Annotated in this window: 42 protein-coding genes (1 of these 42 only partly in view); 13 read left to right on the top strand and 29 right to left on the bottom strand. The window is 66.4% G+C overall.

Annotation, left to right across the window (positions count from 1 at the left end; genetic code table 11):
* Positions 1-12 precede the first annotated feature (12 nt).
* Positions 13-753: an ESX secretion-associated protein EspG gene (locus FEK34_RS11545; RefSeq protein WP_171048147.1), complete on the bottom strand. Its 741-nt coding sequence runs from the start codon at positions 751-753 to the stop codon at positions 13-15.
* Positions 754-767: 14 nt separating this feature from the next.
* A complete protein-coding gene (locus tag FEK34_RS31130; RefSeq protein WP_138447836.1) occupies positions 768-2,711 on the bottom strand; it encodes a hypothetical protein in 1,944 nt (647 codons plus the stop codon).
* 197 nt (positions 2,712-2,908) lie between these two features.
* Here FEK34_RS31130 and FEK34_RS11555 point away from each other — a divergent pair, with 197 nt between their 5' ends.
* Both FEK34_RS11555 and FEK34_RS11560 read left to right on the top strand, forming a co-directional pair.
* The gene (locus FEK34_RS11555; protein ID WP_138447837.1) at positions 2,909-3,211 is read left to right on the top strand and encodes a hypothetical protein; all 303 of its coding nucleotides are present in this window, start codon (positions 2,909-2,911) and stop codon (positions 3,209-3,211) included.
* Positions 3,212-3,217: 6 nt separating this feature from the next.
* On the top strand, positions 3,218-5,743 hold the full coding sequence (locus FEK34_RS11560; protein WP_138447838.1) for a hypothetical protein: 2,526 nt from the start codon (positions 3,218-3,220) through the stop codon (positions 5,741-5,743).
* Between the two features lie 431 nt (positions 5,744-6,174).
* Here the strand turns inward: FEK34_RS11560 and FEK34_RS11565 are convergent, their stop codons facing one another.
* The 4 genes from FEK34_RS11565 to FEK34_RS11580 form a co-directional block, all read right to left on the bottom strand.
* Entirely contained in the window at positions 6,175-6,861 is a 687-nt protein-coding gene (locus FEK34_RS11565; RefSeq protein ID WP_171048148.1) for a DUF3558 family protein, read from the bottom strand.
* On the bottom strand, positions 6,858-7,463 hold the full coding sequence (locus tag FEK34_RS11570) for a DUF3558 domain-containing protein (protein WP_249359082.1): 606 nt from the start codon (positions 7,461-7,463) through the stop codon (positions 6,858-6,860). The genes FEK34_RS11565 and FEK34_RS11570 overlap by 4 nt, the downstream gene beginning before the upstream one ends.
* Before the next feature lie 8 nt (positions 7,464-7,471).
* Entirely contained in the window at positions 7,472-7,870 is a 399-nt protein-coding gene (locus tag FEK34_RS11575) for a hypothetical protein (protein ID WP_138447841.1), read from the bottom strand.
* A 121-nt stretch (positions 7,871-7,991) separates the two neighbouring features.
* Positions 7,992-8,621 (bottom strand): DUF3558 family protein, encoded by a 630-nt coding sequence (locus tag FEK34_RS11580; protein WP_171048151.1) that lies wholly within the window; start codon positions 8,619-8,621, stop codon positions 7,992-7,994.
* 257 nt (positions 8,622-8,878) lie between these two features.
* On the opposite strand from FEK34_RS11580, the gene FEK34_RS11585 reads away from it, so the two are divergent.
* Positions 8,879-9,583, top strand: a complete 705-nt coding sequence (locus tag FEK34_RS11585) for a 2'-5' RNA ligase family protein (protein WP_171048153.1) — start codon at positions 8,879-8,881, stop codon at positions 9,581-9,583.
* Here the strand turns inward: FEK34_RS11585 and FEK34_RS11590 are convergent.
* On the bottom strand, positions 9,567-10,847 hold the full coding sequence (locus FEK34_RS11590; RefSeq protein WP_138447844.1) for a helix-turn-helix domain-containing protein: 1,281 nt from the start codon (positions 10,845-10,847) through the stop codon (positions 9,567-9,569). The genes FEK34_RS11585 and FEK34_RS11590 overlap by 17 nt on opposite strands.
* A gap of 357 nt (positions 10,848-11,204) precedes the next feature.
* Here FEK34_RS11590 and FEK34_RS11595 point away from each other — a divergent pair, with 357 nt between their 5' ends.
* Positions 11,205-11,642 carry a DUF4254 domain-containing protein gene (locus FEK34_RS11595; protein ID WP_138447845.1) on the top strand — a complete coding sequence of 146 codons (438 nt, stop codon included), beginning with the start codon at positions 11,205-11,207 and terminating at the stop codon, positions 11,640-11,642.
* Between the two features lie 204 nt (positions 11,643-11,846).
* Positions 11,847-12,008: a hypothetical protein gene (locus FEK34_RS29950; protein ID WP_014348450.1), complete on the top strand. Its 162-nt coding sequence runs from the start codon at positions 11,847-11,849 to the stop codon at positions 12,006-12,008.
* A 102-nt stretch (positions 12,009-12,110) separates the two neighbouring features.
* Here FEK34_RS29950 and FEK34_RS11600 read toward each other — a convergent pair whose 3' ends face one another.
* Both FEK34_RS11600 and FEK34_RS11605 read right to left on the bottom strand, forming a co-directional pair.
* A complete protein-coding gene (locus tag FEK34_RS11600; RefSeq protein ID WP_138447846.1) occupies positions 12,111-12,671 on the bottom strand; it encodes a Uma2 family endonuclease in 561 nt (186 codons plus the stop codon).
* Positions 12,672-12,775: 104 nt separating this feature from the next.
* Complete coding sequence (locus tag FEK34_RS11605; protein WP_432760944.1) at positions 12,776-16,063, bottom strand: arabinosyltransferase domain-containing protein; 3,288 nt, start codon at positions 16,061-16,063, stop codon at positions 12,776-12,778.
* 147 nt (positions 16,064-16,210) lie between these two features.
* On the opposite strand from FEK34_RS11605, the gene FEK34_RS11610 reads away from it, so the two are divergent.
* Positions 16,211-16,708 carry a peptidylprolyl isomerase gene (locus tag FEK34_RS11610; protein ID WP_138447847.1) on the top strand — a complete coding sequence of 166 codons (498 nt, stop codon included), beginning with the start codon at positions 16,211-16,213 and terminating at the stop codon, positions 16,706-16,708.
* A 77-nt stretch (positions 16,709-16,785) separates the two neighbouring features.
* Here FEK34_RS11610 and FEK34_RS11615 read toward each other — a convergent pair whose 3' ends face one another.
* The 19 genes from FEK34_RS11615 to FEK34_RS11705 form a co-directional block, all read right to left on the bottom strand.
* Positions 16,786-18,330: an acyl-CoA carboxylase subunit beta gene (locus FEK34_RS11615; RefSeq protein WP_138447848.1), complete on the bottom strand. Its 1,545-nt coding sequence runs from the start codon at positions 18,328-18,330 to the stop codon at positions 16,786-16,788.
* Positions 18,327-23,576 (bottom strand): polyketide synthase Pks13, encoded by a 5,250-nt coding sequence (gene pks13 / locus FEK34_RS11620; protein WP_171048154.1) that lies wholly within the window; start codon positions 23,574-23,576, stop codon positions 18,327-18,329. The genes FEK34_RS11615 and pks13 overlap by 4 nt, the downstream gene beginning before the upstream one ends.
* 220 nt (positions 23,577-23,796) lie before the next feature.
* Complete coding sequence (fadD32, locus tag FEK34_RS11625; RefSeq protein ID WP_138447849.1) at positions 23,797-25,713, bottom strand: long-chain-fatty-acid--AMP ligase FadD32; 1,917 nt, start codon at positions 25,711-25,713, stop codon at positions 23,797-23,799.
* Positions 25,714-25,907: 194 nt separating this feature from the next.
* Positions 25,908-26,927 carry an LLM class F420-dependent oxidoreductase gene (locus FEK34_RS11630; RefSeq protein ID WP_014348444.1) on the bottom strand — a complete coding sequence of 340 codons (1,020 nt, stop codon included), beginning with the start codon at positions 26,925-26,927 and terminating at the stop codon, positions 25,908-25,910.
* Positions 26,928-27,059: 132 nt separating this feature from the next.
* Complete coding sequence (locus FEK34_RS11635; protein ID WP_432760945.1) at positions 27,060-28,049, bottom strand: cutinase family protein; 990 nt, start codon at positions 28,047-28,049, stop codon at positions 27,060-27,062.
* A complete protein-coding gene (locus tag FEK34_RS11640) occupies positions 28,046-28,585 on the bottom strand; it encodes a DUF732 domain-containing protein (protein WP_138447851.1) in 540 nt (179 codons plus the stop codon). The genes FEK34_RS11635 and FEK34_RS11640 overlap by 4 nt, the downstream gene beginning before the upstream one ends.
* Before the next feature lie 266 nt (positions 28,586-28,851).
* Positions 28,852-30,720: an alpha/beta hydrolase-fold protein gene (locus FEK34_RS11645; protein WP_249359005.1), complete on the bottom strand. Its 1,869-nt coding sequence runs from the start codon at positions 30,718-30,720 to the stop codon at positions 28,852-28,854.
* Between the two features lie 228 nt (positions 30,721-30,948).
* Positions 30,949-31,983 (bottom strand): alpha/beta hydrolase, encoded by a 1,035-nt coding sequence (locus tag FEK34_RS11650; protein WP_249359007.1) that lies wholly within the window; start codon positions 31,981-31,983, stop codon positions 30,949-30,951.
* Between the two features lie 560 nt (positions 31,984-32,543).
* Positions 32,544-33,596 (bottom strand): alpha/beta hydrolase, encoded by a 1,053-nt coding sequence (locus tag FEK34_RS11655; protein ID WP_138447853.1) that lies wholly within the window; start codon positions 33,594-33,596, stop codon positions 32,544-32,546.
* Positions 33,597-33,895: 299 nt separating this feature from the next.
* Entirely contained in the window at positions 33,896-34,987 is a 1,092-nt protein-coding gene (locus FEK34_RS11660; RefSeq protein ID WP_432760946.1) for an alpha/beta hydrolase, read from the bottom strand.
* 183 nt (positions 34,988-35,170) lie between these two features.
* Positions 35,171-37,114, bottom strand: a complete 1,944-nt coding sequence (gene zomB / locus FEK34_RS11665) for a flagellar motor control protein ZomB (protein WP_138448128.1) — start codon at positions 37,112-37,114, stop codon at positions 35,171-35,173.
* Between the two features lie 4 nt (positions 37,115-37,118).
* Positions 37,119-38,051, bottom strand: a complete 933-nt coding sequence (locus tag FEK34_RS11670; RefSeq protein ID WP_138448127.1) for a decaprenyl-phosphate phosphoribosyltransferase — start codon at positions 38,049-38,051, stop codon at positions 37,119-37,121.
* A gap of 19 nt (positions 38,052-38,070) precedes the next feature.
* Entirely contained in the window at positions 38,071-38,682 is a 612-nt protein-coding gene (locus FEK34_RS11675) for a phosphatase PAP2 family protein (RefSeq protein WP_249357818.1), read from the bottom strand.
* A 5-nt stretch (positions 38,683-38,687) separates the two neighbouring features.
* Positions 38,688-40,622 carry a glycosyltransferase gene (locus FEK34_RS11680; RefSeq protein WP_138447855.1) on the bottom strand — a complete coding sequence of 645 codons (1,935 nt, stop codon included), beginning with the start codon at positions 40,620-40,622 and terminating at the stop codon, positions 38,688-38,690.
* 41 nt (positions 40,623-40,663) lie between these two features.
* Positions 40,664-41,893 (bottom strand): UDP-galactopyranose mutase, encoded by a 1,230-nt coding sequence (gene glf, locus FEK34_RS11685; protein ID WP_138447856.1) that lies wholly within the window; start codon positions 41,891-41,893, stop codon positions 40,664-40,666.
* 93 nt (positions 41,894-41,986) lie between these two features.
* Positions 41,987-42,565 carry a hypothetical protein gene (locus FEK34_RS11690; RefSeq protein ID WP_138447857.1) on the bottom strand — a complete coding sequence of 193 codons (579 nt, stop codon included), beginning with the start codon at positions 42,563-42,565 and terminating at the stop codon, positions 41,987-41,989.
* Between the two features lie 335 nt (positions 42,566-42,900).
* Positions 42,901-43,554 carry a hypothetical protein gene (locus FEK34_RS11695; RefSeq protein WP_138447858.1) on the bottom strand — a complete coding sequence of 218 codons (654 nt, stop codon included), beginning with the start codon at positions 43,552-43,554 and terminating at the stop codon, positions 42,901-42,903.
* 143 nt (positions 43,555-43,697) lie between these two features.
* A complete protein-coding gene (locus tag FEK34_RS11700) occupies positions 43,698-44,471 on the bottom strand; it encodes a MerR family transcriptional regulator (protein WP_138447859.1) in 774 nt (257 codons plus the stop codon).
* A 277-nt stretch (positions 44,472-44,748) separates the two neighbouring features.
* The gene (locus FEK34_RS11705) at positions 44,749-46,434 is read right to left on the bottom strand and encodes a SpoIID/LytB domain-containing protein (protein ID WP_249359009.1); all 1,686 of its coding nucleotides are present in this window, start codon (positions 46,432-46,434) and stop codon (positions 44,749-44,751) included.
* A 217-nt stretch (positions 46,435-46,651) separates the two neighbouring features.
* Between FEK34_RS11705 and FEK34_RS11710 the strand changes: the two genes are divergently transcribed.
* Positions 46,652-48,904: an N-acetylmuramoyl-L-alanine amidase gene (locus tag FEK34_RS11710; RefSeq protein WP_138447860.1), complete on the top strand. Its 2,253-nt coding sequence runs from the start codon at positions 46,652-46,654 to the stop codon at positions 48,902-48,904.
* Between the two features lie 448 nt (positions 48,905-49,352).
* Here FEK34_RS11710 and FEK34_RS11715 read toward each other — a convergent pair whose 3' ends face one another.
* Positions 49,353-50,192, bottom strand: coding sequence for an HAD family hydrolase (locus FEK34_RS11715; protein WP_138447861.1), 840 nt, complete (start codon positions 50,190-50,192; stop codon positions 49,353-49,355).
* A gap of 172 nt (positions 50,193-50,364) precedes the next feature.
* On the opposite strand from FEK34_RS11715, the gene FEK34_RS11720 reads away from it, so the two are divergent.
* The 6 genes from FEK34_RS11720 to FEK34_RS11745 form a co-directional block, all read left to right on the top strand.
* On the top strand, positions 50,365-51,342 hold the full coding sequence (locus FEK34_RS11720; protein WP_138447862.1) for an ABC transporter permease: 978 nt from the start codon (positions 50,365-50,367) through the stop codon (positions 51,340-51,342).
* Positions 51,339-52,262, top strand: a complete 924-nt coding sequence (locus tag FEK34_RS11725) for an ABC transporter permease (protein WP_138447863.1) — start codon at positions 51,339-51,341, stop codon at positions 52,260-52,262. Before FEK34_RS11720 ends, FEK34_RS11725 begins: the two co-directional genes overlap by 4 nt.
* A gap of 73 nt (positions 52,263-52,335) precedes the next feature.
* Complete coding sequence (locus FEK34_RS11730) at positions 52,336-54,219, top strand: ABC transporter ATP-binding protein (protein ID WP_138447864.1); 1,884 nt, start codon at positions 52,336-52,338, stop codon at positions 54,217-54,219.
* Positions 54,220-54,229: 10 nt separating this feature from the next.
* Positions 54,230-55,906 carry an ABC transporter family substrate-binding protein gene (locus tag FEK34_RS11735; RefSeq protein ID WP_138447865.1) on the top strand — a complete coding sequence of 559 codons (1,677 nt, stop codon included), beginning with the start codon at positions 54,230-54,232 and terminating at the stop codon, positions 55,904-55,906.
* Between the two features lie 47 nt (positions 55,907-55,953).
* Entirely contained in the window at positions 55,954-57,633 is a 1,680-nt protein-coding gene (locus FEK34_RS11740) for an ABC transporter family substrate-binding protein (RefSeq protein ID WP_138447866.1), read from the top strand.
* Positions 57,630-57,671: the 5' portion of a hypothetical protein gene (locus FEK34_RS11745; protein WP_249359012.1), read on the top strand. It continues 627 nt past the right edge of the window; the window shows 42 of its 669 coding nt (coding positions 1-42); the start codon lies at positions 57,630-57,632; the stop codon falls past the right edge of the window. The genes FEK34_RS11740 and FEK34_RS11745 overlap by 4 nt, the downstream gene beginning before the upstream one ends.

Below are 57,671 nucleotides of genomic sequence, written 5' to 3' on the forward strand. Positions count from 1 at the left end.
GGTGTACCCGCCTCAGCGCTGCCCGAGCCCCGCCCTCCGAGCCAGTGCGCCAGCTGTCGCATCCACGGTCGCGGCTTTGAGCTTGGTGTCGTGATGATTGATATCGATCAAGTACCGACCAGCTGCCGGATGATCGTCGCGGACATCGATCCAGCTCAGGTAGATCGGTGGCTGTGGTCGGTTTGCTTGCAGGTGAGTCATTACCTTGAGGTAGCCTTCGGCGCTACGTGGCGCCCGGAGCAGAGCACGTATGCGCTCCTCGACGGGCAGCTCGTCATTGCGGGATCGCCCCCAGGAGCTCGGCGGCTCCTCACCACGGACGCGCGGCGTGTAGCCGACCATGTCGCCTGCCGCACCGGGCTGTGCCGGTGGCAGTGTCGCGGCGAACTGCTTCGGTAGGCTCTCGCGGCTGGTAACGACGAGCTGGATGTCACCACCGAACTCTGGTGACGCGCCCGACTTCTGGAAAAGGATGACACCGAGCTCGCCGGATAGCGCACCGACTGAACGCGCACGCTTGTTCGAACGGTGCGAATGGCCCGCACAGATGATCCGGAGCTCGGGATCCGCCAGGACGCGCAAGGGTCCTGTGAGGTCCGGGTCGCCAAACCGTGGGTAGCGGGCTTTGATCGGCTCGACGATCCGGGCGTATTCGTCCTCGGTCGTGGCGGATTCGATGATGCTGATCGGGTCCGGGTACTGGTCGAGCCCGGTTTCACCCCATACCCAGGCGAATTCATCGGGGGTGAACACCCACTTCGTTCTGGTCACGGCCGGCGGGCGCCCTCGGTTGGTTCGTCCATCATCGGACCCACGCCCGACACGGTGAAGATCTCAGGCTCAGCGGCCGCTTCCCCGCGAGCAGAATCGGAGTCATCCTTCATCGGGCCGACACCGGATACTGTGAATGGCGCGTCCGCGGCCGTATTCGACGCCGACGGAGGGTCATCCATCATCGGTCCAGTACCAGAGACGGTGAATATCTCCGGCACTACGGAAGGCGGCGTGGCGGTTGGCTCGTCCATCATCGGCCCGGCACCTGAGACCGTGAACACCTCAGGAGGTTCTGATGCGCTCGACGGCGCTGTACTCGCAACGTTCGACGCAGCGGCTTGACCGGAGGTATCGCTAAGCACGGGAGCACTACTGCCGGTGGGGTCGTCGGAGCCAAAATCGAGATCCCAATCAGCCTCTGGGGCAGTAGTTCCCGATCCAGGCGCGACTCCCGTCTGCGAAACGGGCGTGTTCGTATCAGGCGCCTGCCATGACGCGGCCTGGGTGGACGGTACTTCCTGCGGGCGGTAGTCGGCTGCAACGTAGGTAGACGAGTCGAACTCCGGCTCGAGACCTTCGCCGATGACACCTACCGGACTACCGAGTCCTTCTGTCCACTCGTCGGATACTCCGCGCAGATAGTCCGGGGCGGAGTGCTCGGACTCGTTCTCGCTGTTGCTGTCGCGGCGCCCGCCCGGCGCCATCGGGGCCATCGGCATTCCCCGGCCTCCGGCACCCGGCCGCGATCCCGCACCCGCTGCTCCCGGTGCGAGGCCGGTGCCCGCGCCCGGCGCGCCTGGTCGTGACGAGCCAGGGCCGCCACCGTCCGCAAGTGAGCGACCTGCTCGATCCGAACCATCCAGACCCGGGCCCGATCCGCCCGGTCCCGAGCTGCCCAAACCGGCCGAATTGGGTGACGACGTCGCGTTTGGGCCGACGCCCGCGGCAGTGGTCGACGCAGGTGTCGTACCGTCGGCGCCGGGCAGCAACCCCTCCGGCAGGCCCAAACCCTCTGGTAGCCCCAAGCCCTCCAACCCGGTCTTCGGCAGTCCCTGAACAGGTTCCGGAGTTGATTGCGCAGGTGGAACACCGGCGCCAGGTTGCCCCGTGTCACCGCCCGGCGGCGCACCACCCGGACCACCGGGGCCGTTCGGCCAGCCGCTGTTCGGGTTCCCGCTGGACGAGCCGTCCCCGCCACCGATCTGGGGAACCTCGATGTAGGTGGGCACGCCGGACCCTGCGGGCGGAAAGTTCGGTTTGTACAGGGTGTTCATCACCCGAACGGCCTCTTGACGCGCGAGTTCCCTTGCCGCGCGGTCGCTATCGGCGTACTCGGGACTGATCAATCCAGGCGCTGCGGATTCATCTCGGTTGTCAGGATCAGGCAGCGGATTGGTGGATGCCGGCGGTGGCTGGATCGCGGTCCGCACCGCCTCGGCCGCCCATGCCAACGCATCGAGCCGTGAGTTCACGGAGCTGAACACTTGACCGATCTGATTCACGCCGTTCGCGAACAGTGTTGATGCAGTCTCGGCGGCGTCGGCGCTGGCCCCTTGCCATTCGCCAGAACCAAAGATCCGATTCATGGCCATCTTGTTGAACATCGCGAGGTTCAGCAGGTCGGCAGAGCATTCGTTCCACACCCGCTGAAGAGTCCGCATGCCAGCCGCATCGATACCACCGGGTCCGTGCACGGCCTGGTACATCGCCGCATGAGTCATGCCCTCGAAGTGCTCGATTGTGCTCACGTAGTCCGGGTCGTTGCCTGCACCCAAATCAGCAAGATTCGCGTCATAGGACGCCGCCCGCCCCAGTGAGGCGGCAGCGCGACCGGCAGCGTCCTGGGACTCTTTCGAGACGATCAGTTCCTGGAACCCCGGAATCGGGATCGAACTCGCTGGTGGTAGCTGCGGCCCCGCGCCATCCTGCCCGCCCATCGCGGCCCCCTTCGCATCCCCTTCACACACTGCCGGACAACTGCGCTCCGACTCGGCACATTAACACGCGGTGGCGGGTGGCCGCCGCGCGTCGGCGCCGTCTGGCACCCGTGGGCCAGCCTCCGATATTGTTCCAGCGCAGCTGAACATTCACGGCACGCCGGTCCACCGGCTCGAGCCGAGGAGGGGGACGTCAGATGATCCAGGCCGATATCGACCAGCTCAAGAAGCTGGCTACGACGCTGGACACCGTAGGCCAGGAGATCGACAAGATCGACGTACGCACCGCGGGCGACCAGATCGGCGCCGCCCTGCCCGGCTGCTCACTCGGCCAGATCTGCGCGCAGACCGGCGAGTTCACCGAAGGCGCCTGGCTCCGCGTCGCCCAGCGCATCCAGGCACTGTCGACAATCGTCAAAGAGTGCGCGGACAACATGCAGATGACCGACGAAGACTTCAAGAAGAAGCTCGACACCATGGACTTCAAGGGCCGGGGGTAGCCAGCGATGCCGACTCGCAACGACATCAACAACTGGAAGCCCGAGAAGCTCTCCGAGTGGGCGACCGAACTCGAGGCCGACACCCAGTTCTACGAGACCCAGCTCGGCCAGATCCTCACCCACTTCACGGGGACCTCGTGGTCGGGCAAGGCGCACGACGCGGCTGCGGACCGCTTCACCGAGGAACACGACCAGGGACGCAAGCTGTCCCAGGAGATCCGCGACGTCGCTGCGGCGCTCCGAGCTGCGGATCAGCGGCTGGCCAACGAGAAGCGGTTGCTGCTCGGGAAGGTGAGTGATGCGGAGAATGACCTGGAGTCGCCGATCCCACTGACCGTGAGCGACAAGTGGGTGGTGTCCTGCACAGGGATCGGCGCCCATCTTTCCGCAGACGACCGCAAGAAGGCCAGCGATAAAGTCCACGCTCACCAAGCGCTCATCAACACGGCGTACCACAGCTTGGTCGGTGCAGTAAGCGAGGTCGGCGCGGCCATCACTACCGCGACCCAGGAAATTCGAGTCCGGGGCGATCAACTGGGTGACGGCATCGACGCACCGACTGCCGCACCGGCAGACTCGGGGGTGCTCGGCAAGGAAGACGGCCAAGCAGTAGCGGCTGCGATCCGTCCCGATGGAACAGTCGACCCGGCTGTTCTCGATCAGATCGCTAGCAGACTCCCTCAGGGCATTCTCACCGAGAATGACATGCAGATCCTGGCGAACGGGGGCGAACTGTCCACCGTGCCCGCGTCTACCCAGCAGTACTACCGGGAGTTCTTCCAAGGCGCCGGCAAAGACGGTGTGCTGGCACTAAGTGAGCACCTGAAGACGCAAGAGGCCGCTGGCAACCCCGTCGCGGCAGCCCGCAGGGACGCGCTGGCCAATGGCCTCCTGGTCGTCTCGAACGAGAAGATCGGCACTGGACGAGATTCCAACGGCAAACTCCAGTCGCCGGGTGGATATGAGGCACTCCCGCAGGATATGCGCGACCTGGTGTCCGGCCGCTGGAACGAATATGCCGATCTTTCAACGACAGGTGATCAGCCAAAGAAGTTCGCTGAGCTGACCCAGCTCGGAGATCTCGTCGCTCAGGCCGACCCGGATATCCCGCCAGGCAAGACAATGGGTGTTGAGATGTCCCGTCAGGCCGCCAGCATGGTCGGCTACTTCGACAGTTTCGGCGATCGTTGGCCTCCCGGCTGCACCGAAGACGACGAGATGGCCATCGAAAACGGCGCCAGCAACCTGTTGTCTGTCGGAGCGCGTAACTTTGAGGCCAACGCCGCGCTGCTCAGCGGCGAAGGGTTGCCGGAGGTCGCCGGTCCCTCTCCGGCAGCCGGCGAATACAAGCCGCAACCTTTCAACCGCGATGAATTCGCGGCGACGGTATTCGGCCGCGAGTGGTCTGACGACGGCAAGGCCGCAGCGCAGCTGTTCGACTGGACCGCGACCGAGAGTCATGAAACCGGGCCTGACGGAAAGCTCACCGAGCAAGCAATCCTGGCGAGGCGGACGATCGCAGAGCTGCCCGAAGTCTTTACCCCCATGCACGATCCGGATTCGCCTGATGGCGCCCCGAGCGTCCACCGAGGCGGTCTCCAGATCGATGCGGACGCATTCGAGAACAACGCCAAGATGTTCGCGGCTAATCCCGAGATGTCCAATGCGCTCGCCCAGGTGATGGGCTCGAACATTGATACATACTCCAGAGGTTTCGGAAATACGGCCTTCCTCGAAGGCTCCAACGAAACCCAACTAGAAACAACCGAAGCGAACCGCCTTCTATTTCTGGCCAGCCAATCCGACCAGGGGCGGATGACCCTCGAGGTCTCACGTCAGCTGTATGAGAGCAATCTATTGACAGAGGCCCTACGAACTGACGATGGAAAAGTTCCATCAGACTTTACTCAGCGGTTCAACGCGGTCGCCCACCTCGACGGGCGTATAACAAATGCGGCAGAGAACGCAATGACGTTCCAGGACCAAAATTCAATCAAAACTTACAACGACCATCAGGTGAGCATCTACGAAACCAGGAAGGCGGCTGCCCAGTTCGTAGCCGACTCGACCATCGGTCTAATCGAGGTGCCCGCGACCGCGCCCGGCGGACCGATAGCAGGCCAGGTTGCCGACGTACTGAAGGACAAGGCAACCGAAGCTGCAATAGACAGCTTTGTCCCCAAACCCGAGCTGATGGAAGTCCAATACCCGAACATCACCGAGATAAATGCACAGGCAGCACGCGACTTCAAGCAAGAAATCCTGAATTCAGCATTCAATGCCGGCCACCCGATTCCGCCTGAGCTTATGAACCCTTACACCGGAAAGCCAATCAACGTCACCGAGGAGGGAATAGATTCCTCCCTTCCCACCGCCACACACGATGCTCTTGACGATTTCATCAGCAATGTTGGCTTGGGGCAGGTAACGACAGATTATGACCAGACCCACGGTATCGAAGTTCTACAAGGCGCCGGTAAAGATCGTACAAGCCTCGACATAATCCTAACCGGGCGGAAGACCAAAGAATGAGCGGAAGTCGTAAAAAATTCCACGATCGGCCGCATCGCATCCGCCGACGCCGTCGCAGTGGGCTCAATTCCAGTGGCATCGTGTGGAATCTTCAACGAAGAAACGGTGACCTATCCACCTCCGTCGAGCACATGGAATTCCAAGGACTGCCGGGCGAGCAAAATATATCGCGGAATTTGTTGCTGAATCACTGAATATCGGCATCGCTGCAAATTCTGACCATCATGCGCTAACAGAGTGGCAGAATCGAGTTCCACTCTTAACTACAGATGATCGAGGCCATCTCCAGGTTCGCCCAACGATTAGGTGTTGTCGGTTTGAGGTAGTTGACGCTGGGGGCGGGGCCGAGGAGACGGGCGCCTCCCGGTCAGCAGGATGGAACACCACACATCCTCCGTCCGCTCGACCGAAAATTAGGTCAGCCATTCTATCTAATTCGGCAGAGAATCGGCGAGCATTTTTGCCACCTCCTCGATCCGGACGCAAGCTTCGCCCTCGCCAGCCGCTGGCGAACTCGCAGTCTTCCCGATATCAAGAACACCGTCGGAGGACTCCAGCGCGATGTGGCACTCCTCATCCGACCCTTGGTAAACTGTGTATTTGAAACCCGACCGTCCGCTGAGCTCGATCTCGGTGGAGCTACCTACATACCTTTCACGAAGTTTCAGCAGCTGGATATTTGACGACATTACTGTCACTCCGCGATTGTAATGTTGACCAGTCCCATTTTCTTCCTTGAATTGAAAATGGCAGCCGATGAAAGAGTATGGGGAGTTCTGTTCAAGGACAGAATCACGCCGCCGTCGCGTCCCAGGGTCGAAGCCTGCACGATCAACGATTTTATCGCTGAGTTGTAGGCAGGGGTCGATTTCTATGCCTCGCTCAACTTGTTCGTACACAGACGGAGCCGTCCCCACAGGGACTGCGACCTTGGGCATATCAGAAGCAACACCTGAAGCCGAGGCCTCGCTGGACGCCTCATCATGTGCGCACGATGTGCAGGTCAGAGCGACCAGAAGTGTATACAAAATTCGCTTCAATTCGGCGAGCTCCAGTTCTCCAAGAATGTCGGACGGTATGCAGAGCCGCGACATAATGACAATGGGGGGCAGCTTCACTGCGGAAGTGCTGACGAGATCGTCTCTGCGATCTCTTGAATCCCATCGCATCGGCCTTCGTCTGTGAAGGCCGCTCGTGTGCCTTTTGAAAGGTCGAGCACACCGTCACCGAACGCTATAGCAATGTTGCAATCCCCACCATGAATCTCGGGATTGTCGTACCTAAGAGCTGGACGGCCACCCACTACTACGTCAGTCGAAGTGTCACGGTATCTTTCTCGAAATTCATCGAGTGTAATGTTCGAAGAAGTTATCAACAGCGTCCGGACCGTCCGCTTCTGCCCGCCGACCATCTCTTTGTCACCGAACCTGCAGCCGATGAATGAGTAGGTATCGAAGGTCATGTCGCTACGCTCACGCGATTCTGGATCGAAACCTGCCTTGGCGACTACATCATCCCCCACGCCCACACACGGGTCGAACTTGACCAGAGGCCTACCGGAATCGTTTCGTTGAGTCGGCGCCGGGCTCACGGAGACTGCGACCTTGGGTGTCGGCGAGGGGAGAGCAGGTGTGGTCGAATCGGATGGACTACCATTATCCGTGCTGCTGTCACATGCGGCGAGGAAGAGCAGTGCAGAGACGCTGATCGCCAACGGCATTAGTCGATTCACGACTGCGCACCACCCGTCGAATTTACATCTGCAACAAACCGTGTTGTTGCTGCATTCTGTGCATCAGCGTCAATGATGAGGTTTCCCGCTCGAAGATACGCTTCTTTCAGACGCATAGCACCTTCGATCAATTTATCGATTACATCTATTCCGTCAGCAGCCTTCGCGGCAAACCCCTGTTGCAGTTGCTTTGCCGACTCGAGCCCGCCGAAGCTCGTATGGTTCGTTGCCTGACGCATCTTGTCTCGGACAGCGAACAGTCCATCAATCATGTTGTCGTACTGAGCCGCCGCGTCCCGCGCCACGCCCTCTTCATACCGAATCGTCCCGGCAGCTGCCGCCGCGTTGAACGCGGCGATCTGCGTCTGCCCGTAGTCGATGTCGCCGTCGGCCACTTGCCTACCCCCGCTCCCTCGGTTCTGCGATTCTCGACGCTATCAGACCCAGCCCGACCATTCACTCCGATGGAGTCCGGCCAAGACGCACCAGGCACGGCTCGCGGTGGCTGGCTGACAGTCAGGTGCCTGTGGGGAGGCTAGGCACGATCTGCTCAGCCAGATTTCGTGCGCGAACACAGACATCGGTACTGCCGGGATTCAACGTCGGCGTCGCGTCCCCAGCCGGATTCGGATCCGTTCGTGCGGTCAAGTCGTAGACCTCGATTTCGAGGCTTCCGCCTTTCATGTCGACATTCGCCACGCAGGCCACCTCGACGAGGATGGGGTCCGGGCGTCTCGTGATCGCCCGCCGTCCAGCGATGGTGAACTCGTTCGCATCCGGGAGCTCTTCGCGAAGGCTATGGCGCCACAGAGCGATATCGACAGTGAGTACCGTCGTGGTGATCTGCACCCGATAGTTGTTCGTCCGCACCCACTGACAGCCGCGGAACTTGATCGGCCGATCTTTCACCCCACTGACAGCCAAGGACGTCTCACCTTCTACGGGCTCCTGGCTGTCCAACTGCTCTGCGTCTACTACAGCCTGTGGCACGTCATGACACGGGTCGTAGCCCTGCGGCGGTTCCGCCGCAAATGACAGGACCGGCGCATCGGCCTTGATGTCGCTCGTTGATGAACCGCATCCCGTCAAAGCAGGCAGCCCCAGCAGAAGCGCTGTCGTCACCAGCACACGGACGCTCGACTGCACGGCCACCCCTTCTACGCAACTCCGCAAGCCTGTCGGCGAGATTAACCGATAAGGAGTCTCCGCGACGACCTGGACTTGCGTGCCACATCCTGCTCGCCAGAGTGGTCCTTGTCCAGATGAACGGGCGTTCTCCGATAACAGAGCACAGCGGAACGCGAGGTCTCCTTGCGGGCGAGCGTTATGCGGCGATGAGGCGACTCGGTTGCACGTACACTCGCGGTCGTCCAGCCCCGCCTTCGAGAGAGCACGCCGTCGGCATGAGTGATCAGGCAAACCGCACCTTCCCTGCGGCGATGCCCAGCTCCACAGCTGACCCGGCCGTCATCCACGCCAACGATTGGGCTGCGTTCGCCGGGCTCGAAAGCCTCCAGAGTCATTGGGAGCTGAAGGCATGGCCTACGGGGCATCGCGCCTATTACTGGTACGTGACCTTCGATGACGCGCGGCTGGTGGCGCTCGCGCGGAAGTGCCAGGAGTTCCTCGGCGATGACTGTCTGGATCCGGTTCCCCATGACGGGCTGCACATCACCCTGCTGGGGATCGGCGGCACCGCGGATGTGTCCGGGCGCCGGCTGAGCGAATTGGTGGCAGCGGCCGAGGAACGGCTTGCTGGGTTCGCGCCCTTCGAGCTCGTTGTCGGACCGCTGGCCGGGTCGCGAAGTGCTATTCGGTTCTCGGTGGCTCCTTGGGATCCGCTACTCGAGCTTCACCGGCTCCTGGTCGACTGCACGGGTCGCGTCCTTCCTGGCAAACGGCCCGGACCGGCACATTTTCGCCCGCATCTGGGCATCGGCTACCTGAATGCCCCACGGTCGGCCCGTGCTTTGGTCGAGAAAGTCGCGGCGCTGCACGACCTGCCGCCGGTGCACGTCAGTGTCGACACGGTCGAGCTGGTCGAACTCCGGCGCGAAGAACATGCATACCGATGGGATACCCGCGCAGCGATCAGCCTGAGTGGGTAGACATCTCAGTGCCTGAGATCTCGCGCACTGCTGCCGACCATTCCCGTAGGTAGTCGATGTATTCGCTCGACGCGGCCGATGGCGCCGAGCGCACTGCCGCACCCAGTTCGTGCGCGCGCTGCCACACGGATCGGATCGGTTGTTCGCTGGTCATCGATAGCGCCTTGATCCCAAGGTGCACGGCCCGTTCCAAATCTGGGTCGGCCTTGCAGGTGAGAGCTGTCGCGACATCGAGGCTGACCAATGATCGGCTCCAGGTCGAGTCCGCTACCTCAATGTGCTCCTCGACCTGTTGTCCGTAGTCGAATGTCTTGTCGTACTGGCCTGCCGAGAGGTAGGCCGTCGCCGCATTGGCCATCATTCGAGCGCGCCCGTATGGCGCAAAGGTCAGCGCGGGTGTGAGTCGCGCGCCGGTGTCGTGTGTTTCGGCGAGAGCAGCCGCCTGCTCGACGGCGCGATCAACCCCTACGACATCGCCGAGCTTGCCTAGTGCTCGCGCAAGTCCGTTGGAGTACAGCCGGATCGCTTGCGGGCAGGCTCCCGTCAACTCGATACCTTCGCCGGCCAGTGACGCAGAGCTGCGAAAGTCTCCCATGTAGTAGGCGCAGAAGCTTTCGGTTCCCTTGATCCAGGCAAGTAGCTCATGGTCATCGATATGTGTGGCGAGGATGTACGCCTCACGGCAATACAGTTTCTCTAGTCCGAACCTGCCGCGATTGACTGCCATGTACCCGAGGACGCCGGATAGGCGCGCGGCCAGCGCGTTCAGGCGTCGAAGGTGATCCGGGTGCCGACGATGGTGCAGCGCTGCGTCAACTCGCTGACGGAGCGCCACCGCCTCGGGGGCCAACCGTTGCGGACCCTCGGTTTCGTAGCGGTCGAGCAGGTCCATCATCGCCAGGTCCAGCGTGTCGGCAAGGTGGTCATCGGCGCCCAACTCGGCCAAGCGCTGGGTTCGCTCCACGATCGTTGCAACCGGTTCGAACGATCCTTCGCCATGTGCGTCGGATTGGCCGGTCGGAGCAGAAGTGCCATGCAGGGCAGCGGCGAAACGGCTGCGCTGGTCGTCATCGAGGCGACGCAGCAGCGTGTCCATTGCCTCTGCGTACTGCTGGCCGAGCGTGATGGACGCGCCGCGCCTCTCCCACTTGCTCACCACCGCTTCGGTGAACCCGAGTCGCTCGGCCATGGCTTGCTGGGAGAGGCGCAACGCTGCGATACGCATCGCCCGTACCTCGACTCCGGTCCATTCGGTAACGATCACGATCCACCCACCCTTAGCTCGCTCGATCCCGTGCGCACAGCGTAGAGGCTACGTAGCGGTCGTGTGCCTTAAATCTCCACTGGCCTGGAGAGATGGTTTCCTCACCGCCCGGAAAGCCGGGCATCTGGAATCCACATCGCACCGCCGGAGCCTCTCATGCCAAAGGAAACATCACACGAGGAGACGCAGGTCCCTGATTGTTCCTCCGCACCAATGCACATGGATTGGACGCAGGCCACATCCGTACTCACTGCGCACGCCGCCCATGGACCGGACTGCCCTCGGTACCTCGCCGCGCTTCAAACACTGTCGACCGTGCTCGGCTGAGCGCTGTCAATCCCATAAGTCAGGAACACAATGATCACCCTGCCGTCGAAAGACCTTGTCCTCGCCGCCTGCGCAGGCTCTGTCCGCCAGCCGCATCCAGTTCTGGAGGCTGCGCACGAGCTTGCCGCTCTGCACGCGGCGCAGACCGAAGCATCTCCCGTTGCTATGGCCGAATCCAATTCTCACCGAGCGATCCTGAGGCAGCGGATCGACCGCTGGGTGTCGAGTTCGATGCCTCCCCCGCTCGGGGCTGCTTACGTGCATACCGAGACGATGGGCTGCGTGATCGATCGGCTGGCTCGATTCTCGGTGCTCGCCCACGCGGAACTCGCCGGCGGCGGCAAGCCGTGGGAGCTCCACTTCGCATGGCATCGGCTCTCCGAGGTTTCGCTCGGGTACGGTGACCTGTCGCATGAACTCGGGCTCGGTACGCGCCGCTTGCCGGATTTCACCGGACACCCTGATTAGTCCGTTCGGATCTGTCGCCAACCTGCAGTGAGCGCCAACCCTTCCCTCTCGTGGGTACATCTGTGGGCGGGAGGCTAGATTTTCCGGCCGGCGCCGATACCCGGCAGTAACTCACCGGTCACTCAGTGTCGGCCCGGGAAACGTTGCGCTACTGCTTGTTTCGATCTCAGGATTTACCCAGCGACGAGTCGTACAGTTGAACCTATGACTCCGGCCTTCGAAGATATGCCCCTGCGCGATCTCGTCGGACTGCTCACCGACGAGGAGCAACGAGAACTGCGCCCGTCGGTGCTACGGGTGCTCAACCGCCTACCCGACCAAGAGGTGTTACGCCGAGAACTCGGCAGGCGCCTCACCAACGTGTAGCCAGCGAACACCCATCAGCCACCGGAAAAGGGCGGCGTTCGTCATAGAGACGAGCGCCGCCCTTCGTCAATTGCGGGATCCGTCGACCTCGCGAAACAGCGACTATCCGGCGATCAGCTCGGCGAACGAGACATCTACCCGCACCGGGTCTTCCATGGTGAGACGGCGGGTGTGCAGATAGACCAGGTGGTAGCGGCCATCGGATAGACGGAACTCCTCGATCTGGGAGATCCCATCGCCGGACTCGTTGGGGTACACGATCAGATACGCCGGAATACCTGCCGCCGCATACACGGCCTTCTTCTCGACGGTATCGGTGCGGAACGAACTGTCGGGGGAAACGATCTCGACCACCAGCACAGCGTCTGCGGCGTACAGCCGCTCGTCATCCTCCAAGCAGTGGTAAACGGTGACATCCGGTCGACGCAGGCTCAGCGGAACATCGCCGAGCCGGACGTCAACGTCCGTTTCGACCATCAGGCACGGCTCGGGCTTCCGCCCGCTTTCCAGCGACGCGGCCAATCTGCGCGCCACCCGATTGTGCAGCCGGGACGGGCTCTCGCATTTCACGATATGCCCGTCGACCACCTCGATGGTGCGGCTGAAATCCGCAGGCAGGGCCTCGTACTCCGCTGCGGTGATCTGCTGGCCGGTATCAGTCACTCGGGCCGCCCGTCATGCCGACGAGAGTACCGCCGGGCAGGCCCGGATAAGGGCGGCGTTCGTCATAGAGACGAGCGCCGCCCTTCGTCAGTTGCGGAGCAGGCTCAGAAGACCCGGAGCTTGCCCGGCTGCCACAGGCCCGAGCGGGTTTCGGTGCCGGTCTCCAGTTCGGCCGGGACCGCCTCGTAGTACTGGTCGTAGCGTTCGAGGGAACCCCAGTCGCGGGCCCAGTCGTCCTTCAGGTAGGTCGGCATGGTGACGGACTCGGCGAGCATCTGGGAGAAGCCGAGGGGGCCGCCGAACTCCTGGGCCTGCCAGGTGTCGGTGGAGCTGACGGCCAGCGGGCGGTCGGGCAGGATGCGGTAGCGCGGGACCTCGGCGACACCGTTGTGGTGGGCGAAGGGACGCTGGCAGGGGAACTGGAGGCCGACCGCCCAGTCCAGCAGGATCGGCTGCTCCGAACCGAGGAAGCTGTTGGCCGATTCCAGGGTCGGCACCCGCGGCGGGGTGAAAGCCAGCCACTGGTCGCCGATCAGGATCGGGTCGTTGGCGACGATGCGGACCGCGTCGGCCTCGGGGGCGATCTCGTCCAGCGGCACCCGCAGGTTGCGCCAGGACGGGAACGGGCCGATATCGCGGGGCAGGTAGGTGCCGAGCGGGGTGACGCTGCCGTCGGGCTGACGCTTGCCGTAGTCGACGGTCAGCGACTGGCCGTACTGCATGGCGCCGGTGTCGTCGTAGGACAGGATGCGCCCGGCCGCCGAGATGACGATCAGCGGCTTGTCCTCGGACCGTTCCGGCAGCCCGTACCAGCTCGACGTCACGAAGGCCGGCTTCTGCACACCGTTCTGGTAGCTGCCGAGCACGGGCGTGGTCGCCGGGTCGAGCCCGAACGGCAGTGCCACGGTGCTGCCGTTGACGCCGAGCGCGCCCTGACCGCCGCCGGTGCCCGCGCTCTGCCCCTCGGCGAACGCGGCGCCCACCGACTGCGTGGAGGTGTTGCCGGTACCCGGCTTCACCTCGACGGCATCGGCGGACAGATCGTCGGGCACACCGTTGGGATCGAAGCCCACCGGGTCGACGCCGGCCAGCGGATCGTTCGGGTTGGTCGGCGGGTTCGCCGGATCGATGATCGGGGTCAGCCGTCCACCGTTGGGATCGGCCTCGACCAGCACGTCATTGGCCAGACCGCAGCTCGAACCGGTGATCGCGTCGAAGTTCGAACGCGCCAGCGAATACCCGGGGTACTGCGAGTACGCGCCCTTGACCAGAGAGAGCACCTCGAACAGCACCATCGCGGCGGCGACCAGCGTCAACGGGATGGCGGCGAACTTGCGGATGCGCCGCCCCCGCGCCGATCGCGGCGAGCTCGGCGGTTTGGCGTACCCCTCGCGCAGCGCGTGCCAGGCCACCAGCGCCAGCGCCAGCCCGAACAGGATCAGGATGACGGTGTTGGACTGGATGCCGCTGACCGAGACCCGCTTGTCGAACCACGGCACCCCGAAGCTGGAGACGTACCAGTAGCCGTTGATCCCGGAGAACGCCACCGCGAGCACGAACAGCAGACCGGCCAGGAAGATCGCCCGGTTCTTGCGGGCGCGCAGCGCACTGGCCGAGACCGCGACCGCGGTGACCGCCGCCAGCGAACCGGCGATGCCGGCGTAGGCGCCGAAGTGGTGGGTCCACTTGGTCGGGTTGAACATCATGAAGAAGATCGTTCCGAACACGATGCCCATCAACCGCCAGGTCGGAGCGCTGGCGATACCCGGCACCCGGCGCCGGCGCAGCAGCACCAGCATGGTGGTGAACAGGCACAGCAGCATCACCAGGAAGGCGAACCGGCGCGAAACCGAACCGTCGACGGTCTCCACGAACAGGTAGTAGTAGCGCAGGTAGTCCTCGTACCAGGCCAGGTTGGGGCCGGTGGCCTGGCGGACGCGGTTGGCTTCCTGGATGCCTGCGAAGGTCTGATCGCTGTAGACGACGGTCAGCACCAGCAATCCGGCGGCGGCGATGGGCGCGAGCAACGGCAGCGTCCCGTGTTCGCGCCGCTTGCGCACCACGATCTTGACCATCGGACGGATACCGGCCAGCAACGCGGCCACACACATCAGGCCGGTCGGCGCGGCGGCGAGGGTGAACGCGGCGATCAGCACCGCGGCCGCGGCGGGCAGCAGCCGTCCGGTGGCGATGGCCCGCTCGATCGAGACCCAGGTCAGCAGGGCACCGAGCGCGACGATCGGCTCCGAGCGCAGGCCGTTGTCGAACGGCAGCCAGAACGCCAGGAACACCAGGCCACCGGTCCACAGCGCCACCCGGCTGTTGCGCACCCCGCGACCCAGCCGGGGCACCACCTCGCGGCTGATCACCATCCAGCACAGGATCGCGCAGGCCAGCGCGGGCAGGCGCACCCACGGGCTGGCCGTCGACACCTCGGCGAACAGCTGGATGACGTAGTAGTACCAGCCGAACGGGGCCTCGGGGACGCCGTACCAGCGGAAGTAGTTGGCCATATAGCCGGCGTCGGGCGCGACCCGCACCATGCTCAGGATGTAGCCGTCATCGGAGGTGTTGGCGCCGACGAAATGCCACACCAGCAGCGTGCCGATGACGGCGCCGTCGGCCCAGGTCGGCTTGAACCAGTGCGACGGCAGGAACCGGCGGTGGCCGCGGCCGTCGCTGGTGTCGAGCCGGGCCAGCGCGGCCAGCGCGATCAGCGTGCACAGCACCGCCGCGATCATCGCGATCATCTTGATGGCGGTCGGGGTGGAGCTGTAGCGGGTGTCGATGGTGGTGTCGAAGGCCAGCCCGGCGGGGACATCGCCCTTCAGATCGGTGAAGACGCCGACCACCTGCGGCCGCAGATCGCCGAGCAGCTGCCCTTCCACCGGCTGACCCGTGTCGGTGGTCAGGCCGTTGAAGATCGCGTGCGTGCGGTCGATATCGGAGGTGATGGTGATGTCGGTGCAGCCGGCCAGCTCATCGCGCTGCGCCGAGGCCACCACGGCATTGCGGTCGACGACGTCGACCGAGGTGTCGGAGACCCGCACGAACAGCGCCTCCAGCGCCGCCCGATCGCCCTGCGGCGGGGCGGTGGCCAGCAGCATGCCGCCCTGCGCGGGCAACTGCGCGACCGCCGAGCACGGGATGGTGGCGCGCAACTCGATCGGCACCTGCGACATCAGCGGCGCCTGCACGTTGCTGAGCTGCCCGTTCTGCGGCCAGCTCAGCGTCGCGGTCGTCTGCGTCACCGGTAAGAACGGCGTGGCCAGCGCGAACAGGGCACCGAGCACTCCCGCGACCAGCGCGATGAGCCGCGCGGTCCGGAAATCGCGCGGAGCGACCTGCGGTGCGGGCGGCGTCTCCGGCAAAACAGCGACTGCATCTGACACGGTTGGGAAGTCTAGAGCGCGGTGCGGGACGGGGCGTGGTCAGTAGGACATTGCTCCGCGCGGGCTTGCTTATTAGCAGAACGCGGATTCGGAAGAAACGACACCCGAATTACCGTCGACCGGTGGGGGGAGTGGAAAGCTGTCGGTATGACAAAGGTGAATCTCGAGACGAACTACGGAACCATCGGGCTGGAGCTCGACGACGCCAAGGCGCCGAACACGGTGAAGAACTTCCTGGAGTACGTGAACGCCGGGCACTACAACGGCACCATCTTCCACCGCGTCATCCCCGGCTTCATGATCCAGGGCGGCGGCTTCGACGCCGATATGAAGCAGAAGCCGACCAAGGCCCCGATCCAGAACGAGGCGGGCAACGGCCTCAAGAACGACCGCTACACCGTCGCCATGGCGCGCACCAACGACCCGCATTCGGCGACCGCGCAGTTCTTCATCAACGTGGCCGACAACGACTTCCTCAACCACTCCCAGCCGGCCGGCCAGGGTTGGGGCTACGCGGTGTTCGGCACCGTGACCGAGGGCACCGAGGTGGTCGACAAGATCGCCGCTGTGTCGACCTCGTCGCACGGCGTCCACCAGGACGTTCCGGAAAAGAACGTCGTGATCGAATCCGCGAAGGTCGCCTGATAGGGCACTGACCCGACGACAACGCGACGCGGGCCGCATCCCAGCCGGATGCGGCCCGATCGCTGTCCATGGCGCTGCTACAGCGGCAGCAGGTGGTGCTTGCGCGGGCTGCGCAGGATGGTCTTGTCGCGTAGCAGCTGCAACGCCTTGCGCAGTTCCAGCCGGGTGGCCGACGGCTCGATGACGGCGTCGATGTAGCCGCGTTCGGCCGCCACCCACGGCGTGGCGACGGTGGCGTTGTAGAAGTCGATCATCTGCTGCCGGATCGCCGGACGCTGATCCTCCGGCGCCGCCGCGATCTGCTTGCCGCCGATCAGACTGACGGCGCTCTCGGCGCCCATCACCGCGATGCGCGCGGTCGGCCACGCCAGGTTGACGTCGGCGCCGAGCTGCTTGGAACCCATCACCGCGTACCCGCCGCCGTAGGACTTGCGGATCACCACGGTCACCTTGGGCACGGTCGCCTCCACGAAGGAGAACAGGAACCGGCCACCGCGTTTGATGACGCCGATCTTCTCCTGCTCCACACCCGGCAGGAAGCCCGGTGTGTCCACCACGAACACCAGCGGGATCTCGAACGCATCGCACATGCGCACGAAGTTCGCGGCCTTGTCCGAGGCCCGCGCGTCCAGCGCGCCCGCGTACACCATCGGCTGGTTGGCCACCACGCCGACGCTGCGGCCGTCGACCCGGGCGAAGCCGGTGATGATATTGCGTCCGGCGATGGCGCCGATCTCGTGGAATTCGCCGTCGTCGAAGATCCGCAGCAGGATCTCGTGCATGTCGTAGCCGGCGTTGTCGGAATCGGGGACGATGCCGTTCAATTCCAGGTCGGTCTCGGTGATCTCCGGTTCCAGGCCGGGATTGACGATCGGCGGCTGCTCCTGGCAGGAGGTGGGCAGATAGCCGAGATAGTCGCGCACCCACTGGAACGCCGCCTGCTCGTCCTCGGCGACGTGGTGGATATTGCCGTACTGCGCTTGGCTGTTGGCGCCGCCGAGCTCCTCGAGGCTGACGTCCTCGCCGGTGACCTCGCGGATCACCTTGGGCCCGGTGACGAACATGTACGCCTCTTGGGTCGCCACCACTACGTCGGTGTTGATCGGGGCGTACACCGCGCCACCGGCGCATTTGCCGAGGATCATGGAGATCTGCGGCACCAGACCCGACAGCGGTTCCTGGCGGCGGCCGAGTTCGGCGTACCAGGCCAGCGAGGTCACCGCCTCCTGCACCCGCGCGCCGCCGGAGTCGTTGATCCCGACCACCGGGCAGCCGACCTTGTGGGCGTACTCCATGATCCCGGCGACCTTGCGGCCGAACATCTCACCGACCGAGCCGCCGTAGACGGTCTGGTCGTGGGAGAACACCGCGACCGGACGTCCGTCGACCAGTCCGTGCCCGGTGACCACACCGTCGCCGTACAGCGCCTCCGGATCGCCCGGTTTACGCACCAGCGCACCGACTTCCACGAAGGTGCCCGGATCGAGCAGCATATTGATCCGGTCGCGAGCGCTGGGGATCCCCTTCTTCGCCCGCTTGGCGACCCCCGCTTCCCCCGCCGGTTCCTGCGCCAGCTCGAGGCGCTTGCGCAGGTCCGCGAGTTTCTCGGCAGTAGTGCTCACTTGGCCCCTTTCGCCTCGATTTCCGCGAGCTTCGCGGACAGGTCCGCGCCGATCTTGCCGATGCGCGGCTCGTCGATGATCTGCAAGTGGTCGCCGGGGATGTGGACAATATCCAGATTGTCGATGTACTCGTCCCAGCCGCCGTTCGGCCGACGTTCGGCGAAGCGCGGTTCGAGCTCGATCGCACCATCGTGGTAACGGTCGGCCAGGTAGAGCACGACCTCACCGTCGTACTTCTGCGGCGTGACCTGCTGTAGCGCACGGTTTTCCAGCCAGGAGGTCCGCTGATGTTCGAGCACGCCGCCCGGGATCTTCGCACCGCTGAACTTGATGAGATCGGTAACCATCCGGTACTGCTCCGCGTCGTCGGCGGCGGCGAGGGTCTCCAGCTGCTCACGGTCCAGCTCGGCCGGAACGTTGTAGGTCTTCTTGGCGAAGGCCTGGAAGCGTTCGAGCCGCTGGACCCGCCCCTCGGGACTGTTGTCCTCGTCCTCGACCGTCATCGCGAGGTCGATCAGACCGACGAGGGCAACATCGGCGCCTTCAGCCCGCAGCAGCTGCGCGGTCTGTAGTGCCAGCACCGCACCTAGCGACCAGCCGTACAGAATGAACGGCCCGTCGCCCTGGATCCGGCGCAGCTCCGGCGCGTACTGCGCGGCCCGCTCTTCGATCGAGCCTTCGACCCGTTCGAATCCGTATACGGGGGTATCGGCCGGCAGGCGCTTGAGCAACGGCTCGTAAACCAGGGTGTTACCGCCGGCTGGGTGGAAGACGAACACCGGCACGGCGGTCGAACCATCGGGCCGCGGCCGAAGCGGACGAATGAAACCGTCCAACTCGGCAGCTGCGTCCTGCAGGTTGCGGACAATCTCGGCAAGCTCCTCGATGGTCTCGGAGTCGAGCACATCGTCGACAGTGACCTCGGCACCCACCCGCTCGGTGAGCCGGGCCGCTAGCTTCTCCGCGACCTCCTCCTCCAGAATTGGCAGGGGATTGAAGATGCCGCCGGGCGACTTCCCTGTCACTACCGCCCAGCTGGCGTAGGTGAGGCGCTCGGCGGCATCGCGCGGCGGAACGTTTTCTTCGGAACCTGAATCCTCTTGCTGGCCAGCGAAGATGGATGCAGCTTCGGCAGGCGCGACCGAGGGAGCCGCAGTGGGCGTACCCTTCGCCGCCGACTCCGCCTCGGCCACAATCTTTTCCGCCTCGGCCTCGACCGTGGTGTCCTCGGCGTCGGTCTTCGCCGACTCACCGGCAGCAGCCTTCGGCTCTCCAGCAGCAGCCTTCACCACCGCGGCCGGGTCCTCGCCCGCCTCCAGCGCGGCACGCGCGGCGGCGACGAAACCCTCATCCACGGTGACGTCTTCGCCCGCGGCCTGGCGCTCGGCGATCGCCTGCACCTCATCGCGGTGCTCGATGGCGTAGCGCAGCACCTTGCCGACCTCGTGCAGGCTGGCGTCGCGCACGGCCTGGATCTGCAACTGCGGGATATCGAATTCGTATTCGACGCGGTTCTTGATGCGCATGGCCATCAGCGAGTCGAGGCCGAGTTCCATCAGCGGGATCTCCATCGGCAGATCCTCGACCGCGTAACCCATCGACTCGGCGACGATCAGCGCCAGCCGCTCCTCGACGGTCTGCGAACCGTTGGGATCCCACCGGTCGCCGAAGGATTCGGTGACCTCGAGGTCGGTGCTCGCGGCGGCTTCCACCGGCGCGGCCGCAACAGCCGGAGCCGCAGCGGGTTCGGGCAGCGCGGCACCCGAGGTGACGACGGCGTCGAACAGCAAACGGAACCCGGCGCCCTCACGCGCGTGCACCTGCACCGACGCACCGCCCGGATGCGGAGTCAGGGTGGTGGTCAGCGTGCCGGAGGCCGGCGGTGCGCTGTGCGCGATGGTGGCGCCGAGCGACACATCGCTGAGCACCTGCGCGGCCGAGGCCTGCACCAGGGCGGCCAGGTCGGTGACGGCACCTGCCTGCACCTCCCACACATGCCTGCCGTCGGGCAGCGCGACATGCGAGCCGGGCACGCGGCCACTGCCGCCGGTGGACATGGTGGCCTTGGGCCAGTACTCCTTGCGCACGAACGCGGTGCGCGGGATGTCGGCGTATTCACCCACGGGCAGCAGCGAGGGCAGATCGACGGCGTGGCCGTGCACGTACAGCTGCGCCAGCGCCGAGATGACGCCCGCGGATTCGTCTTCCTTGCGTTTGAGCGTCGGGATCAGCTGGGCGTCGTGCAGTCCGGCGGCGAAGGTGGTGCCGAGCACCTGCATCAGCGCCACCGAGTTCGGGGCCAGCTCGAGGAAGGTGGTGTGGCCGGAGTCCACGGCGAGCTTCACCGCATTGGTGAAGTACACGCTGTGGCGCATGTTCTTGACCCAGTAGTCCTCGGTGTGGACCGGGTCGTGGCCGGGAGCGTAGAACTGCTCCTTGTCGACGGTCGAGTACAGGCCGACCTTCATCTTCGTCGGCTCGATCCCGGCCAGCTCAGCGGCCAGCTCGCCCAGCAGCGGATCCATCTGCGAGGTGTGGCCCGCGCCGCGGGTCTGCAGCACCCGGGCGAACTTGCCGGACTCCTCCACCCGCGCCACGATCTGGGCGACCTGTGCCTGCGGACCACCGATGACGGTATTGGTCGGCGCGGCATAGACGGCCACCTCGACGTCGGGGAACTCGGTGAGCAGCTCGGCGACGTCATCGGCGCTCAGCTCGACCAGCGCCATATTGCGCACATCGTCGTCGCTGATCATCTGCTCGCCCTCGCCCATCAGGCGCGAGCGGGCGCAGATCACGCGCACCGCGTCCTCCAGCGGCAGACCGCCGGAGATGTAGGCGCCGGCGACCTCACCCATGGAGTGGCCGACGACGGCGGCGGGTTCGGCGCCGTGCGCGCGCAGCAGCGCGGCAAGGCCGAGCTGGATGGTGAAGATACCGACCTGCGAGGTGCCGACGTTGTAGTCCTGCGCGTCGTCGAGGATCATCTCGCGGATGGAGTAGCCGGCCTCGTCCTGCACCAGCTCGTCGACCTCGTCGACGGTGCGCCGGAAGATCGAATTCTCCTGGTAGAGCTGCTTACCCATCTTGCGGTGCTGGGCGCCGAAACCGGCGAACACCCACATCGGGCCCTTGATCGCGGGAGCGTCGGCGGTGAACACACCGGTGCCCGGCTTACCCGCCGCGATGGCGCGCAGACCGGCGACGGCCTCCTCGTGGTTCTTGGCCAGCACCACACCGCGCGAGCGCCAATGGCTGCGCTTGGCCAGCGAACGGGCGACGTCGGCGAGCGGAACGTCCTTGCCCGGCCCCTCCAGCCAGTCGGCCAGTTCGGCGGCGGCACGCTTGCGGCGCGAGGGCAGGTAGCCCGACACCGGAAGGATCACCGGCAGCGGTTCGGCGCGGTCGGCCGACCATTCCGGCTCCGCCGCAACGACTTCGGCTTCGGCGACGATGTTCTCGGCCTCGGCCACCACATCGGTGGTCTCGGCATCGGTGTCCGTGCCCTCGGCGACTTCGGTCGCCGCCTTCTTCGGCACGTACTCCTGCAACACCACATGCGCGTTGGTGCCGCCGAAACCGAAACCGGAGATACCCGCGGTCGCGACACCGCTGTAGCGCGGGAATTCGGTCGGCTCGTCGACCACCTTCAACCGCGCCTGCTCGAACGGGATGAACGGGCTCGGGGCCGAATAGTTGATATTGGGCGGCAGCACATTGTGCTGGAACGCCATGACCACCTTGGCCAGCGCGGGCACACCCGCACCGGACTCCAGGTGACCGAAATTGGTCTTGACCGAACCGAGCAGCACGGGCTTGTCGGCGTCGCGGCCCCGGCCGACCACCCGGCCGAGCGCGTCGGCCTCGATCGGATCGCCCAGCGGGGTGCCGGTGCCGTGCGCCTCGATGTAGTCGACGGTGGAGGGCTTGATGCCCGCGTCACGGTAGGCGCGGCGCAGCACGTCGGCCTGGGCGTCGGGGTTCGGGGCGAGCAGGCCGTTGGAGCGGCCGTCGTTGTTGACCGCCGAACCCTTGACCACCGCGTAGATGTGGTCGCCGTCGCGTTCGGCGTCGACCAGCCGCTTGAGCACGACCAGGCCCGCGCCCTCGGACCGCACCATGCCGTCGGCGTCGGCGGAGAACGCCTTGATGTGACCGTCCTTGGCGACACCAGGCGCGAAACCGAGCGTGGTCATCGGCATGAGCAGCATGTTCACACCGCCGGCCAGCGCCAGATCGGCCTCGCCGTCGCGCAGCGCACGCACCGCCTGATGCAGCGCGACCAGCGTGGACGAGCACGCGGTGTCGACGGTGACCGACGGGCCGCGGAAATCGTAGAAGTAGGAGACGCGGTTGGCGATGATGCCGTTGGAGCTGCCCATGATCGCGTACGCCTCGGCGGAGGCGGGCAGGGTCGGATCCGGATCGGCGAGACCGAGCGCGGCGATCATCTGGAAATCACTGGTCGAGGAGCCGATGAACAGGCCGACCGGTGCGCCCTTGAGCTCGCTCGCCGGAATCCTGGCGTGCTCGAGCGCCTCCCAGGTGAGCTCCATCATCAACCGCTGCTGCGGATCGACGCGCTCCACCTCGACCGGCGACATGGCGAAGAACTCGGCGTCGAAGCCCTTGACGACGTCCTGGTCCAGGTAGCCGCCCAGGGTGTTGCCCTCGGCGACGGCCTTGGCCACCGCCGGTTCACTGAGGAACTCCGACCAGCGGCCCTCGGGCAGTTCCCGGATCGCGTCGCCGCGGTTCATCAGGAATTCCCAGGTGGATTCCGGGGTGTCGCCCGCACCCGGCAGCCGGGTGGACAGGCCGACGATCGCGATGTCGTGCGCCTCGCCCGGTGCGTAACCGGCGGTGTAGGACAGCTCGTCGGAATCCTCGGCGGGCAGCTCCGGCTCACCGTTGACGATGACGTCGGCCAGCGAAGCGATGGTCGGATGCTGGTAGACCACCGTCGCGTTCAGCACCACGCCGGTGAGCTCCTCGATGTCGCCACCGAGGGCCATCGCATCGCGCGAGGCCAGCCCGAATTCCTCCATCGGACGGTCGACGGTGATCTGCTCGAGCGGCTGGCCGGTCGCGTCGGCGACCCACTTGCGCAGCCATTCCCGCAGTTCGGCGACGGAGATGTCCGGGTTGGCCGGGGCCGCGGCGGTGGCAGCCGAATCGGCCTCCGCGCCGGGATCGACGTGGTGGTTGTCGGTCGTCTCGGGAGCCATGCCCTCGTTCTCAGCCATCAATCCTCAAGCTACCTGTAAGCGCGCTGGGCGCGGCGGCGAATGGGCACCGTCGCCCATCTCTTAGCGACGCCCAGCCGGCGGGCATCGGTTGGTCGAACACGAAGTCTCTCGAACAGCCATATCGGTCGACGACCCGGCCACTGTTTCAGCGTGCCAACCGAAAAAGCGGACAGGGCATTCGGCCCGCCGCGGCATGCACCGCGACGGGCCGGGAAACTCACTCCTCCGGGGCGTCCGGGAAGGCTTGCTGGGTGTAGCCGCCCCGCAAGGTGCCGCCGATGTACTCGGCCTTGCAGGCCCGGCGCGCGATCTTGCCGCTGGACGTGCGCGGAATGGAACCCGCCGGCACCAGCAGCACATCGCGCACGGTGACGCCGTGCCGCTGCGAGATGGCCGCGCGCACCGCGTCGGCGATCGGCTGCGGATCGGCCTTGCCCGCACCCGGACCACGCTCGGCGACGATGACGAGCTGTTCGGAGGCGTCGTCGGCGTCGAACTTCAGCCCGGAATGGCTGCCCTGTTCGAAGACCACGGCAGGCAGCTGATTGGCGGGCACCGAGAACGCGGCGATGAAGCCGGGGCGCAGCGCCTTGCTCGCCTCCTGCGCGGAGTATTCGAGGTCCTGCGGGTAGTGGTTGCGTCCGTCGACGATGACCAGGTCCTTGACGCGGCCGGTGATGTAGAGCTCGCCGTCGAAGTAGACGCCGTAGTCGCCGGTGCGCATCCAGTTGCCGTCGACCGGGGCGCCCTCGGCGTGGCTACCCGATTCCTGACGCTGGGTGAGCTTGTTGTGGAACGTCGCCGCGGTCTCGTCCGGGCGGCCCCAGTAACCGATGCCCATGTTGTTGCCGTGCAGCCAGATCTCGCCGACCCGGCCGTCGGGCAGTTCGTGGCCGCCGCCGTCGGATTCGACGGTCTCCGGGTCCACGATCACGGCCCACTGCGACAGCGCCACATAACCGCAGGACACCTGCGCGATGGCGTTGGGGGCGCTCGGATCGACCTTGACCATGCGGCCGGCGTTGAGCTCGTCGCGGTCGACGTAGGTGACCTTGGCCTCGTCCTCGGCCTTGGTCGCGGAGACGAACAGCGTCGCCTCCGCCATGCCGTAGCAGGGCTTGATCGCGGTCTTGGGCAGACCGTACGGCGCGAACGCCTCGTTGAACTTCTTCATCGACGAGGTGGTGACCGGCTCACTGCCGTTGATCAGGCCGATCACGTTCGACAGGTCAAGGGATTCGCCGTTCTTGGGCAGGCCGCGGGCGGCGGCGTGCTCGAAGGCGAAGTTCGGCGCGGCCGCGAAGGTACCGGCACCGTCGGAGACCGCGGCCAGTTCCTTGATCCAGCGGTACGGGCGGCGCACGAACGCGCTCGGCGACATGATGGTGATGTATTTGCCGCCGACCGCGGGCAGGATCACCGTCAGCAGGCCCATGTCGTGGAACAGCGGCAGCCAGGTGACGCCGCGGGAATTCCAGTCCAGATTGATGGCGTCGACCATCTGCAGCAGGTTGGTGCCGACGGCGCGGTGGGTGATCTCCACACCGGCCGGGACCCGGGTCGAACCCGAGGTGTACTGCAGGTAGGCGATGTCGTCGACCGCGATATCCGGGCGGACCCAGCTCTCCCCGACGCTGTCGGGAATGGCGTCGACGGCGATGATGCGCGGGCGCTGAGCGGCGGGCAGCGAGCGGAAGAACTGACGCACCCCGGCCGCGGAGGAGCTCGCGGTGAGGATGGCCGACGGTTCGCAGTCACCGAGCACCGCGTGCAGGCGGTCGGTGTGGCCGGGCTCGTCTGGATCGAACAGCGGCACCGAGATGGTGCCGGCGTAAATGGCGGCGAAGAAGGAAACCACGTAGTCCAGGCCCTGCGGTGCGAGGATCGCGACCCGGTCGCCCGGGTTGGTCACCTGCTGCAGTCGGGCGGCCACCGCGCGCAGGCGCACCCCGAATTGCTGCCACGTCAGCTCGTGCACCTCACCGTCTCGCTCGCGCGAGTAATCGATGTAGCGGTACGCGAGCGTGTTCGCGTCATTGCGTGTGTGCTTCTCGACGTGATCGACCAGGGTGCGATCTTCGGGAATTGTGATGTTCCCGTTTTCGTCCAGGTAATCGTCGAAAGTCTCGTCCATTCCTTCTCCTCCGAGGCACACGCAGCCAGACGACGACATTCGCCGCTGTTACCTGTGAGGCCCCGACTCGCTTTCGCCCGCGGGAGCCCGGGTATCAACCGAGCCGGCCCTGCAGATTTTTGTTGCGGTCTGCGCGGTGACCGCCTATCGGCTAGATGTTCTCAAACCAGAGACATGTTACAGAGAAGAGCCACTCACTCGTCCCGCAGCAAGGGAATCACGGGGGCGAACGCGTCCATCTGGGTGGGGAACACGCCCACGTACGACATCCCTGTGAGTTGGCGCACCCGGCGGATCTGTTCGGCGATTTCCTCGAACGAACCGATGGCCACGTAGGGCGAGTTCAGGATCTCCTCGACCGTGAGCTTCACGTCGACCTCGAGATCGGGGTGCAGGCCGCGGTCGATCGCCGACAGCGCCATCTCCGCGGTCTTCTCGCGGTCGTCGGTGATGACGATCGCGGTGATCGCCCAGTTCAGCTCGATCTGATCGAAGCGCTCACCGGCGGCTTCCTTGATCAGGTTCACCTTCTCGATGGTCTTCTCCATGGTGATACCGGAGAGCAGACCCTTGCCGTTCTTGGTGGTGACCGGAACGACGGAGATGATGTCGGCGTGCTTGGCGGCCAGGCGCAGCATCTTCGGGCCGCCACCGCCGGTGCACAGCGGCGGACGCGGGCCCTGCCGCGGACGCGGAGTCCCCTTGATGCCGTTGACCTGGTAGTACTTGCCCTGGAAGGTGCATTCCTGACCGCGCAGCAGCACGTCGAGGATGGTCAGCGCCTCGTCCAGCTTGGCCAGGCGGATACCGGGCGAATCGTATTCGAGCCCGGCGGCGAGGAACTCGTCCTGCTTCCAGCCCGCGCCGAGCCCCACCTCGAGCCTGCCCTTGGACAGCACGTCGATGGTGGCCAGATCCTTGGCCAGCACCACCGGGTTGCGGAAACCGTTCGCCAGCACCGAGGTGCCGAGGCGGATCCGCTCGGTGGCCTGGGTCAGCGCGCCCAGCGCGGCGATCGGGCCGATCTGGTCACCGAGGTGATCGGGAACGACGAAGGTGTCGAAGCCGTACTCCTCGGCCTGCTGTGCGGTCTGAATGAACTTCCGGGCACCGCCCTCTTGCTTGTTTCCCTCACCCGCAGCCGCGAAGCGGAACGGACGCAGTGGCGAACCCAGCGCGCTCAACTCACCAGCCGGTGCGGCGGCTTCAGTCATGAACTCATGCTCCTGGCTATCGGAAATTGCCTGCGCGCACCCGCCGCCTGGAACGGGGCGGGCTCGCGATCATCAGCGCACTTTACAGCGTGACGTTGGCATCGGACCGCGGCGTCCGAAGTTCTGCCGACCTCACGAATGCGGGGGCCGCGGAGCCGCCTCGATCAGGCCACTTGCCCAGGTGGCGGTCCACTGGGTGGCGGTGGCGCCATTGGGATCGACCACAAAACCGTTGTAGAGCGCGTGCACCGGATTGCCCACCGCACCGATCAGGGTGGTGAGGCTGCCGACGATGTTCGTCGGGCGCAGCGCGTCCCGCGGAGCATCACAGATCAGGTCGCTCGGCGCGCAGATCGTGTAGGTGCGATCGGCGACCGATCCGAACCCGCCCGGCCGCGGCCCCGTCATGGTGATGCCCGGGACGTTGAGCCCGGCCAGCGCCACCTCGGCGCCCACACCCGGCGGGACCGGACCGACCGGAATCGCATTGCCGGGACCGGTGTCCCCGGTGCGGCGGCCGTCGGCGATCAGGGTGACACCGAGCAGCAGATCTGCGGGAATCGGGCCGTTACCCGCGCCGACCTGGGCCGCGATATCACCGGCGATCACCGCGCCCTGCGAGAAACCGGCGAACACATAGGAGGTCAGCGGGCATTCGGCGTGGCGGTCGGTGAGCGCGTCCACCATCTTGCTGGTGCCTTCGGAACGGCTGTTGTTGTAGGACTGTTGACCGTCCGGCGGGAACGCGATCGGGTTCGAGAACTGCGCGACATACGGCACGGTGAAGATATCGAGCCGCTCGGCCGGGAACTGTTCGCGCAACGGCCTGGTGACGTTCAACATCAGCGAGGCCGGGTTGGCGGTGGGATTGTGCGGATCGTCGTTGCTGGCCGACTCCCAGGTGCCCGGCACCGCGATCATCTGCACGTCCGGGCAGCTCGCGGGCTGGCTGGTCGGCCGCTCCTCGGGTGGCTTGGGACCCGGTTCCGGTTCCCGTAACCGCCCGGCGAGCAGATACCAGGCCAGCACCACCACGATGACCACCAGCACCGCGAGTGCGAGCAGCACCAGGCAGCCCACCGGCCTGGACCGGCGGGATCTCGAACCGCGACGCGCGCTCACTGACAGTACGTCTGCTTCGCGACGTCGATGTAGATCTTGCCTGCCTGCTCGACGGGCATCTTGGACGGATCGAACGCCGGGTCGGCGCCGGCCATGGCGTTGGCGTAGATCGCGATCTGATCGTCGGGCTGACCCGCGGCCACCGCGCCGCAGATGTAGTTACCGATGGTGATCGCGTCCTGCGGGTTCGACGGGTTGACGCCCTGCTTGTTCAACTCGGCGAGGAACTTCTTCTCCTTGTCGCCGAGGTCACCGGTCTCGGCGGGCGGCAGGTCCTCGGCGGGCACCGGCGCCGGACGTTCCTGCGGCGCGGGCGCCGGGGTGGCGTCGGCGGTGGGCTCGGCGGGCGGAACCGATTCACCTTCGGGCTCAGGGGCGGCGGATGCGGATCCGGGCGCCGACGTCGCCGCCGACGTGGAGGGGGTCAGCGTCGGCGTGCTCGACGCCGTCGAATCGTTGTCGCCGCAAGCGGCGAGCAACCCGGATGCGGCGATGGCCACCGCAACGCCGACTACCTTGCCACGGGTCCGATACATGAAAGTCCTTTGTCTTTGGCCGCTGGCGCGGCGGGGTTTGCGGCCCCGGATGTCTCGTGTTTCCGCGGCCGCTGCTTGCCTTCGGCGTGCGCAACGACCGCGGAAACACGAGACGGGCCGCAAACCTCTCAGGTTTTCCGGGGGCGAACACCGAGGGTAATACCCAGTCAGGGATACGGCCGCTCGGCTTGGAAGTGTGGCACATGACACAGTCATCGAGGCAACCGCGCCCGGACTCCCCCGACCGGTGCCGACCTGGCCGGAGCTCAGGGGTGCACTTGCGCCTTGCCGTCGCGGATGGTGATGAAGCCGGTCTGGAAGTTCTGCTGAACGCCGCCGGGAATGGCGAACTCGTCGCTGATCGGGAAGCCGAGGCGGCCGTTCTCGTAGCCCGCGTCGCGCCAGGCGTCCATGATCGGTCCGTTGCGCACCGCCCAGGCGCCCGACAGCGGGCTCCAATAGATGCTGCCGCCCTCGAAGCGGCTGTAGCGGCCGAGGTCCTTCAGCGGCTGCTCCGGCGAGGCCGGGAAGCCGAGCCAGCTGTTCTCGAAACCCATCTCGGCGTACTTGCCGAGGATCAGGCCCTCGACCCGGTGCACACCGGTGGCCGGGCTGAAATACATCGGCCCGCCCTCGAATCCCTGCACCGCGCCGTCACGATTGGGGGTCTTGATCTCCGGCCCAGTCGGGTAGCCTGCGGGCCCACCCTCGAAGCCCTGCCTGCCCCACTCCTCCAGGATCGCGCCACGCACCACCTGTGCGCCGGTCTGCGGAGTCCAGTACAGCGAACCATGCTGGAACGTCTGCAATCTGCCGCGCCCGTCGGGCAATCCGCGTTCCGGGCCGGTCGGCAGGCCCAGCGCACCGGCCGGTCCCGCGGCCGCCTGATAGCCGCCGCCGATCATGCCCGCGACCGGATGTGCGCCACCGTCTTTCGAGAAGAACACCCGGCCGTGCCGGAAGTCCTGGGCCACACCGCCGTTCACCGGGTACTCGCCGGTCAAGCAGTCGCCGAGCCAGCCGTTGGCGGCGACCACCGGGCCGATCGCCCCGCCCACCTCGCAGGCGGGCTTATCGGCTTCCACGCCGAGCGCGGCGGCGGCCTGCGGCCAGGACTGGCGCATCTCGAAATCCCAGTACGGCCACGAATGTGTGCCGGAGGCACGGTAGTTCACCTGCACCGGGATGCTCAGATCGCCGAGCTTGGTGACGAAATTCTGCGACGTCATCCGGGACAGGATCTCCAGGCCCATACCGGCCAGATTGGTGCTCACCCCCGGGATCACACCGCTCGGGGCGTCGTGCGGGCCGGTCGCACCGGAACCGCTGGAGACGTAGAGGCTGATCCCCTTCAGCTTCTCGGCCAGCACATACGGGTCGTGCTCCTCCCACAGCGGGCTGGTCGGCGGGCCCCACATCGCGGTGGAATCGAACCCGCCGGCATCGCGCATGGCGAACTGGATCGCCTGCGGCATACCGAGCGTCGTCGTGGTCAGGAAGCCGGAATAGGAGGCGGCGTACTTGACGAAATCCTTGTTGCGGGCGGCCAGGAACATGGCGGCGGTGCCGCCCATCGACAGCCCTTCCATGCCACGCACATTCGTGGCCCGCCACTGGCCCTCCAGCAGCGGCGGAAGTTCCTTGGTCAGGAAGGTCTCCCACTTGTAGTTCTTGCCGTTGTTGGGCTCGAGCCAGTCGGAGTAGAAGCTGGACTGCCCGCCCACCGGCAGCACAACGGTGACGTTCTTGTCGGCGAAGAAATCGACCGCGCCCGCATCCTTGATCCAGCCGCTGACCTCCTCGGTGGCGCGCAGGCCGTCGAGCATGTACAGCACCGGGAACTTCGCGTCGGGGCGGGTGTTCCAATCCCTGGCCAGTAGCAACCGGACCTGGATGGGTGCGCCCATGGCGGGCGAGTTCACCCACAGCTCGACATGCCGGTCGGTGTGCCAGATGACATTGCGTATCGAGGCCGGCGCTGCGGCGGTGACCGCGGGCTGGGCGTCGGCGGCGGGCGCATGCACCACGCCGAGACCCGCCGCGAAGGGCAGCACGAGCCCCGTGGCGAGCGCGGGCAGGAGCGTGCGCGGCTGCCGGCGCAACCGTGCGCCGCCACCCTGCCTACCGCGCGACATACCTACCACAGGGATGTTTGTACCCCGGTCGGGCCGCGGTTCCGTGGATGACGCGCCCATAGCAAACCATTTGGTTCGGCGCCGGTTACCGGTCGCCGGCTCCGGCCGGACTGCCGTTGGAGCCGTATTCGCTTACCGCACAACCGAACACGGGTCACCACACAGCAAACGGCGCCGCCCGCTTCCGAGGAAACGAGCGGCGCCGTCGAGCGCGTCAGCGACCGATGATCACCAGCCGCCGGTGGCGTCCAGGAACATCTTGCGGGAGGCGAACAGCTGGCCCTCCCAGTACTTCCAGCTGTGCGTACCGGCAGCCGGGAAGTCGAAGTGCGCCTGGATGCCGAGGGTGCTCAGGCGGGCCTGGAAGGCGCGGGTGTTCACCAGCGACAGCGCCTCGAGGGCCATCGCGTTACCGGTGTTGAACACGCCGATCGCCGAGTTCGGGTGATCGTGCGGGCCGGGCAGGCCGCTGGCCGCCGAGATGTACATCGGCAGACCCTTCAGCTGCGGCGCGAACACGAACGGGTCCATCCGCAGCCAGGCCGGGCTCCACGGCGCGGCCATCGAGTCGACGTTGTAGCGGCCGGCGTCCAGCATCGCGATGCGGATGGCCTCACGCATACCGGGCGCGGAGATGTTCAGGTAGCCGGAGTAGGACGCGGCGGCCTTGAACTGATCGCGGTGGTAGGCGGCGAGGGCCAGGGCGGCGCTACCGCCCATGGACAGGCCTGCGACCACATTGTTGGTGCGGGAGACGCCGTAGCCCTCGAGGAAGGTCGGCAGCTCCTTGGTCAGGAAGGTCTCCCACTTGTAGGTGGTCTTCTGACCGTTGGTGTTGGACGGCGCGTACCAGTCGGCGTAGAAGCTGGACTGGCCGCCGACCGGCATCACCAGGGTGATGTTGTCGTTGGCGAACTGCTGCATCGCGTTGGTCTCGAACGACCAGGCGTTGCGGTCGTCGCGGGCGCGCAGGCCGTCGAGCAGGTAGAGCGCGGCGTTGCCACCACGGGCGGCCCACTGCACCTGAACCTTGATCGGACCCATGCTGGACGGAACCATCAGTTCCTCGTAGCCACCGGCGGGCGCCCGCAGCGCGGGGCCGTGCACCGGAGCCGCGATGGCGGCGGTCGGAGCAGCCACACCCGCGGCGATCGGCAGCGCTAGCGCCGCAGCGCCGACGGCCAGAATCCGGTTACGCCAACTGCGAGGCGCGCCTCGCCGTCCCGTGGTCCTCTTCGGGGCGGCCGCCCTGCCGAAACGCATGAATCCTGCTCTCTTTCTGCTGTTGTGGAGCCACCCGCGGCTGCGGGCGACACCCGTTCTGTGTCAACGAGACGCCGCCGGGGCCTGTACCCGAATCCCGACCTTCCGGTACAGCCGTCGACGGCGCTACAACGATCTGGTCACACTGATGCTCGCTGGACGATATTCGACCCCCGAATCGTTAGCAAGACCCGGGTTGATCTGCCTGGCCGAAAATCCGTCCGCGACAATCGGTGATCGTGCGGTGACACTACCGTGTCCCGTGGTTGATGTCGCGACGGACCTCATTATTTGTTCGTTATCCCAAATCAACGGGCGCGCACCAAGATCACCAACGCCGGTGGAACCTTCCGTTCCGCCGGATGAAGTGATCATGAACGGGCCGCAGCGAACTCCACGCGACGTCGGACCCGGCAACTTTCCCGCGTCCTTCGCACATCGCACATCGATTCGAGGAATAGCGGTAGAAATGCGCCGGAAATAGCCGGACAGCATGAATTAGGGCCCTGTCCGGACACCCGTGACGGGTGCACCGATCAGGGCCCTGCCGAATGTGCGGGTCAGCCGATATGCGCCGACAGATCCGGCGTCATCCGGGCAACTTCCTCGGCCCAGTAGGACCAGGCGTGAATACCGACGTTCGGGAAGGAATAGACCACATTGTTGGCGCCGAGGGTCGCCATCCTGACCTGGAAGGCGCGGGTGTTGGCCAGCGCCAGTGCCTCGAGCGCCATGCCGTTGACGGTGCCCGCGGTAGGGCCGTCGGCCGGGCCGGGCAGACCGCTGCCCGCGGAGACCCACAGGCGGGTGTTGTGGTCACGCAGCAGCGGCGCGAACACGAACGGGTCCATCCGCAGCCACTGCGGGCCCCACGGCGGCGCCATCGAGTCGACGTTGTAGCCGCCCGCGTCGAGCATCGCCATCCGGATCGCCTCGCGCATACCGGGCGCGGAAATGTTGAGGTAGCCCGAGTAGGAGCCGGCGAAGCTGAACTGGTCCGGGTGATAGGCGGCCAGCGTCAGCGCGGCACTTCCGCCCATCGACAAACCGAATACGCCATTGCGATTGGGATTGAAGCCGAGCCGGTCGCGCAGCGCCCAGCGCAGATTCTGGGTCAGGAAGGTCTCCCACTGATACCGGTAGCTCTTACCGGGTCCCGCGGCGAGCGCGTTGAGCGCGCCCGAACCCGACGACGAACCGGTGCCCGGCGGGATGCCGGCGAAACTGCTCGGCGCATTCCAGTCGGCGTAGAAGCTGGACATACCGCCGACCGGCATCACCACATTGATGTTCCAGTCGGTGAGCAGTTGCGCGACGTTGGTGTCGATCTCCCAGCCGCTCAGCGTCTCCGGGGCGCGCAGACCGTCGAGGGCGTAGACCACCCGGTTGGTGTTGCCGTCCTTGGCGCGGAAGACGCGCGATTTGATCGGGCCCATCCCGGAATCGACCCAGAAATCGAAACCGGCGGGGTTGAACGCCGCCGAGGCGGGCGCGGCCGGACCCGCTATGGACACCCCCATGGGGACGAGCATCGCCGCGGCGACACCTATCGCCGCACGTTTCACCCATGAGCCGGACCGCGTCGTTCTACCGGGCCTGCGCGCACTTCGCATTCGACTAGACCTTTCGCCTGAACGGCCGGTCAGCAATCGTATGGCTACGACACCGGCCTCCTCATCGGACACCGGGTGACCGCGTCGGACGATCGTGAAACGCGCCCACCTGTGTGCATGTTCCTGATGTATCAATCGACAATGAATGCCTCCATGTTGCTGGATGGTGATCCATCCCACAACTGCGGCGGGCTTCCGTATGCACATTCGTTGCCGCGCGGTGGGCGGACGTGCCCCGAAACGAGACCGGCCGCCCGGCGCGCGATGCGCCGGGCGGCCTGCGATATCGGACCCGTTGCCTAGCCGATGTGGGCCGACAGGTCGGGGATCATCCGGTAGACCTCGGACTCCCAGTTGCGCCAGTTGTGCACACCGACGGGCGGGAAGCTGTAGGTCACGTTGTTCGCGCCCAGCGTCATCATCCTGACCTGGAAGGCCCTGGTGTTGACCAGCGCGAGCGCCTCCAGCGGCATGCCCTGGATGATGTCGAGTGGCGCGGTGGCGTCGGCCGGGCCCGGCAGGCCACTGCCCGCGGCGACCCACAGCCTGGTGTTGTTGGCCTTGAGTCGCGGTGCGAACACGAACGGATCCATCCGCAGCCACTGCGGACCCCACGGCGGCGCCATGGCGTCGATGTTGTAACCACCGGCACTCAGCATGGCCACACGCAGCGCCTCACGCATACCGGGCGCGGAGATGTTCAGGTAACCGGAGTAGGAGCCGGCGAAGCTGAACTGGTCCGGGTGGTAGGCGGCCAGGGTCAGCGCGGCGCTGCCGCCCATCGACAGGCCGAAGACGCCGTTGTTGTTCGGGTTGAACCCGAGCCGGTCACGCAACGCCCAGCGCAGGTGCTTGGTGAGGAAGGTTTCCCACTTGTAGGTGTTGGTCTTGCCAAGGGTCTCGGTCCAGCCGGAGGAACCCGTCGCGGCCGAGCCGGACGACGAGCCCGACGACGAACCCGCCGAACCGGTGTTCAGGCCGAGGAAATCGCTCGGGCCGTTCCAGTCGGCGTAGAAACTCGACGGACCACCGACGGGCATGACCACGTTGATGTTCCACTTGGTCAGCTCACGGACGACCTCGGTCTCGATCTCCCAGCCGTTCAGGTCGCCACGGGCCCGCATACCGTCCAGGGCGTAGACGACCCGGTTGGTGTTGCCGTCCGCGGCGCGGAAGACGCGGGACTTGATCGGCCCCATCTCCGAATCGACCCAGAAGTCGATTCCGGCTGGGTTGAATGCCGCCGACGCCGTCGCGCCGGGGCCTGCCACCGACGCCCCGAGCGGTAGCAGCACTGCCAGCGACAGGAGCATCGATCGCTTCAACCAGGAACCGGCTCTTCGGACTCCCGGTCGGCCACCGTGCGCTCTGCGCGCGATCACGCCTCGCATGTGTTCTCGGCCTTTCGTCATGCGGCGGTCGCCGCGTTCCTCGGTGCCACCGTGCCCCGGCCCACGTTTCGGGCAGGACACGGCGGGGTACCACGGCAGCCTAACCCGTGACCTATGCCAGGGCGTTATCAAAACGAGACAAAGTGAGGCACGCCGCTTTGTTTCCGGCGTGTCGATAACGCGCTAGCGCGGTGGCTGCGGGTAGGGATCGACCAACCCGCAACGCTGGATCTCGTACTTGGGCACCCGCTCGATACGGTACTTCGCGAAGTTCAGCGCGTTGCGGAGGTTGTGCTTGAACCGATCCCATGTCAGCTCGTCGCGGTAGGACAGCAGCAGGGCGTGGGTCTGCGGGCACGACATCGCCACCCGCGCCTGGGTCACCCACTTCTCGTCCAGGTACCAGGGCATCCACGGTTTCTGGTCCACCATGCCGGTATCGACGATCACCCAGTCCGGGAACAGGCTCTTGTCGTGGCCGATGCGGCCGTCCTCGAGCCGTTCGGTGTGCGCGGCCAGCGGGTAGGCCAGGCCCATCGGGTCGATCACCCGCACGTCCAGCGGGACGTTCATGCTGGTCATGCCCAGGTTCAGGAAGTAGACGGTATGGCCTGCGCCGCCCTCGGGGATGGGCTGCGGCGGCGGCGCGACGTACCAGAACATGAACGACGGCGAATTCAGCAGCAGCCCGCCGTTGGGGTTGGCCATGATGTCGTTGACCATCGGCCGCATCCGGGCGTAGTCGAGGTAGTCCTCGGCCAGGATCGGATGGTCGTGGCCGGTATTGAGCACGTAGTAGACGCGCTCGTCGACGATGCCGGACGAGCTGATCTTGGTGCCGGTGGTGATCGCGGTGGTCCCCATGGCCAGCAGCGACCACACCACCGTGCCGACCAGCGCCAGCGAGGTCAGCACGAACGCGCCGCTGCGCGCCGAGATCGACCGGAATCCGGCTTCGGGCAACCGCACCGGCAGCACCATGACCGGGGCGAGCAGGCAGAACAGTTGCGACAGCAGCATCCGGCCGTGCATGAAGTCGCCGCCGACACGCAGCGCGTAGATGGTCAGGATGACGCCGCTGCCGAGCATCAACGCGACGACGGCACTCGGCGAACGCAGCCACCGCCGGAACCGGAGCGTCCAGCGGGCCCGTGGCTCATCGGAGTGCTCGGCCTGCTCGGCGCCGGCCCGTCCGGCGCGCGCCGCGACGATCCCGGCGATGAGCAGGATCAACAGCGGAACCCACAGGAAGTACGGCCCGACCAGATCCCACAGGTAGGTGAAACCCTGCTCCCATTTCGCACCGCCGGCATCCTTGGCCACGGCCGTATTCGGGTACGGCAGACCGTAATAGCCCATCCGCCAGATCTGGTAGCCCAGCGGCAGCAGCCCGGCCACCGCGACGATGATCAGCCGCAGCACGCCCGGACGCAGCCGCCCGGCGGGCATCGGCGCCAGGAAGATCATCAGCAGCGCCAGGCCGCCGACCAGCGTCATCTCCGGACGGATCAGCGGCGCCAACCCGGCGAGGAACACCAGTCCGAGCAGGCCGGGCACCCGCACCCGTTCGGCCTGACTCCACCGCACCATCAGCCAGAACAGCAGGCCGAGCCAGCAGATGACCAGACCGCTCTCCAAACCGGAGGTCACGTAGTCACGAGCAGGCGGCACCGCGATATAGACCAGCGCGCCCGCCGGCAGCAGCAGCGCCGACGACGATCCGCCCCACAGCCGCGCCGAGCCCAGCATGGCGAACACGATCGCCAGCACCGACAGCGTCAGCGCGACGCCGAGCACCACGTACTCCAGGCGCGCCTGCGTGAGCCAGCTGAAGAACCAGACGATGTAGGTCCATGCGGTGCTGGTGTTGGTTTCGACCCGCTCGCCCGCATTGAACACCGGGCCGTTGCCCGCGAGCAGATTGCGCACGGTGCGCAGCACGATCAGGCCGTCGTCGGCGATCCAGCGGCGTTGCCAGCCACCGATCGCGAACAGTGCGGCGGTCAGCGCCACCCCACCGACGAATGTGGCCCGGGATAGTCGGGCGATACGCGAAGCCGGGGCGGTCTGCTCCTCGGCAGCCGCCCGGTCCGCGTATTCGGTTCCCTCCGCTCCCGCTACCAGCATCTCGTCAGGTGAGATAGACAGCGACACCTACCGCTCCGATCCAGGCGATTGCGAGGAACTGGAGGACCCGGTCCCCCAGCGCGATCTCTTCGGGTTCGCCGGCCTCGCCGCCATCGACGTCGACCGCGTACCGCAGGATTGCGATGGTAAACGGAACCATCGAGATGGCGTACCAGTTCGTGTTATTGGCTTCGCCCTGCTCGAAGGCCCACAGGCCGTAGAACACCACGACCGCGGTCGCGGCCAGCGTCCAGATGAAACGCAGATAGGTGGGCGTGTAGTACTCGAGCGACTTGCGGATCTTGGCGCCGGTACCCAGCGCGATCTGCAATTCGGCATAGCGCTTGCCCGCCGCCATGAACAGCGAACCGAAGGCCATGATCAGCAGGAACCACTGCGACAGTTCGATATCGGCGGCCGCACCACCGGCGACGGCGCGCAGCAGGAAGCCCGAGGACACGATGCAGATGTCGAGCACGGCCTGATGCTTGAGACCGAAGCAGTAGGCGAGCTGGATGCCGATGTAGACCGCCATCACGACCGCGAGCTGCCAGGAGGCCAGCAGCGAACCGAGGATCGAACCGGCCAGCAGCACCACCGCCAGCAGGTAGGCCAGGTTCACCGGCACCACACCGGCCGCGATCGGCCGGTAGCGCTTGGTCGGGTGGGCGCGGTCGGCCTCGACGTCCATCGAGTCGTTGACCAGGTAGATGCCCGAGGCCGCCATGCAGAACACCACGAACGCGATCGCGACATGGGCGAGCACCGAGGCGTCGCCGAGCACGTCGGGGCCGGCGGCCAGCGGCGCGGCCAGCACCAGGACGTTCTTGACCCACTGCCGGGGCCGGACCGCCTTGATCAGGCCACCGGCCAGAGTCTTGGGCGGGCCCTTGACGACGGCTTCGGCCAGATCGGCGCCGGTCGGCTCTTCACTCATCTCAACCAAGGCCTTTTCTTCAGTGGTCATGTTTACGCGCCCGTCGCGAAGCCAACCGCTTCTCGGTCCCGAGCAGCGCGGCAGCCGACGCCGCACCGAGCGCGGAACCGGCGAGCACGTCCGAGGGGTAATGCACCCCGAGCACGACCCGGGACAGCACCATCGGCGGGACGAGCACCGCAGGCAAGGGTAGCCCGGTCAATCTGCCGAGCAACACCGCAGCGGCGGCGGTGGAGGTCGCATGCGAGGACGGGAAGCTGAGCTTGCTCGGCGTCGACACGTTGACCTGCACCGACGGATCGTTCGGGCGCGGACGCCGGACCACCCGCTTGATCACGATCGAGGCCGCGTGCGCGCCGACCGCGCCGACCGCCACCCCGGCCCACTGCCTGCGGCGCGGCTTGTCGACCAGCCAGCCGGCGGCGGCGATGCCGACCCAGCCGAGCGCGTGCTCACCGAAGTGCGACATCGCGCGGGCCGCGGAGACGACGGCCGGGTTGGCGCCGATGGTGCCCTGCACGGCGTTGATGATCGCGACCTCGCGCGGGACCTCGACGTATTCGCCGCTGCACGCGCAGGCGCCGCCGCAGCCCTCGTCGGCCGGGTCGACCAGGGGCAGGCTCGGGTTCATCGCGTTCACTTCTCGGTTCCGTTCTGACTGACGCCGAAGGTCTTCTCCCATGCGGCCGCACTGGTCAGCTCGGCATGGGCGGCCCGGTAGCGCTGCTGCATCTCCGGGAAACGGGCGGTGAGTTCCTTGCGCAGCCGCAGCGCTTCCTTGAGCAGCTCGGCCGCCTTGCGCGGATCGCGCTTGCGGTAGACGACGCCGCGGCCGTCGGCCGTGGTCACGGTGACGCCGTCGACCTGTGAGAGCAGGAACCAGCGGGCGTCCAGTGTCGGCACGTTCAGCTGCGGGGTGTCGTGGTTGGCCGGGTCGACCTTGCGGAAGTTGTGCACCACACCCTTGGCCAGGCGCGCCACCTTGGCCAGCGGATTGCCCGGCTCGCCGACCGCGCCGACGCTGTGATGGCTGGCCATCGGCAGCTCCGTCGACGACGGCAGCACCACAGCGTCCGGGTACTCCTTGCGCATCGCGTGCACCTTGCCCAGCGCACTCGGCAGCAGATCGAACAGGCCCTCGGGCCCGGCGAGGAAGTCGCGGATCGCCTCGTTCTGGATCGCGACCGTGGAGTACTCGAGGCAGAGCAGATGCTTGAGGGTGGCCTTGATCGTGTTCACGACCATCGGCTTGCCGTCGCCCGGCAGATGCAGCGCGGCGACCACCAGGCGGTTGCGCAGATGGAAGTACGCCTGCCAGTCGATGGCGTCGTCCTTATCGCTCCACGCCATATGCCATACGGCCGCACCCGGCAGGGTGACCGTCGGATAGCCGGCCGCGCGGGCCCGCAGGCCGTACTCGACGTCATCCCATTTCAGGAACAGCGGCAGCGGCTGACCCAGCTCCTCGGCCACCTGACGCGGGATGACGCAGGTCCACCAGCCGTTGAAGTCGACGTCGATGCGCCGGTGCAGCAGCTTGGAATTGTCCCGGTCGCGCAGCGGGTACTTGGAGAAATCGTGGTCGTATTCGACGTTCGGCGCGGCCGTCCACATGAAGATGCCGCGGTCGACGACCTCACCCATGGTGTGCAGATGCGAGCGTTCCTGGAGGTTGAGCATCTGCCCGCCGACCAGGATCGGCGATTTCGCGAACCGGGAGAAGGCCAGCGCGCGCAGGATCGAATCGGGCTCGATCTCGATGTCGTCGTCCATGTAGACGATGTACTGGGCGTCGGTGGTCTTCAGCGCCTCGTACATGACCCGGCTGTAGCCGCCGGAACCGCCGAGGTTGGGCTGATCGTGGATGGCCAGCCGGTCGCCGAGCACCGCGGCGGCCTCGGCGAAGCCCGGTTCGTCGACGACCTTGCGGTTGCCCTGATCGGGGATGATCACGGCCTTCATCTGGTCGAGCACCAGCGGATCCGAGCCGAGCGCCTCGAGGGTCTTCACCGCATCCGTCGGGCGGTTGAACGTCGGCATGCCCACCGCGATGCTGCCGTCACCCGGCGCCTCGACCGGGGCGTACCAGCCACCGGCCAGCAGGGTGACCGCGGTGTCGGTGGTGATGTCGAACCAGATCCAGCCGCCGTCCTCGAACGGCGCCAGTTCGGTCTCGAACTCCACGAACACCGAATCGGCGCCCGGATTCACTGCGAACTCACGGCCCTGCACGTGGATGCGGGAACCGTCGGCCTTGGACCGGTAGACGTCGACCCGGCCATGCCCGGCCAGCTCCAGCCGCAACACCACCGAGCTCAGGATGCTCCACCGGCGCCAATAGCTGGCGGGCAGCGCGTTGAAGTAGGTGCAGAACGACACCTCAGACTCCGCGCCCACCGACAGCGAGGTGCGGGTCGGTGCGTGCGCGCGCCGGGCGTTGGTGGGCGATTCCTCCAGGTAGAGGGTCCGCACGTCCAGCGGTTCACCCGGGCGCGGCAGGATGATGCGTTGCAGCAGCGCCTTTGCTCGGGTCTCCGTCGTCATCTCTTCCAGAATCGGTTGCGAGGTCATTCGTTCCCTGTGGTCGCGGCGTGGATTCGGGGCCTGCGCACCTACGCCTGCTCGCTGTCGGCCAGCGGCGCGCCCGATTCCAGATGCGGCCTGAGCACATTGTCGAACATGCTCAGCGCGCTACCGATGGCCATATGCATGTCCAGGTACTGGTAGGTGCCCAGACGACCACCGAAAAGCACCTTGGCCGTTGCGGTTTCGTTCTTGGCGCGCTCGCGGTAGGCCAGCAGCTTGGCGCGGTCCTCCGGCGTGTTGATCGGGTAGTACGGCTCGTCGCCGGTCTGCGCGAAGCGGGAGAACTCGCGCATGATGACGGTCTTGTCCTCCGGGTAGTCGCGCTCGGGATGGAAGTGGCGCGGCTCGATGATGCGGGTGTAGGGCACGTCCGCGTCGTTGTAGTTCATCACCGAAGTGCCCTGGTAGTCGCCGGTGGGCAGGACCTCGGTCTCGAAGTCGATGGTGCGCCAGCCCAGCTCGCCCTCGGCGTAGTCGAAGTAGCGGTCCAGCGGGCCGGTGTAGACGACCGGCGCGTCCGGGTTCTCGGCGCGGATCTGATCACGCACGTCGAACCAGTCGGTGTTCAGCCGCACCTCGATCAGGTCGGAGGCGGCCATGTTCTCCAGCCACTTCGTGTACCCCTCCTTGGGCAGGCCCTCGTAGGTGTCGTTGAAGTAGCGGTTGTCGAAGGTGTAGCGCACCGGCAGCCGGGTGATATTGCCCGCGGGCAGTTCCTTCGGGTCGGTCTGCCACTGCTTGGCGGTGTAATCGCGGATGAACGCCTCGTAGAGGGGGCGCCCGATCAGCGAGATCGCCTTCTCCTCGAGGTTCTGCGCGTCGGCGGTGTCGATCTCGGCCGACTGCTCGGCGATCAGCGCCTTCGCCTCGTCCGGGGTGAAGTAGCGCCCGAAGAACTGCGAGATCAGGCCCAGACCCATCGGGAACTGGTAGGCCTGCCCCTTGTGCATCGCGAACACGCGGTGCTGGTAGTTGGTGAACTCGGTGAACTGGGTGACGTAATCCCAGACCCGCTTGTTCGAGGTGTGGAACAGGTGCGCACCGTACTTGTGCACCTCGATCCCGGTCTGCGGATCCGGCTCCGAATAGGCGTTACCGCCGATGTGGTGGCGACGGTCGAGCACCAGCACCCGCTTACCGAGCAGCGTGGCGGTGCGTTCGGCAACGGTCAGCCCGAAGAAGCCGGAGCCGACCACGATCAGGTCGAAGGTGGAATCGGAGGACGCGGAGTTACCGGGGGACGATGCGACGGTCACGGGAGCCCAGAGTATCGGACTTCGCCGTGAGGTCCGGGCCGAGTCACGGGGTGCACCCCGACCAGGGCCGCTGCCACCGGTTTCAGGTGGTCGTTACCTGCGCGGAGGGTGCATCCGGGTGGCCGACGACAGCTGCCGAGCGGTGAGCCACAGCATGACGACCCCGGCGATCACCATGCCGATGCAAGTGATCGCGAAAATCGGCATGGCGTTCATCACCGCGAGTGACATCGCGACCATGCCGCCGCCGAACGCACCGAATCCGACCAGCGCCATCAGCGTGATTCCGACCTCGGCCTGCCCCCGCAGCAGCAGGTACCCTGCGATGAAGCCCATCGACGCGAGCAGCCAGAACGTCGTCCCGAGCGTGTGCAGTTCCCCGGCCGACTCCCGCCGCATCCTGCTGGTCAGCGGATCCGGCGAGACGGGCAGCTGCCCGGCCGCATGGAACTGCCACAGCCCTGCCACCACCGCCAGAACTGCGAGGAAGACGACGAAGCAGCCGACAGCGATCTCCAGGCTGCGGTTCGGCGCCCCGGTGGTCAGCGGCCCCCCAACTTGCGGACCCGTGTATCCACCGGGCGGCGCGGGCGGGTATCCCGGGTGATGCCCGGGCTGATACTGATGCGGCGGCGCGCCATGCGGTCCTGGATGACCGGACGGATGACTCATCGAACTCCTCGGATAGTTGCTCGCGCAGAGACCAGTGAGCGGGCGGCGGGTGCGCATATCCGCGCCCGGTCGTTTCCGGGCTACGCGGGAGCGGCTGCGACGACCGAGACCGGCTGCCCTACATGTACGGCGGGTACTGCGCGCGTGGTCCGGCCGGTGCCGATACGGGCACGGCCGGGTAGCGGCGTCCGGCGGATGACTACTTCCAACGGCACGGTGACTACGCCGAGCGCCACCACGGTCTTGCGCGGCGGCCTCGAGGCGATTCACCAGGTCCACTGGACATGCGCACTCCGGGCCTCGGGCGGCGGGCCGGACCAGATCAGCGGGCCCGCTTACCGGTACGGGTACTGCCCGTACATCGGGGCTGCGGCGACGGCTGGGGTGCGGGGGGCGCGGATCCAGCGGCCGGTGGCGCTGAGGGAGGCCAGGATGAGGACGGCTACCACCAGGGCCAGGTCGAGGAACATCTGGCCGACCATCGAGCCGATGATGCTGATCGCCCAGGCAATGTTGATCAGGGCGAGCACGCTGGCGATGATGACGGTGACGCGGCCGAACTTGGTGCGGCACACCAGCAGGAGACCGCCGAGCAGCATCAAGAAGGCGATGAGGCCGGTCAGCCACAACATGATGTCGGCGGTGTTCTGCGATAGATCGAAATCGATGTCGACGTCGCTGCGGGAGCTGCTGCCGCCACCGCCGCGTCGGCGGGCACCGCTCACCACCGGGGCGCCCAGTTGGTTGGTCAGCTGCACCGCCCGGATGACGCCCCAGACGTAGAGCGCACCGCAGATCATGGCGAGAATGCCCGCGGTGATTCCCGTTCCGCCGCTTGCCTGTTGCTGCGGCGGCTGCGGCGGGTAGCCGTAACCCGGCGGCTGCCCATACGCGGGCGGCGCGCCATAACCGGGCGGCGGCCCGTAACCGTGCGGCGGCGCTGGGTAACCGGGCCGACCCTGACCCGGGTGACCATAGGGATAACTCATGGGACTTCCCCCCTCTCGATGTCGCCGGAACTCTACCGTGCGGTCCCGACAGCGAGCGAGCCGAAGACGCCCGCACGCGGGAGGTTCCCCGTGCGGGCGTCGTCGAAACAGCGGGGCGTCGGGCCTGATCCGGCCGCCCCTATCTAGCGGAGGTTGCGGTCGGCGTAGATCCGCATGGCGTCACGGACGAACTCGGCCGTGCCCTCGCCGTGCCGGTCGTAGTTCTGGCCGAAACGCGGGTCGGCGACGTACATCTCGCCGAGTCCGGCGAAATGATCGGCGCCGGGGCGCTTGCCCTGGTAGCCGCCGGACACCCACTCGTAGTGGCGCTGGGTGATGGCCTGCACCTCATCGCTTCCGGCATCCAGACCGGCCGACTTGGCCCGGCCGAAATCGGCGGCGATATCGAGCTGGGTCTGCAGGAAGCCCTGCTTGTCGGCCTCGCTCAGCGAGCGCCACCACCGGTCACCGCTCTCGTAGGCCTGCTTGCCCCACCGCTCGATGACCTCGTCCTTGTACTGGGTGTGGTCGAACCCGTCGAAAACTTCTGCTGCCACGAGCTTTTCACCTCTTTCTAGTTTGCGCAGCGTGGAGTTCACCGACTCGATCCGACGCCGGATCCGATCCTGTTCCTGCCGAAGCAGTTCCAGATGCGTGTGCAGTGCAGCGGTGGTGTCCTGTTCGCCCGCGAGCACGTCGGCGATGACCGGTAGGCCGAGGCCGAGATCTCGCAGCAGCAGGATGCGTTGCAACCGCACGAGGGAGTCCTGGTCGTAGTAGCGGTACCCGTTGGTCCCGATCCGGCTCGGCGGCAACAGCCCCAGCTCGCCGTAATGGCGCAGCGTGCGGCTGGTGGTACCGGCTGCCTTGGCCAGATCCTGGATGGACCATTCACCGGTCCGGGTGCCCGCGACCATGACCTGAGCTCCTTCCCTGTCGAGGCGGTGCAATCAGCATGCAAGTTGACGTTACGTCAAGGTCAAGCCGAATTGCGGGCGCCTTTCAGGGCAGGCCGAAGCGTCGAGCACTGCCGGGACTCGCCGACCCGATGGGCACCGCCCGGCCGCGGGGGAACCGAACGGCAGCACATCGTGCGCTCACGGGTCCATCGAGCACGGACCCGCGCTCGACGCTCAGGACAGGCGTCCCCGGCACGCGACAACCCGGGCGCCCGCCCCGCACAAGCGAGAACCGTCAGGCGGCACCTGGAGCTCGGGGTGTGCCGAACACATCGGCTTCGGTCGGCAGCTCCGACCACACCGCCGCCCCGGGCGGTTGGATCTCCGGTGTTGCCGCGGCCGGGGTTCGTTGCACTTCGGGCGCGGATTCGCCGGACGGCGGCGAAGCACCCGCCGGATCACCAGGAGCGGCAGGAGTTCCGGGAGTCGGCCCGCCCGGCGTTCCCGGAGCCGCCGGGTCACCTGGCGCTGCGCCCGGCGCCGACCCGGCCGGAGCCCCCGGTGCGGCGGGCGATCCGGGCGCGGCGGGCGATCCGGGCGCGGCGGGGGTTCCGGGCGCGCCCTGTCCTTCTACGGCCGCTCCGGGCTCGGTCGCCGAACCGCCGGGAACAGCACTGCCGTCCGGCGAGCCCGCCGCCTCGGGCTCGGCGCTGCCCGGCGCCGAGTCGGCCAGGTCGGGAACCAGCTCGAGCAAGGTCGTGAAGTCCACGACCTGCGCGCCGAGCGTGGGCGTGTAGATGATGACGCCATTGCTGTAGAGCCGGTATAGCCCGGCGTTCTCCGGCAGGATCATCTCCGGCCCGATGGGCTCGCCCACCGAACTCTGCGCACCCCCGATCCGGGCGTATTCGGCCTCGATCGGGGATTCGGTATCGGAGGTCCTGGTGCGCGGCGCCGGACCGGCCGGCGGTGCGCCGACGCTCAATTCGGCGGGCGTCGGGCCGACTTCGAAGGTCTCGATATCGGCGGGCTGCCCGCCGTCGGGCGCGGCGGAGTACTCCGAACGCAAGACGTGCCCGTCGCGCAGCAGCACCATGCCCGCGGTCGAGGCGACGGCGTCGGCGGTGCGCGGATCTTCTTTGGCGGTACCGGGATAGACCTGGCAGTCGGTGGTGTCGCAGGTCTGCGCGTACGGGTAGCGGGTCTCGGCCAGGGCGTAGGAACGGGCCGCGATGGCCTGGGCGCGCAGGGCTTCGACAGCGCCCTTGTCGGCCCAGTTGGCCTGCACCTCGGCCGGGATGACGCCGAGCAGATAGTCCTCCACATCGACCCGGTTGACCGTGCGCGCCGCGCCGTCCTCGCTGGCCACGCCCAGCGAACCGCGGTACGCGCCGCCCCCGCACAGGGTCAGGTGTTCGGCGGCGGGACGGCCGGGAGAGGGGTCGACGGGGTAGATCCAGGGGTCCGCGGTCGAGGTCTGCCACAGCACTTCGCCGTCGCAACCGGTGGTGACCACGACGTTCGCGCCGCCGTCCGGTAGTGCGGTGAGGTGGGCGACCTCGCCGGGGCCGATGATCCGGCCGGCCACCCGCGCGCCGGCCTCGGCGTAGGCGTCCAGGGTCGAATCGTCCTGTGCCATCAGCCGGACCGCGAGGGTGGTCGGGCCGACGGCGCCGAGGGTGGCGCCCGGGTAGTAGTGCCCGAGAATGCGTTCGGCCGTCCAGCCGTCCTGGGCGCTCTGCAGCGCACCGTGCTGGCTCATGCCACGGCCGTGGCCCGGCCCGGCAAGCGGTCTATACACATCGTCGCCGGTCCACAGCACCAATGGACCGGCGACGACCAGGGCTGTCGCGCCGACGACCAGCAACGAGCTCCGCCTGCCCCGGCGCCTGCGCATCGACTGCGGTAAATGCGGCGCTGCCAGCGCGTTCTTGGCGCGTAGCGCGAAATCCGCGCGAGCGCTGTCGTGTCGTTGCGGCATCCGTTCACTCCCCTTGGTTTCCAAGGACCGGACAGGGTTGGAGCGCCTGTCGGCATGTCGTTTAGACCGGCCACGATCCGAGAGCTACATTCGAGCACACATAATCCTCAACAAGAGGTTTAGAGATGTGAAATTTGTGACTAGTGTGATCCTTGGGACATCTCGACGCAAGCACTGATGCACTCGGATCACTGGTTCGACCCGATGGGAGAAGCTCGTGCCCTACCGCAAACCGAAACGTTCCTACGTGCTCCCGGTTGTCACCACACTTGCGGTAGCGGCCCCGCTGGCCGCCCTCGTGCCCAGTGATTCCGACTACCGCACCGCCAACGAATCCCAGCTCGCCGCCGTCCCCGCGCAGCTGGCCGAAGTGGTATTGAATTCCGCGCCCGATATCGTGCTGCCGCTGCGCGAATTGACCGGTTTGAACCTGCCCGACCTGCGGCTTTCCGATCTGCGCAAGATTCCGCTGCCTGCCTCGGTTCCGGTGCCGCCCGGCCTTCCGCTACCGCCCGGCATCCAATTACCCAGCGAAATTCCCTTACCCCAATTCGACGCGGGACAACCTTCGGCGCCGCAGATCCAGACCGTCCCGGGACGCATGCCGACCGGCGCGCAATTCATCGCCGATCCCGCACTCGGCGCGGACCCGAACACCCCCGCCCTCGCCCCTGGCGCGGTGCCGCCGGAACTGATGACGGAGGTCGGCGCGCAAGTCAAAGAACTTTCCCGCGACACGCCGTTCAGCGTCGTCGCCCTCACCGCCGAGGACCTGCTGAACACCAAGGCGATGATCCGGGCCAAACAGCCCGACGGCACCTGGGGCCCCTGGTACGAGACCGAGCCGATCGACACCGGCGCCGCCGACAATGCCGCGCCGACCGGCACCGAAGGTACCGAGCCCATCTACGTCGGCAACACCACCGCCGTGCAGGTCCTGGTGACGCGCAAACCCGCACCGGCCGCCGCACCGCAGGATCACGGCGCCCCGATCCAGCCGACGCCTGCCGCCGCGCCCGTCGACCAGCCGCAGCCCGAACTCAAAGCGGTGCTGATCGATCCGGGTCGCGGCGCCATCGACGGCGCGCTCAACGACGTCGCCGCCGCGCTGCCCGGCGGCGGGCCGACGGTGATCACCCGGAACCAGTGGGGCGCCGACGAATCCATCCGCTGCGATTCCCCCACCTACGACGACGGCCTCGGCGGCGTCACGGTGCACCACACCGCGGGCCGCAACGACTACAGCAAGGCCGAATCGGCGGGCATCGTCCGCGCGATCTACACCTATCACGCCCAGACCCTCGGCTGGTGCGACATCGGCTACCACGCCCTGGTCGACAAGTACGGCCAGATCTTCGAGGGCCGTTTCGGCGGGCTCGACAAGCCGGTGCAGGGCGCGCACGCGGGCGGCTTCAACGAGAACACCTCCGGTGTCGCGATGATGGGCAACTACGAGTCCGAGACCCCGTCCACCCCCATGCTGAACGCGGTCGGGCGGTTCGTCGGCTGGCGCACCAAGATCGCCGGGCTCGACCCGAAGGGCTACACCACCATGTACTCCGAGGGCACCGAGTTCACCCCGTACGCGCAGGGTGAGGAGGTGCGGCTGCCGATCGTGTTCGCCCACCGCGACGTCGGCAACACCAGCTGCCCGGGCGACGCCGCCTACGAACAGATGGACCGCATCCGCGATATCGCCGCGGGCGCGCCCGGCGCGTCGGGCAGCACGCCGCCGTCACGGCAGGTGCAGTCGGATGTGGCCGCACTGGCCAACCTGACGGCCAAGCTGCTGACGATGGTCAACGACAACATCATCGCCAAGTACTGGGCGTCGAAGGGCGGACCGGACGGCCCGCTCGGCCAGGCCGCCTCCGAGCCGCTGCCCGCCGCGCAGGGCCAGCAGTATGCCAAGTTCGTCAACGGATACGTGTATTCGACGCCGGACGGGCAGGCCATCGAGGTCGTCGGCAAGATCCTCGACCGCTTCCTCGAACTCGGCGCCGACGCGGGCGTGCTCGGCCTGCCGCTGGACAACGCCTACCCCGTCCCCGACGGCCTGCGCGAGGACTTCCAGTACGGTTCGCTGATCCTGAACCAGGTCACCGGCATCGTCACCACGGTGTGGAAGACCTACAACGACACGTATCAGGAGGAAATGAACCGCCCGGATCAGGTGTCGGCCCCGGCTCCCGGGTCGCCCGCTCCGGGCGACGGGCAGGTTCCCGCAGCGCCGCAAGCACCGGCGCCGGCCCCGGCTGACGGGCAGGCACCGGCGGCCCCGCAAGCACCGGCAGAGGGTCCGGCCCCGGCTCCCGCGGATGCGCAGATACCGGCTCCCGCTGCGGCGGACGCGCAAGCACCGGTCCCCGCAACCGCGCCCGAGGCAGCGCCTGGACCCGAAGCCCCGGCTCCGGAAGCAGCTCCGGCCCCGCCCGGTCCCGCTCCGGAAACGCCGGTCCCAGCCCCGTAGCCGACTCACGCAGCATTGGCGGGACCGGCGCTGGACGATGATTGACCAGCACACACACCGAACCCCGGCGCCGCCTCCGCCCGACTGTTCCGAGCAGTACAGGGCGAGGCGGAACCGGGGTTCGTTGCGTCAACCGGTCGCCGGAGCCCAGGCGTTCACATCGCCCCACTGGCGCGGGCTGTCCTGGTGTCGTGGGCTCCCGGACTCGTCACCGGTCAGCCGACGGCAGGGTTCGCGAACACGGCCGCGAGACCGGCCCGGCGCAGCGACCGCGATGAGCGACACCACCGGCGTGATCTCCTCCGCCGCGCCGACGGCGACGCCCACCCTTCGGGTCATCCGTGGCGGAGCAATGTTCGTCGCGCCTCACCGGCAATCCGGCGCACACCCTCGTCGTCGGCGTGCTGCACCGGACGCTCTGCCCCGCGGCCGAGCGTGCGAACGACGCTCACACCCACCACCGCTCCAGTACCCGCGCCACCCCGTCCTCGGCATTGGTGGTGGTCACCTCGTTCGCCGCGGCGAGGGCGTCGGGGTGGGCGTTGGCCATGGCGACGCCGCGGCCGGCGAGGGTGAGCATCGGGATGTCGTTGGGCATATCGCCGAAGGCGATGGCGGCGGCCGGGTCCACGCCGAGGCGTTCGGCGATCGTGACCAGGCCGGAGGCCTTGGTGACGCCCGGCGCGGACAGCTCGATCAGGCCGTGGTCGGTGGAGTAGGTGATATCGGCGCGATCGCCGACCAGCGGGGCGAGCGCGGCGAGCATGTCGCCGCTGCGGGCGCCGGGCAGCCGGATCAGCATCTTGATCGCCGGTGAATCGATCACCTCGTGCCGGGCGACGGCGGTGTCGTCCGGATTGAGCCAGGCGTGTTCGTATTCGGGTGAGCTGACGAATTGCGGCGTGACCGCGTCGTGGGCGCTGGCACCCACCCGCTCGGCCGCGAGACCGCAGCCGGGTAGGGCGTCTTCGGCCAGGTCGGCGATCCAGGCCAGGGTCTCGATGTCCAGGGTCCAGCTGGTGAGCACCCGATCGGCGGCGCTGTCGTAGATCACCGCGCCGTTTCCGCAGACGCACAGCGGCGCGAAGCCGAGCCCGTCCACCACCGGGCGGATCCAGCGCGGCGGACGACCGGTCGCCAGCACGAACGGCACACCGTCGGCGACCACGGCGCCGACCGCGGCTTTGGTGCGCGCGGTCACCCGCTCCTCGGGGTCGATGAGGGTGCCGTCCACATCGGAGGCGACGAGTTCCGGCTTCGGCAGCTGCACACGGGTCACCCATTCCATTGTGCTGTCTTTCCGCGCGCGCCGCCGCGCCGCCCACCCGGCACGCCGACGAGTTGCCGGGGCCCGGGAATTCGAGTTTGCCGAGAGATGAACACGCTGGTTGCCCGTCGAGCGCGCGCGGTGGCCGGTGGCTCCCTATGATCGGGGGCTACACCTGGACTCGAGGGGACCGATGACCGGCTTTTTGCTACGACGTGCGCTCAACTATGTCGTGCTGTTGCTGCTGGCCTCATTCCTGACGTTCAGCCTCGCGTCACTGACCTTTCGCCCGCTCGACAGCCTGGAACAGCGCAATCCGCGGCCGCCGCAATCGGTGATCGATGCCAAGGCCGAGGAACTGCACCTGGACGAGCCGATCCCGCAGCGCTATCTCACCTGGATCAAGGGCATCCCGCAAGGAGATTTCGGCACCACCCTCGCCGGGCAGCCGGTGAGCGAGGAATTGCCGCGCCGCGTGGGGGTCTCGCTGCGGCTGCTGATCATCGGTTCGATCGTCGGCACCGTGCTCGGCGTGCTGATCGGCGCCGCCGGCGCGATCCGGCAATACAAATTCAGCGACTACTTCACCACGATCGTGTCGCTGCTGATCCTGTCCACTCCGGTCTTCCTGCTCGCGACACTGTTGAAATACGGTGCGCTGGAGATCAACTCGATGACCGGGCAGCAGATCTTCCTCTATACCGGCGAAACCTCGGCGAGCACGATCGAAGGGTTCGGTGCGCAGCTGGTGGACCGGCTCCAGCATCTGGTGCTGCCGACGCTGACGCTGGCCCTCGGCGGTATGGCCGGCTACAGCCGCTACCAGCGCAACGCCATGCTCGACGTGCTGCAAAGCGATTTCATCCGCACCGCCCGCGCCAAGGGCCTGACCCGCAGCAAGGCCCTCTACAAACACGGCCTGCGCACCGCGCTGATCCCGATGGCGACGCTGTTCGCCTACAGCCTCGGCGGCCTCATCACCGGCGCCACCTTCACCGAGAAGATCTTCGGCTGGCACGGCGTGGGTGAATGGCTGGTCGATTCGATCAATGCCCAGGACCTGTACGTCGTGGTCACGGTGACGGCGTTCGCGGGTCTGGTGGTGCTGGTGTCGGGGTTGTTGTCCGACATCGTGTACGCGATTCTCGATCCCAGGGTGCGTGTGAGTTGACCGAAGCCGAGATCATCGTCCAGGGCGCCCCCGAGGTCGCCGCTTCCGGACGACGCAAGCTGGTATGGCGCCGTTTCCTGCGCAACAAGCCCGCGGTGGCCGGCGCGATCATCCTGGTGCTGCTGTTCATCGTCAGCTTCGCGCTTCCGCCGTTCCTGCCCTACGACTACCAGCAGCTCGATTACACCGCGCTGCTGAAACCGCCGAGCCCGGACCATCCGTTCGGCACCACCCAGATCGGTCAGGACGTGCTCGCGCAGACTCTGCGCGGACTCCAGAAATCGCTGATCATCGGGTTCTGTGTGGCCATCATCTCCACCACCATCGCCGCGCTGGCCGGTACCGTCGCGGGGCTGCTCGGCGGCTGGACCGACCGGGCCATCATGTGGTTCGTCGACCTGCTGCTGGTGGTGCCGAGCTTCATCATCATCGCCCTGTTCGCCCCGCGCACCAAGGGCAGCGGCTCGATTCTGCTGCTGATCCTGCTGCTGGCGCTGTTCGGCTGGATGATCTCCGCGCGGATCGTGCGCGGGCTGACGTTGAGCCTGCGCGAACGCGAATTCGTCCGGGCCGCACGCTATATGGGCGCACCCACCCGGACGGTGATCCTCAGCCATATCGTGCCGAACATCGCCTCGATCCTGATCATCGACACCACGCTCACCGTCGGCGCCTCGATCATGGCCGAGACCGGGCTCAGCTTCCTCGGCTTCGGTGTGCAGCCGCCGGATGTCTCGCTCGGCTCGCTGATCGCCTCGGGTACCAAGTCGGCGCTGACCTACCCGTGGCTGTTCCTGTTCGCCGGTGGGCTGCTGATCATCACGGTGTTGTGCGCGAATCTGGTGGGTGACGGGCTGCGCGACGCATTCGATCCGAGCGCCAAGCGGGCCCGGTCGCGGAAGGCGAAGGCGAAGGCATGAGCGAGTCAGGCCACGGAGGAGGCAGCCTGCGTAACCACGCAGTGGCCCTCGATCATGCCGAAGAGGACGCAGCATGAGTAGCGATACCACGACCGTCGAGCAGACTCCGCCGGAGAAGTCCGCCACCGCACCGCTGCTCGAAGTGACCGACCTGCGGGTCTCCTTCCCCAGTGAAGAGGGCCGCGTCGAGGCCGTGCGCGGGGTCGACTACACCGTCAACGACCGCGAGGTGCTCGCGATCGTCGGCGAATCCGGTTCGGGAAAGTCGGTGTCGTCGCTGGCGGTGATGGGCCTGCTGCCCGAGCAGGCCAGGATCAACGGTTCGATCCGGCTGCGCGGGCGTGAACTGCTCGGACTCGGCGACAAACAACTGTCCAAGCTGCGCGGCAGTTCCATCAGCATGGTCTTCCAGGATCCGCTCTCGGCGTTGACGCCGGTGTACCGGGTGGGCGATCAGATCGCCGAGGCGCTGCTCGCGCACGGCGCCATGACCAAGGCCGACGCCGCGAAACGGGCCGTCGAACTGCTCGATCTGGTGGGCATTCCCGATCCGGAAGTGCGCGCGAAGGCGTTCCCGCACGAATTCTCCGGCGGTATGCGCCAGCGGGTGGTGATCGCGATGGCGATCGCCAACGATCCGGCGCTGATCATCTGCGACGAACCGACCACCGCGCTCGACGTCACCGTGCAGAAGCAGATCCTGAATCTGCTGCGCAAGGCCCGCGATATCACCGGCGCCGGCGTCATCATGATCACCCACGACATGGGGATCGCCGCCACCCTCGCCGACCGCGTCGCGGTCATGTACGCGGGCAAGATCGTCGAAACCGCCGCTACCACAGAGCTTTTCACCACCCCGCGAATGCCGTACACGGTGGGCCTGCTCGGCTCCATCCCCCGCATGGACGGTCCCGCGCGGGCCCCGCTGATCCCCATCGTCGGCGCCCCGCCCGCCATGCACGCGCTCCCGCCAGGCTGCTCGTTCGCCCCGCGCTGCCCGATCGCCATCGACGACTGCCGCGCCGCCGAACCACCGCTGGAACCCACCGGCCCAGGACATTCCGCGGCCTGTATCCGCACCTCGGAAGTGAGTTCGGCGGAGCTGTTCGAGGCCTATCGCAGCGAGATCACCGAACCGGAGCAGGTCGCCGACACCGAACCCGACGTGGTGCTGCGGGTGACCGACCTGGTGAAAACCTTCCCGATCACCTCGGGTGTGGTGTTCCGCCGGCGCAAGGGCGAAGTTCGCGCCGTCGACGGCATCAGCTTCGAGGTCCGCAAGGGCCGCACCCTGGCGCTGGTCGGCGAATCCGGTTCCGGCAAATCCACCACCCTCACCCAGATCCTGGATCTGGTGCGTCCCGAAGCCGGCCGCATCGAAATCCTCGGCAACGACGTCGCGACCCTGACCAAGGCCCGCAAACGCGAGATCCGCCGCAAGATGCAGATCGTCTTCCAGGACCCCACCGCCTCCCTCGACCCGCGCCTGCCCATCCACGACGCCGTCGCCGAACCGCTGCGCATCGACGGCCGCCCGCGCGCCGAAATCGCCCGCCGGGTACCGCAACTGCTCGAACAGGTCGGCCTGCGCCCCGAACACGCCGACCGCTACCCCGCCGACTTCTCCGGCGGCCAGAAACAACGCATCAGCATCGCCCGCGCCCTCGCCCTGGACCCGGAACTGCTCGTCCTCGACGAACCCGTCTCCTCCCTCGACGTCTCCATCCAGGCCGGCGTCCTCAACCTGCTCCGCGACCTGCAAGCCGAACACGGCCTGTCCTACCTGTTCGTCTCCCACGACCTGTCGGTGGTGCGCAACCTGGCCCACGACATCGCGGTCATGTATCGAGGCAAGATCGTCGAATCCGGACCGGCGGAACAGATCTTCGGCAACCCTGAACACGAGTACACCCGGTCACTGATCGACGCGGTGCCCGAACCCGTCGTGAACCGATAGGAGGTTTGCCGTGCGGATCCACTCGCTCGGTATACGTGTGGCCATCGCGGCCGTCGCGACCGGTCTGGTCCTGTCCGGATGTTCGAGTTCGGATGATCCGGCGCCCGGTGCCGACGTCGCCGCGCTCGGCACCTCCAACGACATCAACCCGCGCGACGTCTCCGAGCTGCGAGAGGGTGGAAATCTGCGGCTGGCGTTGAGTTCGTTTCCCGAGCAGTGGAACGCGCTGCATATCGACTCCGACGGCGAAGTCAGCGCGGTCGAACGTCCGATGATGCCCCGCGCGTTCCACACCAGCGCTTCGGGTGAGCTGTCGGTCAATACCGACTACTTCACCAGTGTCGAACTCACCGACACCGATCCGCAGCGGGTCGTCTACACCATCAACCCCGAGGCCGTCTGGTCCGACGGGACGCCGATCACCTGGGAGGATATTCGCTCTCAGGCCGCGGCACTGAGCGGGGCGAACCCCGAATACCTGATCAAGATGACCTTCGGTTTCGACCGGGTCGAGAAGGTGGAGCGCGGTGTCGACGATCGCCAGGCGATCATCACCTTCAAGGAGCATTACGCCGATTGGCAGGGCCAGTTCGCGGGTGAGGCGTTCCTGTTGCCCGCCTCGGTGACCAGCACGCCCGAAGCGTTCAACAAGAGTCAGCTCGAGGGTCTCGGTCTTTCCGCGGGCCCGTTCATCATCCAGTCCGTGGACAAGGCGCAGGGCCGTGTCGTGCTCGGCCGTAATCCGAAATGGTGGGGCGACACCCCCAAACTCGACACCATCACCTTTACCGTGCTGGCGAGTGAGGCGGTGATCCCGGCCTTGCAGAACAACGAGATCGACGCGGTCGGTATCGCCGGTATCGACGATATGCGTACCGCACAGAGCACTCCCGGCGTGGAAATCCGGCGTGCGCCGGGCAACAGCTGGTCGCATCTGACCTTCAATGGCGCGCCGGGCTCGATTCTGGAAGACCCGCGGGTGCGGGTCGCGATATCGAAGGCTATCGACCGCAAGGGTATTGCCGTCGCCATGCAGAACGGTCTCGTGGCGAATCCCGAACCACTCAACAACCACGTCTACGTCCAAGGGCAGACGGGCTATCAGGACAACAGCCTGCCGTTCGATCCGGAAGCCGCGGCACGAGAACTGGACGCTTTGGGTTGGAAGCTCAACGGTGAGTTCCGGGAAAAGGACGGCCGGCGGCTCACCATCCGCGATGTCATGTACAACGCACAGAGCTGGGTGCAGATCGCACAGATAATCCAGCAGAACCTCGCGCAGATCGGTGTCGAGCTGATCATCGACACGCGGCCCGGGCAAGGCCTGTTCACCGATGTGTTCCAGCAAGGCGATTTCGACGCCGGGCAATGGGTGTGGTCCAGCGACGTCTTCGCGCTGAAGAATCTGCCGCAGGTCTACCGCTACGACCCCAACGATATGCAGGGCAATTACGGGCGCATCGGTTCGCCGGAAATCAACGACCTCATCGACAAGGCGCTGGCCGAACTCGATCCGAAGAAGGCGATCGATATCGCCAACGAGATCGATCGCAAGCTGTTCGAGATCGGTTTCTCCCTTCCGCTGGTGCAGTCGGCGGGTAACGTCGCGGTCCGCGCGGACCTCGCCAACTACGGGGCTCCCGGGCTCGCGTCCTATGACTACACGAAGATCGGGTTCTTGAAATGAGGGCACGTTCATTCGGAGCACGCACGATCGAGCAGGAAGGTCAGATCATGAGGAATCGGTCGCTGCGCAGACGAGTCGCGGTTCCACTGCTCGCGTTCAGCCTCATCGCGGCGGGATGCGCATCCGATGACAGCGATGCCCCCGAGGGCGCCGTCGCAGAGGTCGGCACGACCAACGACATCAATCCCCACGATGTGAGCGACCTACGCCCCGGCGGCAACCTGCGGTTGTCGGTCAGCGCCTATCCGGCGAACTGGAACGCGCTGTCCAATGACGGCAATGAGAACGACATCGCCGCCATCGAACGCCCGATGATGCCGCGGGCCTACAAGATCGACGCCGCCGGTGAGGTGTCGATCAATACCGATTACTTCACCGACATCCAGCTGACCAAAACCGACCCGCAGACGGTCGTCTACACCATCAATCCCAAGGCGGTCTGGTCCGACGGCACCCCCATCACCTGGGAAGACATCGGCTCGCAAGCCAATGCTCTGAGTGGCAGGGACAAGTCGTTCCTGATCGCGAGCACCAACGGGTTCGACCGAGTGGAGAAGGTCGAACGCGGCGTCGACGACCGCCAAGCGATCATCACCTTCAACAGGCACTACGCCGATTGGCGCGGCCAGTTCGCCGGCAATTCGTTCTTGTTCCCGAAATCGGTCACCGCGACGCCCGAGGCGTTCAACAACAGCCTCGTCGACGAGATCAAGGTGACCGCCGGCCCGTTCATGGTGCAGTCCACCGATCGCGGTCAGGGCCGGATCGTTCTGGGGCACAACCCGAAATGGTGGGGCGACAAGCCGGTCCTCGACAACATCACCTTCTCGGTACTCGACAGCTCGGCGCTCGTGCCCGCACTGGCGAACAATGAACTCGACGCGGTCGGCTTGGCTACCCGCGATGATATGGAGACCGCACGGAATACGCCCGGTGTCGTGATTCGACGCGCGCCCGGCAACAGCTGGTCCCATATGACCTTCAACGGCGCGGCGGGTTCGATCCTCGAAGATCCGAAACTGCGGGTGGCGATCGCCAAGGGCATAGACCGCCAGGGCATCGTGACAGCCGTACAGAACGGACTGGTGGAGGACCCGAAGCCGCTCAACAACCACATCTACTTGCAGGGCCAGAAGGGCTACCAGGACAACAGTCTGCCGTTCGATCCCGAGGCGGCGGCACGTGAGCTCGATGAACTCGGGTGGAAGCTCAATGGTGATGTCCGGGAAAAGGACGGGCGCAAGCTCGAAATCCGGAACATCATGTACAACGACGACACCTGGGTGCAGATCGCACAGATCATGCAGCAGAACCTCGCCCAGATCGGCGTGAAGTTGAATATCGAGACCAAACCGGGTCGCGGCTACTTCACCGATGTCATCCAGCCCGGCGATTTCGACGTCGCGTTCTGGGTATGGGTCGGCGATCCGTTCCCCTTCGGCAGCCTCAACCAGATCTACGCGTACAACCCGGACGATCTGCAAGGCAATTACGGCCGCATCGGCTCGCCCGAACTGAACGCATTGATCGAGCAGACCATCTCCGAGCTGGATCCGAACAAGGCAATCGAGCTGGCCAACCAGGTCGACCAGCAGATCTGGCAGGAAGGGCACTCGATTCCGCTGTTCCAGTCGGCAGGCAATGTCGGCGTGCGGGCAGATCTCGCCAATTTCGGAGCTGCCGGTCTTGCGTCCCTCGACTACACGAAAATTGGCTTCCTGAAGTGATTCCCGGATCAGGCCGGACCGAACACCCCCTGGCCTAT

The organism is Nocardia cyriacigeorgica (assembly GCF_005863245.1).
Classification (GTDB): Bacteria; Actinomycetota; Actinomycetes; order Mycobacteriales; family Mycobacteriaceae; genus Nocardia; species Nocardia cyriacigeorgica_C.

Coding starts and splice junctions, on each gene's coding strand:
- FEK34_RS11715 (WP_138447861.1), bottom strand. CDS start 50,192: ATGGAATGGGTGACCCGTGTGCAGCTGCCGAAGCCGGAACTCGTCGCC.
- FEK34_RS11700 (WP_138447859.1), bottom strand. CDS start 44,471: ATGGTCGCGGGCACCCGGACCGGTGAATGGTCCATCCAGGATCTGGCC.
- FEK34_RS11595 (WP_138447845.1), top strand. CDS start 11,205: ATGATCACCCTGCCGTCGAAAGACCTTGTCCTCGCCGCCTGCGCAGGC.
- FEK34_RS11560 (WP_138447838.1), top strand. CDS start 3,218: ATGCCGACTCGCAACGACATCAACAACTGGAAGCCCGAGAAGCTCTCC.
- FEK34_RS11670 (WP_138448127.1), bottom strand. CDS start 38,051: ATGAGTGAAGAGCCGACCGGCGCCGATCTGGCCGAAGCCGTCGTCAAG.
- FEK34_RS29950 (WP_014348450.1), top strand. CDS start 11,847: ATGACTCCGGCCTTCGAAGATATGCCCCTGCGCGATCTCGTCGGACTG.
- FEK34_RS11630 (WP_014348444.1), bottom strand. CDS start 26,927: ATGACTGAAGCCGCCGCACCGGCTGGTGAGTTGAGCGCGCTGGGTTCG.
- FEK34_RS11655 (WP_138447853.1), bottom strand. CDS start 33,596: ATGCGAAGTGCGCGCAGGCCCGGTAGAACGACGCGGTCCGGCTCATGG.
- zomB (WP_138448128.1), bottom strand. CDS start 37,114: ATGCTGGTAGCGGGAGCGGAGGGAACCGAATACGCGGACCGGGCGGCT.
- FEK34_RS11555 (WP_138447837.1), top strand. CDS start 2,909: ATGATCCAGGCCGATATCGACCAGCTCAAGAAGCTGGCTACGACGCTG.
- FEK34_RS11570 (WP_249359082.1), bottom strand. CDS start 7,463: ATGCCGTTGGCGATCAGCGTCTCTGCACTGCTCTTCCTCGCCGCATGT.
- FEK34_RS11695 (WP_138447858.1), bottom strand. CDS start 43,554: ATGAGTTATCCCTATGGTCACCCGGGTCAGGGTCGGCCCGGTTACCCA.
- FEK34_RS11585 (WP_171048153.1), top strand. CDS start 8,879: ATGAGTGATCAGGCAAACCGCACCTTCCCTGCGGCGATGCCCAGCTCC.
- FEK34_RS11650 (WP_249359007.1), bottom strand. CDS start 31,983: ATGCGTTTCGGCAGGGCGGCCGCCCCGAAGAGGACCACGGGACGGCGA.
- fadD32 (WP_138447849.1), bottom strand. CDS start 25,713: ATGGACGAGACTTTCGACGATTACCTGGACGAAAACGGGAACATCACA.
- pks13 (WP_171048154.1), bottom strand. CDS start 23,576: ATGGCTGAGAACGAGGGCATGGCTCCCGAGACGACCGACAACCACCAC.
- FEK34_RS11660 (WP_432760946.1), bottom strand. CDS start 34,987: ATGCGAGGCGTGATCGCGCGCAGAGCGCACGGTGGCCGACCGGGAGTC.
- FEK34_RS11680 (WP_138447855.1), bottom strand. CDS start 40,622: ATGACCTCGCAACCGATTCTGGAAGAGATGACGACGGAGACCCGAGCA.
- FEK34_RS11730 (WP_138447864.1), top strand. CDS start 52,336: ATGAGTAGCGATACCACGACCGTCGAGCAGACTCCGCCGGAGAAGTCC.
- FEK34_RS11740 (WP_138447866.1), top strand. CDS start 55,954: ATGAGGAATCGGTCGCTGCGCAGACGAGTCGCGGTTCCACTGCTCGCG.
- FEK34_RS11720 (WP_138447862.1), top strand. CDS start 50,365: ATGACCGGCTTTTTGCTACGACGTGCGCTCAACTATGTCGTGCTGTTG.
- FEK34_RS11690 (WP_138447857.1), bottom strand. CDS start 42,565: ATGAGTCATCCGTCCGGTCATCCAGGACCGCATGGCGCGCCGCCGCAT.
- FEK34_RS11640 (WP_138447851.1), bottom strand. CDS start 28,585: ATGTATCGGACCCGTGGCAAGGTAGTCGGCGTTGCGGTGGCCATCGCC.
- FEK34_RS11705 (WP_249359009.1), bottom strand. CDS start 46,434: ATGCCGCAACGACACGACAGCGCTCGCGCGGATTTCGCGCTACGCGCC.
- FEK34_RS31130 (WP_138447836.1), bottom strand. CDS start 2,711: ATGGGCGGGCAGGATGGCGCGGGGCCGCAGCTACCACCAGCGAGTTCG.
- FEK34_RS11645 (WP_249359005.1), bottom strand. CDS start 30,720: ATGTCGCGCGGTAGGCAGGGTGGCGGCGCACGGTTGCGCCGGCAGCCG.
- FEK34_RS11675 (WP_249357818.1), bottom strand. CDS start 38,682: ATGAACCCGAGCCTGCCCCTGGTCGACCCGGCCGACGAGGGCTGCGGC.
- FEK34_RS11610 (WP_138447847.1), top strand. CDS start 16,211: ATGACAAAGGTGAATCTCGAGACGAACTACGGAACCATCGGGCTGGAG.